Source organism: Achromobacter sp. 413638 (assembly GCF_043119405.1).
Classification (GTDB): domain Bacteria; phylum Pseudomonadota; class Gammaproteobacteria; order Burkholderiales; family Burkholderiaceae_B; genus Achromobacter.
In genome coordinates this window covers 1-55,508 of sequence record NZ_JBICCO010000037.1, presented here as the reverse complement: position 1 = coordinate 55,508, position 55,508 = coordinate 1, and the positions used below count along the sequence as shown (strand labels likewise).

The following is a 55,508-nucleotide window of genomic DNA, read 5'->3' as shown; positions in this document are numbered from 1 at the left end:
GGGGCGGCGCCGCGCCCGGAAAAAAACCCCCCCCCCCCCCCCCCCCCCCCCCCCCCCCCCCCCCCCCCCCCCCCGGCGGCATCACGCAGCATCGCAACATCCACGCATCCAGAACCGCAGCCCTGAGCGCAGGCCGCCAGGCGGGCCGCGCGTCCCATCGGGGCGCATCCCAGGAGGAAGACAGATGAACCGCGAGCAGCAGCCCCCCATGAACCCATCCCGGCGCCGCGCGCTGGCCGCCATCGGCGCGGCCGGTCTCGGCGCGTCCGGCCTGCTGTCGCCGGGCAGGCAGGCCCTGGCGCAGAAGCCCTGGCCCGAACGACCCATCAACTACATCGTGCCCTTTCCGCCGGGCGGCCTGACGGACGTGGCCGCGCGCCAGGTCGGCAAGGCGCTGGGCGACGCCGAGCGCTGGAACGTGGTGGTGGAAAACAAGCCGGGTGGCGCCGCCAACATCGGCGCGGCCCACGTATCGCACGCCGCGCCCGACGGCCATACCTGGCTGGCGATCACGCTGTCGCACGCGGCCAACGCCACGCTCTTCGCCGGCCGCGCCGGCTACGACCTGATCCGCGACCTGACCCCGCTGGCCGGCCTGGCCTCGTCGCCCATCATGGTGGTGGTCAATGCCAAGAGCAACATCCGCAGCATGGAAGACCTGGCGCGCGCGGCCCGCGCCAAACAGCTGTCGGCGGGTTCCAGCGGCAACGGCACGCCGCCGCACCTGACGCTGGCGCTGTACCAGAAGCTGACCGGCACGACGCTGATGCACGTGCCCTACAAGGGTGGCGCGCCCTCGCTCACCGACCTGATCGGCGGACACCTGGACGTAGTGTTTTCCAACTATCCGGAATCGCTGCCACACGTGAAAGGCGGCGCGCTGCGGGCGCTGGCCATCACCACGCGCGAACGCACGACCGACCTGCCCGAGGTGCCCACCGTGGCGCAGGCCGGCCTGCCGGACCTCATCGTCGAGAACTTCACTGGCGTGCTGGCGCCGGCGGGCACGCCGCCGGCCTTGGTGAACCGAATCGGCGCAGCCATCGTCCGGCAAATGTCACAGCCCGCCTTGCAACAGTCGCTGGCGCAACTGGGCTTCGTGCCGCAGCCGCGCGGGCCGGAGGCCTTCGGCGCCTACCTGAAAGCGGAAGTCGAGCGCTGGGCCCGCATCATCCGCGACGCCAACATCCAGATCGCCTGATCCCGCCGGAGCACCGCCATGCGCATCGTCATATCGGAATTCATGGACGCCCCCGCCGTCGATGCGCTGCGCGCGCGCTTCGACGTGCGCTACGAGCCGGAGCTGGTGGACCGCCGCAACGGACTGCTGCAGGCCATGGCGGAAGCGGACGCGCTCATCGTGCGCAACCGCAGCCAGGTGGACGCCGCCCTGCTCGCCAGCGCGCCCCGGCTGCGGGCGGTGGGCCGGCTGGGCGTGGGCCTGGACAATATCGACCTGACCGCCTGCGCCGCGCGCGGCATCGCCGTGGTGCCGGCGACGGGCGCCAACGCCCGCGCCGTCGCCGAGTATGTGATCGGCACGCTGCTGGTCCTGCTGCGCGGCGCCTATGGCGCCAGCGCGGCGGTGGCCGACGGGCAGTGGCCGCGCTCCGCGCTGTCCGGGGGACTGGAGGCGCATGGCCGCACGCTGGGCGTGGTGGGCTTCGGCGGCATCGGCCGCCTGGTCGCGACGCTGGCGCGCGGCCTGGGCATGCGCGTCGTCGGCCACGACGCGGCGCTGCCGGCCGGCCATCCTTCCTGGGGCGAATGTGGCGTGGAATCGTGCTCGCTGGACGCCCTGCTGGAACGCGCCGACGCGGTCAGCCTGCACCTGCCGCTGACCCCGGGCACGCAGCGCCTGTTCGACGCCGCGCGCATCGGCCGCATGCGCGCGGGCGCGGTGCTGATCAATACCTCGCGCGGCGGCATCCTCGACGAGCCCGCCCTGGCCGAGGCCCTGCGCGCCGGCCGGCTGCGCGGCGCGGCGCTGGACGTGTTCGAGGCCGAGCCGCTGCCGGCCGGCGGCCCGCTGGCCGTCCTGCTGGCCGACATCCGTCAGGGCAGGCTGACCGCCCCGCCCGGCCTGATCCTCACGCCCCATATCGCCGGACTGACGCGCGAAGCCAACGCCCGCGTTTCCGACATGGTGGCGTCCGGTGTGACAATAGCCCTTACCGGCGGCGACCGATGAACGATTCCGGCGCGCCCACTGACGAGAAGGATATGGCTCACATCTATCTGGACGAATTGCAACACCTGGCGGCGGCCGGCCTGGCCGCCGCCGGCGCCAACCCCGCCATGGCCGACAGCACCGCGCGCGCGCTGGTCTTCGCCGAAAGCCAGGGACTCAGCTCGCACGGCCTGTCGCGCGTGCCCTTCTATGCCGGCCACCTGCGCGCCGGCCGGGCCATCGGCTCGGCGGTGCCGCGCATCGTGCGCGAGCGCGGCGGCGCGGCGCTGATCGACGCCGGTTCCGGGCTGGCCTTTCCCGCCTGCGCGCTGGCCGTCGAGCAGGCCGGCCTGCGCGCCCGCGAGCACGGCGTGGCCTTCATCGGCGTCGCCAACAGCCATCACTTCGGCGAGGCCGGCTACCACCTGGAAGCCATGGCCGACCTGGGCCTGGTTGGCCTGGCGCTGAGCAATTCGCCCGCCGCCATGCCCGCCTGGGGCGGCAAGCGGCCACTGTTCGGCACCAATCCCATCGCCGCCGTCTTTCCCCGGCGCGGCGGCGCGCGGCTGGTGATCGACCTGTCGCTGTCGCAGGTGGCGCGCGGCAAGCTGATGATCGCCGCGCGCGACAACCAGCCCATTCCGCTGGGCTGGGCGCTGGACGCCGACGGCAATCCCACCACCGATCCCAAGGCCGGCCTGGCGGGCAGCATGCTGCCCGCCGGCGGCGTCAAGGGCGCCATGCTGGCGCTGATCGTCGAGCTGCTGGCCTGCGCGCTGACGGGCTCGCACTTCGGCTTCGAGACCGAGTCCTTCTTCGTCGACGAAGGCGGCCCGGCGCGGCTGGGCCAGGCCTTCATGGCGATCGACCCCGGCGCCCTGGCCGGCAACGATGCCTACCTGGAACGGGTGGAGACGCTGGTTGACGTCATGCTGGAAGATGAACACGTGCGCCTGCCCGGCGACCGCCGCCGCAAGCTGCGCGACGAGGCGCTCAAGCACGGCGTGGAATTGCCCGAGGCGCTGATGGCGCAGCTGCGCGCCATGGCGGGCGCATCATGATCCGGAATGCGGCGGGTGAAGCCGGCGTAACCCTTTGCGCAATGGATTTCCGCGAGCTCGCTCCACGTCATCCAGGGCCTGCAAGAACCCGTCTGGATCGTCCTCCAGCAACGCAGCCGCCAGGTAATGCGCGCAGGTCTCGTCGTCGACGAGATAGTACGCAGGGTCGAAATTTCGCAGCGTGATCGCAGGCATGCGCCAGAGTATCTGTCAAAGCGCTCAAAGGGCATACCGAAGCACGCTGGATTTCAGACGCTTCCCCGGTCAATGCCCGTGACTGAACCACAGCATCAACGGCGCCAGCAGCAGGAACACCACCGTCGACACCAGCACCGCGCCGGCGGCGGTGTCGCCCAGGTCCGTATAGCGGCGCGCGTACATGTAGCTGACCACGGCGCAGGGCATGGCCATCTGCAGCGTCAGCGCGCCGGCCAGGACGGCCTCCAGGTCCAGCGCCCACACCACGAACAGTCCGACGGCCAGCCCCGTGATCAGGCGAATGGCCGCCACCTTGGCGCCGTCGCGCACGCCGCCTGACGGGATCAGCGCCAGCGCGTGCCCCAGGCTCAGCAGCATCAGCGGCACGGTGACCGCGCCCAGCATGCGCGCGGTCTCGATCAGCCAGTCGGGCACCGGCACGTGCGCCACGCGCATGCCCACCGCCGCCAGCGAGGCCAGCAGGATCGGGCTTTTCCAGCTGCCGCGCGTATTCACGCCGGGCAGCAGCCGCACCGCCACCGTGTGCATGATGAAGGAGTTCACCGCGAAGAACGCCACCGCCACCGACAGGCCCGCGTCGCCGAAAGCCAGCTGCGACATGGGCAGCCCCAGATTCCCGGCGTTGGGCAGGAAGGCGGTGGGCAGCAGCGTGCGCACCGGCAGTTTCAGCACTTTGAGCAGCAGCGCGCCGGCCAGCGCGCACAGCAGCAGCGCCAGCACCGTGGCGGCCGCCACGTCGGCCAGCGCGCGATCGTCCAGCCGCGTGGTGACGAAGGTATGGAACACCAGGGCGGGCGTGGTCACCGACGTGACCAGCGTGGTGATGAAGGAGCCGCCGAACGGCAGGTCGCGCTTGCCCCAGTAGACGCCGATGCCCACGCAGAACAGCAGGGGCAGCATCAGCACGATGGCCGAGAGATAGAACTGGACGATGGCCGGCATGCGACGATTCCGTCAAAGATCAAGTGGGCAATACGTACAGGCGCGAAGGTTTGCGGCTTTCTGGGATGACGGCCGAACATGGTCCGCATCATCCACCCGCCAGCGCCCGCCGGCGCCAGACGCCATGCCGCAATCCCTTCCCGGTTCCGCCGACCGACCCGCCGACGCGCCGGCCGATACTCCTGCCACCCCTGCCCGCGCCGCGCCAGGCTCGCGGCCCGCCGCCCTGCCGCTGTCGCCTCGGCAGGCCCAATGCCTGCGCTGGGCGGCCATCGGCAAGACCAGCTGGGAAACCTCCCGCATCCTCGGCCTGAGCGAAAGCACGGTCAACTTCCACCTGCGCAACGCCTGCGAACGGCTGGGCGTGCGCGGACGGCGCGCCGCCGTGGCCAAGGCCCTGCAGGAAAAACTGCTGGATGCGTTCACGGCGTCTTCTTGAGCACGACCGAATCCAGGAATTCGCGCGCGCGCTCGCGCGGCAGCCCTTTCTCGCTGCCGGCCGCGATGGCCTCGATCAGCATGGTGTCGGTCACCCAGACCCGCGCCAGCATCCAGAAAGGTTGGCCGCCGCTCTGGCCCCGTATCTCGATGTCCTGGCCATAGGGCGGAAACTCCAGCGGCGGCTGCACCTGCAGGTTCAGGTACAGCGACCGCATCGCCGCCACGCCCAGCCCCCGGCTCGCGCCCGGGCTGGCGGCGATCTCCGCCGGCAGCGGCGCCGAGACCACGGCGAACATGCCGTCGCCGACCTTGGCGCTGGCCATGGTGACGGGCATGGTCATGGTGTCGACCCGGGTGTCCCGGGTCTCGGTCTTCACCGTGTCGGGAAAGGCGGCCCGCACATGGCCATCGGCCACGTCCAGCTCGCGCCAGTTGTAACTGGGCGAACAGGCCACGATGGCGGCCAGCGCAACGATCGCGCCGGCTTTCTTGAACGTGAAACGAAACAGCGATGAAATCGTCATTGTCCGCAGGGCCTCACGACCTGTTCAAACCAAGGAAGCCAGAAATTGTCGCCGATTTCGATGACCCCCGCGCCCGACGGCACGCCCCTGGCCAATTATCTCTGGCCGGCCGCCCCCAACGTCCCCCCGCCGATCGACGGCCCGGGCACGCCCAGCATCTACCTGCTGCATGGCCTGAGCGAGCATGCCGGCCGCTATGACCGGCTGGCCCGCTGGCTGACCGCGCGCGGCTGGGTGGTGGGCGCGCACGACCACCGCGGCCATGGCCGTTCCAGCGGGCGGCCCGCCACGCTGGTCCAGGAAGATGACCTGGTGACCGACGCCGTGGACCGGCTGCGGGCCTGGACCCGCGCGCAGGGCCGCCCACCCATTCTGCTGGCCCACAGCCTGGGCGCGCTGGTGGCTGTGCGGATCGCGCTGCGGCGCCTGGTGGAACTGGACGCACTGGTGCTCAGCTCGCCGCCCTTCGTGGTGCACGTGCCGCCCTGGGTGCGACGCACGCTGACCTGGATGTCGCGCCACACGCCCGATCTGCGCGTGCCGCACGGCCTGGCGCCGGCCCGCATCTCGCACGACCGGGCCGTGGTCAAGGCCTACCGCAGCGATCCGCTGGTGCGTCGCAGCATGACGGGCCGGCTGGCGCGCTTCGTCGACGAAGGCGGCGCCGCCTCGCTGCGCGAAGCCCATCTGCTGTCCTGCCGCACCCTGCTGATGGTGGCGGGCGACGATTCCATCGTGGCCGCCGAAGGCAGCCGCCAGTTCGCCCAGCGCGCGCCGGCCGAGCTGCTGACCCTGCGCTGGTACGACACCGCCTGGCACGAGATCTTCAACGAAACCGCCCCGATCGCGGACCCGGTCTACGCCGACCTGGATGAATGGCTGGCGCGCACCGCGCAGGCATTGTCCCTGTCCCCAGTATTGACTCCCTCGGCAGAGGAGGCCAGCACCCCGTAAAATCCGGCGACAGACCCGAACGAGAAGACTCCGTGACCGATACCGCCGCCAACCGCTACGCCCGCCTGGAAGCCAACCTGCCGCTGCTCAAGGACACCCTGCGGGGCATCGAGAAAGAAGGCCTGCGCGTGGACGGCCAGGGCAAGCTGGCCCTGACGCCCCACCCCGCCCGCCTGGGCTCGGCGCTGACCAACGAACACGTCACCACGGACTACTCCGAGTCGCTGCTGGAACTGATCACCGGCACCCACCGCGACGTCGACGCGCTGCTGGGTGAGCTTAGCGATACCCACCGCCACGTCTACAGCGTACTGGGCCAGGAGCTGATCTGGAACCAGTCCATGCCGGCCACGCTGCCCGGCGAGGCGGACATCCCCATCGCCTGGTACGGCACCTCCAATACCGGCATGCTCAAGCACGTCTACCGCCGTGGCCTGGCCGAGCGCTATGGCAAGACCATGCAGTGCATCGCCGGCGTGCATTACAACTACTCGCTGGCCGACGGGCTGTGGGACGTGCTGGACACCGCGCCCGGCACCACCCAGGACCGCCGCTCGCGCGGCTATATCGGGCTGATCCGCAACTTCACCCGCTATTCCTGGCTGCTGATGTACCTGTTCGGCGCGGCGCCGGCGCTGGCGCGTGATTTCCTGCGCGGCCACGAACACCCGCTGCAAAGCCTGGGCGACCACACGCTGTACCTGCCGCACGCCACCAGCCTGCGCATGAGCGACCTGGGCTACCAGAACAAGGCCCAGTCGCAGCTCAAGCTCTGCTACAACGACCTGGACACCTTCCTGGGCCGCCTGTTCGATGCCGTCACCCAGCCCTGGCCCGATTACCAGAAGATCGGCACCCACCGCGACGGCCAGTGGATCCAGCTCAACACCAACGTGCTGCAGATCGAAAACGAGTACTACTCGAGCATCCGCCCCAAGCGCGCCACCGGCCGCTGCGAGCGCCCGATCACCGCGCTGGCCGAGCGCGGCGTGCAGTACGTGGAAGTGCGCTGCCTGGACATCGACCCCTACGCGCCGGTCGGCATCCAGGCCGAGACCGGCCGCTTCGTCGATGCCTTCCTGCTGTTCTGCGCCGCATCCGACAGCCCCTACTTCCCCGCCAGCGGTTATTGCCAGCGCAGCGCCGACAACTTCTCCACCGTCGTCAAGGAAGGCCGCAAGCCCGGCCTGCAACTGGACCGCGAAGGCCAGCCCGTGAGCCTGGCGCAATGGGGCAACGAACTGCTGGACCGCATCGCGCCCTACGCCGCCCTGTATGACTCGGCGCTGGGCGGCGACGCCTACGCCCGCGCGCTGGCCGCCCAGCGCGCCAAGCTCGGCGATCCCGATGCCACGCCCTCGGCGCGCCTGCTGCGCGAGCTGGTCGACGGCGGCGTCTCGTTCCACGACTACTCGCTGGACCTGAGCCGCAAGCACGCCGAGACGCTGCGCGCGCAGCCGCTGCCCGCCGCGACGGCCGCCGCCTATGAGCAGGCCGCGCGCGACTCGGCCGCCGAGCAGATCCGCATCGAGCAGGCCGACACGGAGGATTTCGACACCTATGTCGCCCGTTACCACGCCGCGCTCAAGGCGCCGCGCAAATAAGGCGTATCGTTAGGGTTTTGGTCCGAGGCGCGGCGATGCCCGCCGGCGGGCCGGTCGTTCGTCACACCAGGAGGTCTTACTCATGCGCCGCATCGCAACCGCCCTGCTGGCCCTGGCCGCCAGCATGGCCAGCGTCGCCCACGCCGCCCCGCCGCCCATGCAAACCGTGGAGTCGGTGGACCTGAAACGCTACGCCGGCATGTGGTACGAAATCGCCAACTTCCCCATGGTGTTCCAACGCGACTGCGTGGGCGACACCACGGCCGAATACACGCTGCATCCGGACGGCAGCGTGGGCGTGAACAACCGCTGCCGCAACAAGGACGGCGAGGTCGATTCCGCGTCCGGCACGGCCACCGTGGTCGAAGGCAGCAACAACGCCAAGCTGGAAGTCACGTTCCTGCCCCCCTTCAAGGGCGACTACTGGATCATCGGCCTGGACCCGGAATACCGCTGGGCCGTGGTCGGCACGCCCGACCGCAAGTATCTGTGGATCCTGTCGCGCTCGCCCCAGCTGCCGCAGGAAGAGCTGGACCGCGCGCTGGCCGCCGCCAAGGCGCAGGGCTATCAGCTGGATGAGCTGCGGTATACGCCGCAGAAGTAGCGTTCACGTCTCCCCCAGCCATCATTTTCTGAGAGCGCCTCGTCGCGCAAGCCCGGCGCGCAGCCCCCACGCAGCTCATGTCCCCAGACGCCTCGCGCCAGGCCTCTGGGCATGATGCACAACTCAGCGCAACCGGGCGAAATCCTGCGTGGAGTCATCGAGGCATTGGGCCTGGCTGGCGATGCAGGCCAACTACGACTTGTGGCAGGCGCAACAGCATGAGCAGCCGCCGGTACGGTCATTGGCGGCCACGGACTGATATTTCGCAGGAAGACGCGCAACGCTTCGGGACTGGCGCTCACCGCAGCCCCATCATCTCCAAGGTCGCCTGCGTCAGATCGCTGTCCGGATCCTCCAGCTCATTGACCAGATCGAAGTGATTGCACTGCGGCGTGGCGATGCGCGTGGCCGACAGGCCGGCGGCGCGCCAGGCGGCCTCATAGGCATCGGTCTGATTCTTGAAACCCTGCGTCTCCAGGCCGCCCACGGCCAGCAGCATGGGACCGGCCTGCGCGGGCAGGTGAAAGATCGGGCTTTGCAGCCTGGCCTGCTCGGGCGTCAGGCGCAGCCAGTCGTTGACGCTGATGTCGCACAGCGGGCGCAGGTCGAACAGGCCGCTCAGGGCCAGCGTGCCCTTGATCACATCGTCCGGCACGCCGTAGCGCGCCTGCCAGTCCGGCGCAGCCAGCATGCCCGCCAGATGGCCGCCGGCCGAACTGCCGCTGACGTAGATGCGCGCGGGATCCACGCCATAGGCGGCGGCGTTGCGGTACAGCCAGGCCACGGCGGAGCGGACCTCGCGCACCACCTCGGGCAGCGTGGCTTCGGGCAGCAGCGTGTACTCCAGCGTGGCCACGGCGGCGCCGGCCGCGTTGAACGCCTCGGCCATGACGGGCGCGTCTTCCTTGCGCTGCGAGCGCCAGTAGCCGCCATGGATGAACACGAACAGCGGCGCCGACGCCTGCGCGGCGGCCGGCAGGAACAGGTCCAGCCTTTCGTCCTGGCCCATGCCGTACCGCAGGTTCAGCACGCCCGGCCGGCGCGTGCGCACGCGCGCCGCCGATTCCGCGTAGCGGCGCACGCAGGCGTCGAAATCCGCGACCGAGGCGCGCGCGTTGTACTGCACCTCGCGCTCGGCGATCGAGGCGAAGAAGAGATCGGGAGTGGCGTCACACATGAAGGGCCTGCCTGTCCTGGGTCGAGATGATGTGTTCGATGAACTGCGCGGTCTTGCGGTAATGCGCGGCCAGCATGGCCGCCGACTTGTCGGCGTCGCGCGACAGCGCCGCGTCCAGCAGCTGGCGGTGCTCGTCGTCGACATTGCGCTCCGGCCCGTAGGCGGTCGCGCCGGCGCGCGCCGGGCGGCGGTAGCGCTCGGTCTGCGCATACAGCTGCGTGGACAGATCCAGCAGCCAGTGCGAGCGGCAGGCCCCGATCAGCGCGTGGTGGAAATCCAGGTGGCGCGCTTCCAGCAGCTCTTCCAGTTCCTGGTCCGGCGGGACGGCCTCGCCGGCTCGCTGCGCGGCCAGCGTCAGCGCGTGATAGGCGCCCACCAGCCGCGCCTCCCAGGCGTCGTCGGCGTTGCCCAATGAACGCCGCAGCGCCTCGCAATCGATCAGGATGCGGGTTTCGCAGGCGTCCCACATTTCCTCGACCGACAGCGGCGCGATGCGAAAACCGCGCGAGGTGGTGCTGACCACCATGCGCTCGCTGCGCAGGCGGTTGAGCGCCTCGCGGATGGGCGAAAAGCTGCTGCCGTAGCGCTGCTTGAGCAGCTCCAGGCGCAGCGACTGGCCCGGCGCGAAGGCGCCGCTCATGATGTCCCGCCGCAGCAGCCGGTAGACCTGCTCGGACAGCGTGATTTCTTCTATTTCGGGGCTTCCGTCCGACCCGGGCTCGTCCAGGCGGGACGCTTTGATTCTTGGTCTCAAGATGCTCTCCAGACAGGCGGCTTGGTCCGCGCGCGGCGCGGGCGCGCCGGCGAGCCGGCCGCGCGGCGTGCGCGGCTGGCTGATTGCGGCCGCTGCGGCGCGGCGACGCGCGGGCGGCTCATTCTACCCGCGCGCCCTGGCCTCGGCCGGCGTCTTGCCCTCGTCCAACCCCTCGTCCAGCCCCTCGTTCAGGTCCGGCTCCTGTCCGTCGTCAAAGCGGGCGGCCCGCAGCGGCCGGCGGTTCACCCGCAGGTCGAACACGTCGAAGCGGTTGTAGTGGCCCACGATGTCGTGCATCTGTCGCGGCTGGATGCAGCGCGACAGGTCGATGTCGGCATAGACGATGCCTTCATCATCGATCAGCGGTTCGCCGATGACACGGCCGTCCGGCCCGATGATGCCGGAGAACGCGCTGTTGCGGCGGGCCAGCGTCTCGCGGGCCTGCGGGTGGCTGGCGCCGATGGCATCCTGAATCTCTTTCGAGATCGTGGAGCAGGACACCACGGTGAACACCTTGCCCTCGAAGCTGTGGGCCGAGGCCCGCAACCGGATCGCCTCGGCCATGTCGTAGTCGGGCGGCGCCACCGGCAGCGAGATGTAGCTGGCCACGTGCACCATCTCGCCCTGCGCCAGCAGCGAGAAGCGCGCCAGGGTGTTGGTGTTCTCGCCGCAGGCCAGGCCGCCCAGCTTGCCGACCGGGGTGTCGTACACGCGCAGCGACTCGCCGTCGCCGTGCGCCCAGGTCAGCTTCTCGGCCCAGGTCGGCACCAGCTTGCGATGCCGGCCCAGGATGCGGCCTTCGTCGCTGATGAACACCATGGTGTTGTAGATGGTGCTGACGCCATGGCGGCTGCGCTCGTTCACGCCCATCACTACGTGGACGCGATGCTGGCGCGCGGCCTGGGCGATGCGGCGGATTTCCGGGCCGGGCAGTTCGATGGCGCTGCGGCACAGCTTCTCGAACCAGGGGCTGGCCTCGACCGGGTTCATCACCCAGCTCCAGTACGGATAGGCCGAGATGTAGACCTCCGGGAACGCGACCAGCTTGGCGCCGTTGCCGGCGGCCTCGGATATCAACGCGCAGGCCTTGTCGACGGTGGCGTCGGTGTCCAGGAATACCGGCGCGGCCTGGACCGCGGCGGCCTTGAATACAGGCAGGTTCAACATGCGTTCGTCTCCGTTCAGATGCCCAGGTAGCGCTGCGCCAGTTCCGGCTGCGCCGACAGCTCGGCGGGTTTGCCGGACCAGGCTACGCGCCCCTTGTCCACGATGTAATGCCGGTCGACCAGGGTGGCCATTTCCGGCAGGTTCTTGTCGATCACCAGGATGGTCTGGCCCTCGGCCTTCAATGCGCGCAGGCAACGCCAGATTTCCTGGCGGATCAGCGGCGCCAGGCCTTCGGTGGCCTCGTCCAGGATCAGCAGCTTGGGATTGGTCATCAGCGCGCGGCCGACCACCAGCATCTGCTGCTCGCCGCCGGACAGCGTGCGCGAGGACTGGCCGCTGCGTTCCTTCAGCCTGGGAAACAGTTCATACACGCGCTCCAGCGACCAACCGCCGGACGCGGGCCGCGCCGTGGCCACCAGGTTCTCGCGCACGCTCAGCGAACCGAACACGCGCCGCCCCTCGGGCACCAGGCCCACGCCCAGGCGCGCCACCGCGCTGGGCGCCGAGCGGCCCAGCACGCGGCCACGGAAGGTCACGCTGCCGCCGGTGGCGGGCAGCATGCCCATCAGCGTCTTGACGGTGGTGGTCTTGCCCATGCCATTGCGGCCGATCAGCGAGATGACTTCGCCCTCGCTGGCCTCGAAGGCCATGCCGAACAGCACCTTGCTGGACCCGTACCCGCCGGTCAGCTCCTCAACCTTCAACATGCGCTTCTCCCAAAGCCCGCGCCTCGCCGGCGCTTTCCTCGCCCAGGTAGGCGGCGCGCACCTCCGGATGGCGGCGCACCGCGTCGGGCGGCCCGCTGAACACCACCTTGCCGTACACCAGCACGCTGATGCGGTCGGCCAGCGCGAACACGGCGTCCATGTCGTGCTCGACCAGCAGGATGCCGTACTGCCCCTTCATGCCTTGCAGCAGCCGGGTCATGCGGGCCGATTCCTCCGGCCCCATGCCGGCCATGGGCTCGTCCAGCAGCAGCAATCGCGGCGAGCGGGCCAGCGCCACGGCCAGCTCCAGCTGGCGCTTCTCGCCATGCGCCAGGTCGGCGGTGCGCACATGGCGGCGGTCGCGCAGGCCCACGTGCTCCAGCCAGCCCAACGCCTGCTCCTTGAGCCCGGCGTCGCGGCGCGGGTCGGACCAGAGCTGAAAGGCCCGGCCGGTCTTGAGCATGCAGGACAGGATCACGTTCTCCAGCGCCGTGTATTCCTGGCACAGCTCGGTGATCTGGAACGAGCGGCCCAGACCCAGCCGCGCCCGCTCGAAGGCGCGCAGCGCCGTCACGTCGCGGCCGTCCAGGTGGATGGAGCCGGAATCGGGCCGGATCTCGCCGCAGATCTGCGCGATCAGCGTGGACTTGCCTGCGCCGTTCGGGCCGATGATGGCATGGATCTCGCCGGCGCGCACGTCCAGGTCCACGCCGTTGGTGGCCACCACCGCGTCGAAGGCCTTGCGCAGGCCGGACAGGCGCAGCAGCGCGCCGGCCTCACCATGAGCAGCAGCGTCGCCATCGCGACTGTTTCTACCGGGGCCGCGCGGATCCGGCTCCGCCGGTCCGCCGAGGCGCCCCCTTGAGGGGGAAGCGCGCAGCGCTTCGGGGGTGGGCTTAATCAGCATGGCGCGTCTCCAAGAGGCTGCCGAACAAGCCCTTTTGGCCGCACAGCACCACCAGCACCAGGATCGGCCCCATGTACAGCAGCCAGTGCTCGGTCAGCGATGTCAGCACCTGCTCCAGCCCCAGGAACACGGCGGCGCCGGCGATCGGCCCCAGCAGCGTGCCCACGCCGCCCAGGATCACGATGGCCATCAGCTCGCCCGACTTGGTCCAGGCGGCCATGTCCGGCGTCACCAGGCCGGCATAGTTGGCCCACAGCACGCCGGCCAGGCCGGTGCCCACCGCCGACAGCACGAAGGCCCCCAGACGGTACGGCGTGGGCGCCACGCCCAGATTCAGCGCGCGCCGCTCGCTCTGGCGCAGCGCCTGCAGCACCATGCCGAAGCGCGAGCTGGTGATGCGCATGCACAGGAGCGTCCAGGCCGTCAGCAGCGCCAGGCACACGTAGTAGAAAACCAGCGGGCTTTCCAGGTTGATGCCCGGCAGCGTGTTGCGCGCCGAGATCATCAGCCCGTCGTCGCCGCCGTAGAACTGCAGCGACACCAGGATGAAATACACCATCTGCCCGAACGCCAGCGTGATCATGATGAACTGCACGCCGCGCGTGCGCAGCGCCAGATAGCCGAAGACCCAGCCAGCCAGCGCGCACACCGCCAGCGCGATCGGCCAGACCACCAGCGCCGCGTTGCTGCCGGCCCAGCCGAAGATGGGTCCGGCCTCGGACGTGTGGAAGGCGATGATGCCCACGGCGTAGCCGCCCAGGCCGAAGAACATGGCGTGACCGAAGCTCACCATGGCGCCGTAGCCGATCACCAGGTCCAGGCTGACGGCGGCCAGGCCGTAGATCAGGAAGCGCGTCACCACGCCGATCAGGAACGGCGAGCCCGATGCCGCCGCCGCGGCCGGCAGCAGGATCAGCAGGGCCAGCCCCGCCAGGCCCCAGCGGCCGCGATTGGAAAGTGTCATGCCCATGCTCATCCTCGCGCCGGGAACAACCCGCCCGGCTTGGCGATCAGCACGATCGCCATCAGTACGTAAATGCTGGCCGAGGCCAGGCCCGCGGCCAGCGGATCGGCGGTGGCCGGCGAGAACACCGCGCCCAGCAGCTGCGGCAGAAAGGCGCGCCCCAGGCTGTCCACCATGCCCACCAGCAGCGCGCCGGCCAGCGCCCCGCGCACCGAGCCCACGCCGCCGATCACGATGACCACGAAGGTGGTGATCAGGATGCGCTCGCCCATGCCGATCTCGACGGCCAGCAGCGGCGCGGCCATCACGCCCGCCAGGCCGCACAGCAGCGCGCCCAGGCCGAACACCAGGGTGTAGAGTTTCTTGATATCCATGCCCAGCGCGTCGACCATCTCGCGGTCGTCGGCGCCGGCGCGGATCAGCATGCCGACGCGGGTGCGGTTGACCAGCCACCACAGGCCCAGCGCCACGGCCGCGCCGATGGCGATGAAGGCCAGCCGGATGATCGGGTACTGGAAGCCCGGCGCCAGCGTCGCCGCGCCTTCCAGGAAGGACGGGATGCCGACCAGCGGCGGACGGCGGCCGAAGATCAGGCTGACCGCCTCGTTGCTGAACAGCAGCAGGCCGAAGGTGGCCAGCACCTGGTACAGGTGATCGCGCTTGTAGAGCCGGCGTATCACCAGGATCTCGACCGTCAGGCCGTACAGCCCCGCCCCCAGCAGCGCCGCCAGTACGCCCGCGAGGAACGAGCCGGTGGTGCCGATGGCGTAGGCGGCGCAGTACGCGCCCACCATGTAGAACGAGCCGTGGGTCAGGTTGACCACGCCCATGATCCCGAAGATCAGGGTCAGTCCGGCCGCCAGCATGAACAGCATGGCGCCGAACTGCAGCCCGTTGAGCAACTGCTCGAACAATAGCGTCATGACGGCATCTTGCAGAGTTGGGCGTAGGCGTCCTTGTCATCGGACACCAGCTTGCGGACCAGGCGCGGCGACAGGCTGCCGTCGGCGCCCTTCTCGACGCGCATCAGGTACAGGTCCTGGATCGGGTGCTGGTTGACGTTCATGCTGAACTTGCCGCGCAGCGAGGCGAACTCGGGCTTGCGCAGCGCGGCGCGGAATTCGGCCGCCTTGGACAGGTCGCCGCCGGTGGCCTTCAGGCCCGCGCCGATCAGCTGGGCCGTGTCGTAGGCCTGCATGGCGTAGTCGGTGGGCGCGCGGCCATAGGCCTTCTTGAACGCTTCCACGAAGGCCTTGGACTGCGGATTGTCGAAGTCCATCGACCAGATGCCAGTGGTGTAGGCGCCCAGCGAGGCGTCGCCGGTGGCCTGGATCATGCGGGCATCCATCGAGAAGCTGGGCATCAGCATGGGGATGGTCTTGTTCAGCCCGGCCGCCGCGTACTGCTTGACGAAGTTGATGCCGGTGCCGCCGGGATGGAACTGGTAGATCGCGTCGGGCGCCAGCGAACGCAGCCGCGCCAGCTCGACCGAGAAGTCCGACTGGTCGAGCTTGGTGTAGATCTCGGCCGCGACCTCGCCCTTGTAGGTGCGCTTGAAGCCTTCGATGGCGTCGCGCCCGGCCTGGTAGTTCGGCGCGAGCAGCACCACGCGCTTGTAGCCCAGTTCGTTGGCCGCCACGCCGCCGGCGGTGTGGAAGGCGTCGTTCTGGTAGGACGCGACGAAGTAGTTGGGATCGCACTTCTCGCCGGCGAAGTTCGACGGTCCGGGGTTCAGGCTGACGTAGAACGCGCCCGACTTCACCACGCCCGGCACGACTGCCGCCAGCACGTTCGAGAAGTTCACGCCGGTGTAGAGCCTGACGCCCGATTGCAGCAGCCGGTCGGCGGCCTGCTTGGCGTTGGCGGGCTTGAGCCCGTCGTCCTCGATCACCAGCTCGACCGGCACGCCGCCCAGCTTGCCGCCGCCCTGCTGGATGGCCAGGTTGAAGGCGTCGCGCTCGTCCTCGCCGATGTACCCGGCCGGCGTGGACAGCGTGGCGATGAAGCCGATCTTCACCGGACCAGCCGCCTGCGCCGACGCGCCCGCGGCCAGCGCCAGGCATCCCAGGATCATTTTGCAGTTCATGTTTTTCCCCTTGGAGACTGCATGGCCCGGCGTCTCGCGCCGGGCGGATTGATTGCGTGGAATGCCGGCCTTTACACGGCCACGACCGGATGGCGCAGCGTGCCGATGCCCTCGACGCCGGCCTCGACCACGTCGCCCGGCCACAGCCATTCCTGCGGGCTGCGACCCGCGCCCACGCCTTCCGGCGTGCCGGTGGCGATGATGTCGCCCGGCTCCAGCGTGATCCCGGCGCTGATGTCCGAGATCAGGAACGGCACCTTGAACAGCATGTGGCGCGTGTTCGAGCCCTGCTTCTTCTCGCCGTTCACCGTGAGCCACAGGTCCAGCTTCTGCGGATCCGGGATCTCGTCGGCGGTCACGATGCAGGGACCGAACGGCGCATAGGTGTCCTGGCCCTTGGAATAGATCCACTGGCCGGCGCGGCGGCAGTCGCGCGCGCTCATGTCCAGCATCACGCTATAGCCGAACACGTAGGACAGCGCGTCGGCCTCGGCCACGCGCGCGGCGCGCCGGCCCATGATCACGGCCAGCTCGACTTCCCAGTCCAGCTGCTGCGTGATGCGGGCGTTGTGCTCGATCGCATCGCCCGGGCCGATCACGGTGGTGGGCGGCTTGGAGAAGATCACCGGCTGCTTGGGCAGGTCGGCGGACGTATCCAGCGTGCGGCTGGACTCCTCGACGTGCTCGACATAGTTCAGGCCGATGCCGAAGATGTTCTTGCGCGGGCGCGGGATGGGCGCCAGCAGCTTGACGTTCTCCTGCGGCAGCGCGGCGCCCACGGGCCAGGCGCCACGGAACTGTTCGAGCAGGCGCGCGGCCTGCGCCAGCGCGGCCGGGCCCAGGTCGATGAAGCTCAGCATGTCATCGGGCAGCGCCACGCCGCCGGCCTGTCCCAGCAGGGCCAGGTCGATCACATAGCCGTCGGCCAGCGCGCCAAGACGGCCGGCGGCGGCGGGATGGGCGCGAAAAGTCACCAAGCGCATAGGAACTCCAGAAAATTCAAGACGAGTGGATACGGGCGTCCCGGCGGGCCGGGGCGTCGGAGAGAAAATCGTTGTTGGAACCGCGTCAGATCAGCGTCTGATGACCGTCGTTGTCCTTGAGCGCCTCTTCGCGGTACAGCGACAGCGCGCGCATGACCGGCAGGTCGTTGAAACAGAACAGGCAGGCGTCGTCGTTCGAGGACAGGTTGACGTGCTCGTGCATGGCCCAGGACGGCACGCAGAAGATGTCGCGCTCGGTCCAGTCGTAGCGCCGGCCCTCGATGATGGAATAGCCGCTGCCCTTGGCCACCTGGTAGATGAAGCTGCCGGTGTGGCGGTGCGCCTTGGTGTGTTCGCCCGGCCGCAGCAGCTGCATGCTGGCGCCGATGGTCGGCATCACCGGCCCGCCGGTCATGGGATTCACGTACTCCAGCAGCACGCCGTCATAGGGGCTGCCGGCGGTGACGCGCGCGTAGCGGCGCAGCGCCTCGTAGGTGGGCTCCCATTCGTATTTGAACAGCGGCGAGTAGGGCTTGGTCCAGCCCGAGGCCTGCGGACGCAGCGCCACGCCGCCCCAGGTGGCGGTGGTGTCGTCGACCGGATGCGTGACGGCCTGGTTCAGGTCCGGATGCACGGCATAGAAGCCGGCTTCCAGCGCGTTGACCAGCGGGATGTCCAGGCCGTCCTGCCAGATGCAGGTGGTGCCGTCCTCGGACACGCCGTGCTCGTGCCAGGTGCCGTTGGGCGTGAGCACGAAGTCGTTCGCGCCCAGCGTCATCTTGTGGCCGTCGACGATGGTGTACGCGCCGCTGCCTTCCATGATGAAGCGCAGCGCCGAATGCGAGTGCGCGTGCGCCGAGGCCAGCTCGCCGGGCTTCATCACCTGCAGGCCCGAGTACAGCCAGCCCACGGCGGCGGCCACGTCGCGGCGGCCGGGATTGTTCAGGTAGATCACGCGGCGGCCGGCTTCCTCGGGCGAGACCAGCTCGGCCGAGCGCAGCACGTGGCCGCGCAGGTCCTGGTAGCGCCAGACCACAGGCACCGAGGCCGAGCGCGGCGCCCAGGGTTCGATCTTGTTCGCCACCGTCCACAGCGCCCCTGTCTCCAGCCGCGCCAGCTCCTGGTAATAGGCGACGCGCTCCGGCGAGTCGGCCACATTGGCGCGGCCTGCCCGGTCTTCGCGGTATGCGTCGTACCTGTTCGTCTCCATCCCAGCCTCTTTTTATAAAAAGATTTAGATTTTCGAAAATATTAAATCCGGGGATGGCGCCTGATCAAGAATCGCGCGCTAGGGGTTTTCCTGGGGACAATCAGCCTGCAAAAAATACTGTACAAAATCACAGTTGTCCTGATACATTGCGCTCGCCTGTGCAACCCGTCGCCTGGAGACGCTCATGTCCGAAGCCGCTCACGTCATGCAATACATCGTCGTACCCTATCGCGCCGCCGCCGGCGGCGTCGCCCCCGGCGAGATCCGCCCCGCCAGCAGCGAGTTCGGCGCGATCCGCATCGCCAATTCCATGGCGGCGAAATTCGCCGGCGTGGCCGCCTACGAGGTCATGGTGGACAAGGAAACCGGCGACATGGGATCGCCTCGCATCCTGGCGCAGATCGGCACCGTGCCCGCGCTGGACGATTGAGCCGGCGGCGCATGAACGGACGGGCCGGCGCCCGTCCGGCCTGACACGGCCCGAGGTCGGGAAAGCCATGAGCCGCTACGGCTTGCGCCGCTCGCGCGCGCATGGGTAAGGTGGGCGCCTGCCGTCGCGGCATCCACCGGAGACGAAACCTTGGCCCGACTTCACCGCTTCCTGTCGCGCTGCGCGCTCGTCGCCTGCACGTTCGGCCTGCCCGCCGCCGCCCAGACCCCGCCCGTCAAGCTGGTGGTCGGCGCACCGCCCGGCGGCACCACGGACACCGTGGCCCGCAACATCGGCCAGCACATGAGCCAGACGCTCCGGCGCACCGTCGTGATCGAGAACCGTCCCGGCGCCGGCGGCAACATCGCCGCCGACTACGTCGCCAAGAGCGCGCCCGACGGCAACACGCTGCTGGTCACCTTCACGAGCTTTTCGATCAACGCCTCGCTGTACCGCAAGCTGCCCTTCGACCCGGTCCGCGACTTCACACCCATCAGCATGCTGGCCCGGGTGCCCAGCGTGCTGGTGACGCGCAAGGACTTCCCCGCTCAGGACATGGCCACCTTCGTCGAACAGGTCCGGGCGCATCCTGGCAAGTACACGATGGCGGTCGGCGCGCTGGGCTCGTCGCTGCACATGGCCGGCGAGCGCATGAAGATGATGGCCGGGCTGGATATCCTGAATGTGCCCTACAAGGGCACGGCGCCGGCGATCAGCGACCTGCTCGGTGGCCAGGTCGACATGATGGTCGCCAGTTCGCTCAACGCGCAGCCGCATATCAAGTCCGGCGCGCTCAAGGCGCTGGGCCTGACCAGCCCGCAGCCGCTGCCGCAGTTTCCCGGCGTGCCGCCCATCGGCGACACGATCAAGGGCTTTGAATCGAATGCCTGGTTCGCGCTGTTCGGCCCGGCAGGCATGCCGGCCGACGTTGTGGCGGCGCTCAACGACGCGGCGCGCCATGCCGTGGCGTCGCCGGATTTCCGTCGCCTGCTCGACGCCGAGGCCGCCACCGCGGTCAGCAGCAGCCCGCAGGAACTGGACGCCTTCGTGCGGCAGGACATCACGCGCTACGCCGAGATCGTCAAGTTCACGGGCGCGACGCTGGACTGAGCGCCGGGGATCGGCGTCGGCATGCAGTGACCGGAATCGGCCGCTGCCGGCGGCCTTCAGCCAGCCTTGCCCGCATCGATGGTCAGCCTGTCCTGCGTCATCAGCGATTCGACAGACTCCACGTTCATCGGCTTGCCCAGCAAAAAGCCCTGCAGCGAATGGCAGCCCAATTCGGTCAGGAACTCGCGCTGTTCGGGCGTTTCCACGCCTTCGGCCACGACCTGCACCTTCAAGGCGTTGCCGAGCGCGATGATGGCCGACACGATGGCGGCGTCCTCGGTGTCCTGCTCCAGGTCTCGCACGAAGCCGCGATCGATCTTCAATTCCGTGGCCGGCAGGCGCTTCAGGTATAGCAGGCTGGAATAGCCGGTGCCGAAGTCATCGATGGAAATGCGCACGCCCATCTCGTGCAGCTGCTGCAGGATGGCCAGGCTCGCATCGGCGTTCTTCATGGCGGTGGATTCCGTGACCTCCAGCGTCAGATAGCTGGCGTCCAGGCCATGACGCCGCAGCACGTCGGACACGGTCCCCACCAGGTCCGGATGACCGAACTGCACCGCCGACAGGTTGACCGCCACGCTCCAGCGAATACCGTGTTCCCGGTGCCAGGCCGCCAGTTGCCGGCAGGCTTCGTTCAGCACCCACTTGCCCAGCGGAATCACCAGTCCGGTCTTCTCCACGATGGGGATGAACTCGTCCGGCATCAACAGGCCCAGCGTGGGATGCTGCCAGCGCACCAGCGCCTCGACGCCGATGATGGGGCCGTCGGGCGCCATGAACTTGGGCTGGTAGTGCAGTCGCAATTCGCTGTTTTCCAGCGCGCGGCGCATGTCCTGCACCAGCTGCAGCTGGCGATGCACATTGGCGTTCATCGACGACTGGAAGAAGCAGTACGTATCCCGGCCCATGCCCTTGGCGTGGTACATGGCCGCGTCGGCGTTGGTCAGCAGGTCGTCCTGGTCGATGCCGTCGTTGGGATAGATGGCGATGCCAATGCTCAGCGAGATGGCGAGCTGATGGATATCGATGCGGAACGGCTCGCGGATCGCCTCGATCAGGTCTTCCGCCAGGCGGCCCGCGCTGGCCGGATCCATGTTGAGCGCCAGGATCACGAACTCGTCGCCGCCCATGCGGGCGACGGTGTCTTCCTCGCGCAGGGCGCCGCGTATGCGCTGCGCCACTTCGATCAGCAGCAGATCGCCCACGTGATGGCCGTAGACGTCGTTGATGGCCTTGAAGCCGTCCAGGTCCAGGAACATCAGCGCGAAAGTCAGGTCCTTGTCGCGCCGCGCCGTGCGCAGCGCCTGCTTGAGCCGGTCATCCAGCAGCAGGCGGTTGGCCAGCTTGGTCAGGTTGTCGTGCAGCGCCAGATAGGTCAGTTCCTCGTTCGCCTTGACCAGGGAACTGGACAACGTCGAGGTCGTGGTCTCCAGCCGCAGGTCCTGCAGCGACACCAGCAGCGCCGTGCCCATCACCGACATGGTGACCGTGATGATGAACAACGCCAGCCATTCCGGGCTGAGACCGCCGGCGAAGGCGCCGCAGATGCTGCCCAGCGGGAAATTGGCGGCCGCCATGCCCGTGTAGTGCATGCCGACGATGGCGATGCCCATGACCACGGCGCCCAGCAGGCGCATGCGCCGCACGCGCGTGGTGTTGTGCCGGAGATTGAACGCGATCCACAGCGCCGCGCCCGATGCCAGCACCGCGATGAGGATGGAAAGCGCGAACAGGGCCGGGTCGTAGGCGATGCCCGGCGCCATGCGCATGGCGATCATGCCGGTGTAGTGCATGCCGGCCACGCCGGCGCCCATCAGCAGCGCGCCCACCGCCAGCTTCTGCCAGGGCAGGCGCTCCTGGCAAACCAGGTGCAGCGAATAGGCGGAAAACGCGATGGCGATCAGCAGCGACATCAGCGTGATCCACGGGTCGTAGCCCAGCGGGATCGGCAGGCTGAAGGCCAGCATGCCGACAAAATGCATGGACCAGATGCCCAGGCCCATCGCCGATGCCCCGCCGGCGAGCCAGTATTTCGCGGCCCGCCCACGGACATTGCTGATCCTCCCCGCCATGTCCAGCGCCGTATACGACGCAACAATCGCAACAATTAAAGAAAGAAAAACCAGGAGGGGACTGTATTCACCGATCAGCATCGCTATTCCTGCAAGCCTGCGGCCCGGCTTCGATCTTGCCGGCCCCGCAGTGAGCCAATGCTACCAGCGGATTGATCACGGAAGCACCGGCGCGATGCGCGCGCTGGCGGCTTTTCATGCTTCTGTTGTTTTTTTCTGGCAAACGGGAGGAAAAGACGCCAGGGCGCGCGTGGCGGCGCGATTTCGCGTCATGGCGCGTATTCGATTACTCGCAATATTGCCGGTATCTGGATCCGTTCAATGTTCGAACTGCGCGACGGCATTTTCCAAAAGACCCTTCATGCCGCCGCGCGACATGCCGCGGATACCATCCAATCCCTGCAGGAGCCCGCCATGCGGACGGGCTCCGTCACCGCTACCAGCGATAACTCAGGTTGAGCATGCCGCCATAGCCGCGCTCCTTGCCGCCTGCCGTGCCCACGAGCTGGGCCGACACCTGCACATTGCGCGCAATGCTCGCCTGGGCGCCGAGCTTGAGTTCCAGCGCGTTGCGCGCCTGGGCGACGTCCAGCGTGTTCGACCCCATGCGCACCGACGGCGAGCCGGCATTGCGGATCCAGTTCGCTTCCAGGAACGGCTGGATCCTGGCGGGCGCGGCGTCCGGCGCGGGCTTGGGATAGATGCGCACGCCGGCGCGCATCACGGTATCGCTGCGCGAACCGTTGCGCATGCGCATGCCTTGCAGCGTGGCATCTTCGGCCTTGTCGCGGCTGTGGATGAGCTGCGCCTTGGGTTCCACCACGATATCGGCCAGCGCCGAACCGGCCGCGAAAGGCTTGAAGGCATAGCCGGTTTCCAGCGAGGCGGTCCAGACGCTGGAGCCATAGCGCGCGGTGCCCAGTTCACTGCTGACGCGGTTGTCGTAGCGCCCGTATTGCAACCAGGCATCGGCATAGGCGCCCAGGCGCGTGACGTCATTGGCATACACGGTGGCGTACAGGCCGGCGGCATAGCCGGAAACCGAGCCGGTGGCGCGCACTCGTGTCCTTGCCTGCGCGCCGGGCAGGCGCAGCGTGGAAGTCGAGCGCGTGCGCGCATCGCCATAGCCGGCCATCAGGCCGATGCGCAGCGCTGCATCAGCGCCGAGCGGGGCGCGCAGCAAGTCCACGCCCAGTTGCGCCATGGCGCTGTCGGTCTCGATATCGACGCGACCCTCGGCCATGCGCAGGCCGCTGTCGTGGCCTCCATGGATGCGGGTCCACAGCGCGCGCCCGGCGCTGCCCGCATCGGCGTCGGCGGCACGGGCGTCGCGGTCGCGCAGGCTGTGCGAGAACAGGCGCAAGGCGGCGCGCCGGTTGCCGGCCCAGGCACCGCTTTCCGGCGAGACGTTCCTGTCGCCCGCGCCTTCTGTCGGAGGCAGGGTAACGCCGGGGTCTGTCGGATCGGCAGGATCGGTGGGGTCCACCGGATCGGAGGGGTCGATGGGACCGGGCGGCGGCGCGTCCGAGGACGTCAGATACCAGTCGTCCGCCACGCCAGCATTGCCACCACGCACCAGGCTGTAGTCGTAGCCGTTCAGGGCCAGCGTGCCCGCGCTGGCGCGGTAGCCGGTCGAACCCGCATCCAGATGGAAGGCATTGGCGGCCGTGGTGCCGCCGTTCACGGTCTGGACCAGACGGATGCCGTAGGTGGTATAGGCACCCGTGCCGCCGGCGTTGATCACGCGCAGGCCCGTGTCGCCGCTGGCGCTTCCGCCGTCGATGACCAGCCTGTCGGTGGGCGAGCTGTCGTCGCCCAGCTGGCTGTTGAGCACCAGCGTGCCGCCGCCTTCGTAGTTCTGGACGGTCAGCGTCTTGAAGCCGTCGACGCCCGGCGAAGAAAAGGCCACGGTGCCGGCATTGCTCAAGGTGCCCAGCGTGGAATCGCCGCGCACGTTCCACGTGCTCGTGCCGTCCAGCGCCAGGCTGTTGACGCGTCCCGTTCCACTCTCCCTGATGGCGCCGGACAGCGTGCTGCCATTGCTCAGGCGCATGTCCAGCGTGCCGCTGGCGGCGATGACGTGGCCGTTCAGCGCAGAAGCGCTGGCGCTCAGATCGACCTGCCCGGTTTCCACCATCGTGACGACGCCGCCGCTGGTGACCTTGGCCGGGCGTATGTGCAGCAGCACGCCGTCCTCGGCCTTGCCGCCCTGGCGCGCCATGATGTCGGCATCTTCCAGCATCACACGGTGATCGCCGCCGCTCACCTGCAGGCCGATGCCGTCCTGCGTATCAATGACCGTGCCGGGCCCCAACGCGAGCGTATTATCCGCGTCGGCGCGGGTCGTGTAGCTCCAGATTCCGTGCGCATCGGCGCCCATGGCACTGATGCGCACGCCGTTCAGGGAAAAATGACTGGATCGTCCGGGCGTCTGGCCGATGTTTCCGTTACCCGCGACCAGGCCGATCGCGCCATCGCCTCGGGTGGTCAGGCGAGTATCCCGCAGCGTGACCTCGGCGCCCATGCCCCGGGAAATCAGCCCGTAGGCGCCCGTGCCGTAGGTGTCGATCAGGCTGTCGCTCAAGCGAGTGTCGCCGCCCGCCATGTCGATGCCGATGCCCGTGGATTCGACGGTCAGTCTTTCCGCCTCCAGTTCGCGGGCCAGGCGATGGGAGAACACAATGCCCTGACCCTGGCTGCCCAGGGCCGTTATGGACACATCGCTCAGCCTGGCATAGCTGTCCCCGCTACCGCCGCGTATGCCATAGCCACTTTCGGATGTCAGGGTCGCCCCTGACAGCACCGCGCCGGAAGCTTCTCCGATCTCGATCGCGTTCCGCTCGGCATGCACTTCCAGCGCCTGCGCATCCAGCAGGCTGACACTGTTCAACTGCATGCCGATGCCGCCTCGGATCGTCACGTCCTTCAGCGCCGCCTGTGAACTGGACAGGTACACGCCGACGCCCGGCGTGAAAATACCAGCATCCTTCAGGTCGATCTGCGCCCCCTGGCTGCCGACCACGCCTGTTCGCCCCTGTTCCGACGCATTGGTGATCGTCACGCCGTCGGCCTTGAGCGTCGAGCCGACGCCGTTCACCCGGATCCCGTTGGCGAAATCCCCGTGCGTGGTGACTTCGACATTCTTCAGTGTGACGAGGGCGCCCCGTTCCACCTGCACGCCGTCGGCATTGATGCCGTGGGTGACCAGGCGGGAGTCGGTGGCGGTGATGGCGCTGCCGGCGTCCTCGGCGTGCAGCGCATGGCCGCCCCGGCTTCGGTCGCCTTCCGTGGTGACGGTGCTATCCAGCAGCGTGACGGTCCCGCCGCCGGTGGCGCGCACGCCCACGGGGTTGGCCAGGAGGTTGCCGTCGTTGGGCCGGGACGTGCTGATGGTGACGCCCTCGGCATGAACGCTATTGCCCGCAACGGAAACATCCACCGCGGCGCCCAGACCCGTGAGCTGGTCCGCGTTGGTGACGGTATCGCCGGGACGCAGGAAGATTTCGCTGGAGCCCGAGGGATCGTTGACCAGGATATGGTCGTAGTCAGTCGCCCAGGAAGCATGAGGCAGGACCGGCAGCGCTGCGGCAAGCACGGCCCGCATGATGGGATGAAGATGACGTCGCATGGCTAGGGATCGGGCCGCGAGCGCAGGGCGCCGGCGCGTACCACAAGCCAATCACGAAGTGGAAAAGGGTACTGTCCGGCGCCCTGCGAGCAGCGGCGTAGTGAAGGAAGCCCTCATCTTCTTTGCCGCAACCTACGAGCAACACCGGATAATTCTTAAACGTCATGCAACGAATGACAATTTCGTTAGTGTTTGTACGAAGCTCAAAAATGATTTGAACTTGTATTTGGAACTGATGGGTTTGCGCTCTTGATGCCCGCGACGCAGGCGGCAAGATCAGTCGCCGGGTTCGCCTGGGCAGCGGTTGCCGTATGACGGCCGCCAGGACGATGCGTCGAACTTCTTGCATGAACGGATCCGATACGCGTCCGTCAGCACGGACCAACGCGAACCGGCGTCATGGCATGCCAACAGACCAAAGTCCGAATCGCCTGGCGGCTTGTTCGACGCACGCGCGCATCAGCCGCGCCGCAAATGGGCTGGGGCTGGACGGCAGGGAAACTCAGCGGGGGAATTTGACCGGGGCGCAGGCGAGGCGGCAATTGCGCGTCACGAGTGCGCATCACAAATTGCGCATCACGCCTGGCATTGGAAATGAAATGGTGGCGCGCCCGACAGGAATCGAATCTGTACAAGCGCAAATTAGTGCCAATTAGTGCGACGTTAGCGGGTAGATGGCCGCATTTTGCCCGCATGAATTCGCACTAATTGGCGCATTTGGTCCCGATTTTGGGCACACAACCCCGGCGGTCCCACCGGGTACTCGTCCTGCCCATCTACTCCAACCGGACCGGGCCGCTCAATCTTTGAGCAGCAAGCGCGTCTCGGAGGCACCCATTCCAGGATCCCCATGATGTCATTCGCCTCGGCGGCCGCACGCCGTTCTTCCGGTGCGCCCCTAGACTTCCCATCTGCAGCGCGCGCAGCCCGGCACGCCGCACGGCTGTGGTTCATATCTGACACCCTGCTCACCGCCGCACAATTTCGCGACGAGCAGCTCCGCGCCCACTGCAATGGCCGCGAGGACTCCCCCGTTGAGCTGCGCGTCCGAATTGACATCTTCCGTCGCGTCTTCGCAGCAGAAATTGGCAAGATCGTCGTCGAAGAAGGAAGATTCCGTGCGATCCCTGCTTGAACGCCCCGTGTCCTTCCGGCTGTCGGCCGAAGCCTATGAACGGTATGAGGTCGAAGCGGCGCGGGCCGGCATCAGTGTCTCGAAATACCTGCGCGATCGCCTCGACGCTGATGACTTTCTCTCGGACCAGGTCGCGCAACTGCGCCTGATCCTGCTCGACAATGCTGCCCCCGCACATAGTGGCGGCGATCTTTTTCCCCTCCTACTTGAACTGCTTCTGCTTGCGCGCCGGCAAACACCGCCTGGCGAGCTGCGTGCGATTCGAGCAGAACTCGAGCGCCAGGGCATTGCGACCTGGACGCCAAACAGCCAAGTCGAGGGCTAACCCCGCCCTTCCCAGTAACTACCCGGCATCCGCTGCGGTAAGCCTCGTCCCATTTTCCCCGGAGTTCTCTCATGCAAACGCCAGCCCTGGCCGCCACCCTCTTGGCGGCTGGCTTGCTGTCGGCCTGCGGTTTTACGCCACCCGCACCGCCCAAGCCTTCCGATTCCAACCGCATCGCCATCAACCGCGTAGATCCCCGCCTGGTTGGGCAGGAGTCCGGCACCGTGGCCCCGACGCCTGCCGTTGTCGGCACCCAAATCACCGCCTCCGGCCCTGTTACGCCAACTGTCAGGCCCGGCGCGATGCCAAGTTCAGCAGCGCCCGCAGCGCAGCCATCCCCCATGACCGTTGCCGTGGTGCCGATTCCCGTGCCGTCGGCGCCGGAGCCGGTGCAAAAGCAAGCTGTCGATGCGCCCGTAGCACCGGCAACTGCGGCGTCTCAACCTGTCACACCGCCACTGGCCCCGGCGACGCAATCGGCGACAGCAGCACCGCCGACCGCCACCTCGGCCACGCCGACCACTGCGGCTGACCCGACGCCCCTCGAGCCGGCCAAGGCCGCCCTCCAAGAGCCCGCGCCTGTGGTGCAAACGGTAGCCGTCGCCACGGCCAGCTCCACGCCCACCGATGCCGCCAGAAACGAACCGGCCGCCGAACCACCGGCCAAGCCGCCGGTCATCAAACGACTCTGGCACATCTCCCCGTCCGACGGCACCGTGCGCCAGGCGCTCACGCGCTGGGCGGCAGCAGAGAACTGGACCTTCGGCCCCGACCAGTGGGAGCTGACCTTTGACCTGCCCATCCAGGCCCCGGCCGAGTTCGAAGCCGAATCGTTCCAAGAAGCCACGCAGACGCTCTCGCAGGCCATCGCAATGACCGAATCGCCCGTGCGGCCGTGCTTCTACGCCAACCGGGTACTGCGCATGATCCCGTTTAACCGCAGTTGCAACCGTGCGCCCGCAGCCTCCTCGCATTGACCGCGACGCTGGCCTCGCCCGCGCGTCAGACCTCTCCAGGATCCTCATCCATGACCGCACTCCACTCTGTGACGGCCAGTCTCGCCCTGCTTGCGCTGGCCGGCTGCTCCGCTCTCCAGTCCACCGACCGCATCGCCGAGCGAGCTGACACTCAAGAATCCAGCCACCGCCGGACCTTGCAAGCCTTCAAGGATCAGGCGGCCGATCCCGACCGCGCCAAGGGTCAGGTCGTCGAGCTGCCCTGGATCGCCGGCCGCCCGCAGCCTCTTGCCCGCGAGGTCGCGCTTCCGCCAGCGCTGCGTGCCAACGTCAACACCACCATGCTGTTCGAAAACAGCGCCACGGACCTCAAGACGTTGGCCGAGCGCATTCAGCTGGCCACCGGCATCCTGACCCAGGTCGCACCCGACGCCCTGCTGCCCTCCGAGTACTTCCTGCCGCGGCTGGGCAGCGACCAGCTGGCGGTGCCGTCCAGCAATAGCGCTGGCGCCGACGTCCTAGTTCCGGCGCTGGTGCCCACACTGACGCCTGCATTGACCCCAGCCGCGGCCATCGACCGCGACGCCGGTCCCACGCTGCCGCATGGCGTGGCGCGCACCAAGATGGAGCCGTTGCCGGCGGGCAAGGCGCCGCTCGCCTCCGTCCTGGACTCCATCACGCTGCGCCTGGGCGTCTACTGGCGCTATGACGACAAGGTGGGCGCCATCCGGTTCTACCGGACCGAGACGCGCACGTTCAATGTACGGGCGTTGGCCATGGCGACGGAGGCCAGCCTGGAGCTCGGCCTGTCCGGATCGGGCGGCTCGAATAATTCCAGCGGTCAGTTCGCCTCGCAAAACCGTTCCAAGTACTCCGCCGGCCAGGCCAAGCCCGCCGACGCCGTGCTCGCCAAGGTCAGTCAATATCTGACGCGCGCCGGTGTCGTGAAGGCTGCCGATGGCGCGGCCAGCAGCATCGTCGTCACCGACACCAAGGATGCGCTGGACGACGTCGCACGATTCATTGAGGCGGAAAATCGGGTCCTGTCGCGCAGTGTGCGCATGGTGTTCGAAGAAATCACCGTGCAACGCGACCACACCAGCCAGGCGGCAGTCGACTGGCAACTGCTGTTCAACAGCCTGGGGCGCGCGAACCTCGCCACCGGCGCAGCGCCGGGCGCGCTACTGGACACGTCCAAGGCGGCCGGCTCGCTCGGCGCCACGGTCGGTGCCGGCCCTTTTGCCGGATCCAAGCTGATTCTGAGCGCGCTCAACGAGATCGGCACCGTGGTGCGCCACACCAGTATTCCGATCTTGGCGGCCAACCTGCGTCCTGTGACCCGTGCGCTGCGCGAGACCTTCCCCTACGTAAAGGACCTGCAGCAGACGCAGAGCACCTCGAACACCTCGGCGCCGACGGTGACTGTCACCCAGGATGAGAAGACCATTGGCACGTTCTTAACTGTCGTGCCCAACGCCCAGGATGACGGTCGAGTGCTCCTGACCGTCTCGTATGACGACACCCGCCTGATCGGCGGTCTCAAGAAGGAAGTGTTCGGCTCGCCCGAGAACCCGTCCTTCGTTCAGCAACCGCGCATCGGCGGCCAGGGCGCCATCCAGCAGGTCGAGCTGCGCCCTGGGCAGCCGGTCGTGATCGGCGGCTACGAACAGGCGGCGGGCAATGCGACGCGCCGGCGCCTGGACGAGAAGGCCCCGATGCTCCTCGGCGGCTCGGACGCCGCGCAGGATCAGCAGCTGCTGACCGTGTTGGTCGTAACTGCGATCCCTGAAGAAGGATTCTGACCGTGGACAAACGATCTCCTCGCCGCTCGAGCAGCCGACCGCCCAGTCGGCAGAACTACCGCCTAGTTCCGATTGCCGGCACGCCGAACCAGCTGGTGCTGGGCGTAACCTGGCAGACGCTGTTGGGCGAGGATCTCGCCCGCGAAGCGCTGCGCACCGCGCGCGAGGCGGGTGCGACGCACTACACGCAGAGTGGGGCGCGCAGCCCGGCCGTGGGCCTACTCACAGCCAGCGGACGCGAGAACCGCGCTCAAGCCCGCACCCGGCTCTTTTCTGCGGCGGCCGCCTTCGCCCAACCCCATCCCCACGGCACGCACGTCGTCTCCTGCGCGCTGGCCGACGCCGCCATCTGGTTCGCCGTGGTAGTCGATGGTGTCGTACAAGCGGGCGGTGATCGCGTACTGACCAGTCCCGCTGAGGCGCAGGCGGCGCTGGCTGAAGCGACCGCGCGCTACGGTGAATTACAAATCCACAGCAATGAGGTGCCGGGCGCGCGTCCCTTCTCGTTGCAGCAGCTCACGAGCCTGGCCAACGAGCAGTCGGCCCTGAAGCGCGCCGCCTTCAAGTTCTCGATGGTCTCGCCCGCCTGGTGGGCGGCCCTGGGGCTGCTGCTCGCGTACTTGGCCTGGGATGCGGGCGCATCGTGGTGGCAAGAGCGGCAGGTCCGCGCGCGTGAGCGCGCCCAGGCCATGCACCCCGTCGTAGACGCGACCGCCCTGTGGAATCAGGCGCTCAGCGCCTGGGCGCGAACGGTCCGGGTCGATGGCGAGGCGGGGCTGGCGCAACTCTTGGCTGCGGTGGCTCAAGCACCCGTGGCGCCGGGCCGCTGGCGCCTCGTGGAAATCGATTGCCAGCCCGCCGCCGCGTCATGCTCGGCCGTCTACCGCCGCACCCGGCTGGCGGACAACCACACGCTGCAAGCAGGATTGCCTGCGGACTGGAGGATTGAACGGGTCGACCTAGATACGGCCAAGGTGCACTGGCCCATCGCGGCCAAGCCGGCGGCCAGCACGGGGGCCGCCGCCCTGACGATCGCAACGCTCCCCACGGCCCAGGCGCTAGATGCCACCTGGATGCCGAGCTGGCAGGCGCTACGGCCGGCGCTGGCGGATTTCACACTGGGGCCGGCGGCGGAGGTTTCCATCCCGGTACCCAATATCAAACTGCCAAACGGCCTGGAGCAACCCGTCGCGCTGCCAGCTGGCTTCACGCTGCCCCAGGGACGGGCGCTGGTGACCAACGCGCCCTTGCGCTCGCTTTACGCCCTGGCGCTGCCGCCGACCACCGTGGTCACGCAGCTGCAGGTCCGCTACACGCCGGACACGCTGCCGAATCTTGCGGCCAGCCGCTTCATGGCCACCTTGAAAGGAACAATCTATGTGCAATCGCCCTGACCCTGCGCGGCGTCGGCCGTCGGCCTCCCACCGCGCGGGCGCAATGTTCGTACTTCTGCTGTCGCTGGCCGGCGCAGCGCAGTCCGCGAACCTGGACGTCGCGCCCGCCCCGCCTGCCGCGCCGCCCAGCCACCTGGTGCGGGAGCTCCTGGAGCAGGATGCCCAGCGCGCGCTGCGTGAAGCCCAGCGCAGCGATTCCGGTACATCCGTGCTGGGTGCCGTATCCAGTCCCGCCGCTCCGGGTGCCGGCGCATCGTCAATACGAGATGCGGCGTCTGCCACTACCAGCAAAGCGGCCGCCCCACCTGTCGTGCAACTGCAGGCCATTGTCGGCGTGGACCGTAATCTCTCTGCCATCGTGGTTCGCGCAGGCCGGAGGTCGGTGTTTCGCGCGGGAAACGCGGCGCCTGTCGCCGGCACCGATGAAGGATTCCGGCTGATCCGGATTGCCACACCATGTGTCGTGCTTGAGCAGCCCGCGTCACCGCCAACAAGTCAGGCCTCGACTGACGACTCCGACGCCCAATCTGAAGCCGCTGCGCGTCAAGCCTCTCTATTGACCGTATGCCTACACCGGAGTCCTCCATGATTGCCCGCCTTCGCCTGGTGATCCGCAAGGCCCGCGACCGCCTGCGCAGCGCCTTCGGCGCGCAAGACGTGCCCCTTGACGACGCTTCGCTCATAACGTTGCCCGCCGTCAGTGCGCCCACGGCCTCAATTGGCCCGCCAGCGACCATGCTTGGGGCGGCCCCTCCGCAGGAACTGGAATCGCTCGCTGACATCGAGCGCATTGATCCGCCCTTCCGGACCCTCAAGGTGGACTGGTGCGGCTCGGCCGCAGCCGTCATCGCCTGCGTGGCCGAGCTTGAAGGCGATCGCTACGCCGTGTTCGCCAAGCGCGGTCAGCGTGATTCCGACATCTTCCGCGCCGTCATGGCGCGGGCGACGCAGGCCGCCGAAGGCCAGCCCGTGGCCGTGTATACCGTCAGCCCGGTGGTGCTGCTCACCCTGGTGCGCGAGCGCATGCAAGCGCAGGACCTGCGTCAGCGCAGCTTGCGAGAGCGTGGCGGTTCGGGTGGACGGTCGGGAGGTCGCTCGGCCGTGCGCACCGGATTCCACGATCTGGTTGCCTGGGCCGCCCGAACCGGCGCGAGTGACCTGCACTTGCACATCGACACCACGAGCGCCATCTCAAAAGTCAGCGCCACGATCGACGGTCAGTACACGACACCAGCGAGCCTGGCCATGCCCACCGAGCGCATGCTGGAGATGGCACGCGTAGCCTGGCTGGAGGTCAGCGGCGGCAACGGCATGATGCTCGACATGACCCGCGAGCAGCAGGGACGGCTCTATGAGGTCGTCGATGACCGCAGCTACATGTTGCGCTGGGGCTCGTTCATTGCCGACCAAGGACCCTCGATCACGCTGCGCATCCTGGAGATCGACGCCAAGGTGCAGGCCGTCGACCTGCATGCGCTCGGATACCTTCCTTCCCAGGTCGAACAATTCGAGCGCGTGCTGCGCAGCCAGGGCGGGGCCGTCGTGATGGGCGGCGTGCCTGGCTCAGGCAAGACGGTCACCCAAGGGCAGTTGGTTGTGCGTCACCCCCCCACCGACAAGGTGGCGACCATCGAGGATCCGGTCGAACTGCTCATCCCCAGGGCGCTGCAGGCGAGCGTGGCTCGCGCCATCGACGGCTCGGATGTCGAAACCATGCAGGCCAAGCTCATGGCGCTCAAGCGGGCTGCCGCCCACGTCGTGCTCCTCGGCGAAACCCGCGACCGGCTCACCGGCGCAGCCTTCCAGGACATCGTGCAGTCGGGTAGCCGTCTCTACACGACCCTGCACGTGGGCAGCGCCTTCGCCATCCCAGAGCGGCTGGCCAGCGTCCAGATCGGCATCCCGCGCGGCGTCCTGGGTTCGCCACAATCGTTGAAACTCCTTGCCTACCAGGCGCTTCTGCCCGTGCTCTGCGACTGCGCGCTGCCCGCCGAGGTCCTGCGAACGGGCGCCGCCGACCGCATGGGCATCACCCGTGAGGGCCGCTGGTGGGATCGATACCTGGCGCACATCGAAAAGCTGTACGACTTCGGATACGAAACGATGCGGATCCGCAACCCCGAGGGCTGCCCACACTGCCGCGCCAAGGGATTGCCCGAGCTGATTGGCTACCGTGGTCGCACGGTCGTCGCCGAGCTCTTCGAGCCGGGCATGGACACCGACGCCTTGCGCGCCATTGCCGCCGGCGATGAACTGCGCTTGCACCAGATCTACGCCGCCCGGCGCACCGCCGCCTTCAACGACCCTGATATGGAGGGCAAGACCGCCATGCAATGCGCCGTCTACAAGATGAGCCTCGGCACCCTGGATCCGCGCGACATCGAACCGCACTTCATGTCGTTCCTGACCCTGCAACCATCGAACAAATCGCCATGAAATTCCCGTTTGTCCTACCCTTTGCATTGACTCGCGTCGGCTGGGCCGCCCGGCAGTTCTCCGGCCAGCGTGCCGACTGGTACGAGTACCTGGCCGACATGACGCAGGACACCCAGGGTCAGCGCACGATCCTCGCCATCTTCGAGGCCGACGCGCAGCGCTATGGCCACCGCAGCGCCCGTGGCATCCTGTCAGCGCATTGGGCGTTGCGCGTAGCCGAAACCGGCGATATGGGCCGCACGCTACTTGGCACGCTACCGCGCCGCGAGGTCGCTGAGTTCGCCTCGCTGCAGCGCCAAGGCCAGGCGGTCTTTGCGACCGGACTGCGCGACATGGCCAGCCTCGTACGGCTGAACGAGCGGCTGCGATCCCTGCTGCTGTCCACCCTGCTGGCCGCCGTGATCGCGCTCGCCGTGCTCTGGACCGCCCTCATGGTCGGCGTGCCGTATCTGACCGCACCCATGTTGCACGACGCGCTACCCGATGTGCCTGCCGAATACTTGAACCCCTTGACCCGAAATTTCTTCGGCCTGGCGCAGTGGCTGCGGGACAACAACATGGCGCTGTGGATGTCCACGTTCATCGGCTTCTGCCTGATCGGGATGTCGTTTCCGAACCTGGATGGACGGATCCGCCAGGCGCTGGATAGCTGGGGGCCGTACCGCCTGTACCGGGACGTGCAGGCGATCCGGGTCGTCAGCACCGCGGCGACAGCATTGCAGCCTCGGGCAGGCAAGACCGTGTCGCTGCGGGAGGTAATCGACCTGCAGTTGGCCGGCTCCTCGCGCTGGCTCGCCCGGCGCCTGCAAGCTATGCACCAACGGCTCGATGACGCCAGAACCGGCGCGGCGGTCCTCGACGTCGGATTGCTGGACCGGGAGACCTATTGGTACCTGGAGGACCTGGCAAGCACGCTGGGCCTGGACACGGCGCTGCAGAAAACGCGCACCCGCATGGAAACCACGCTCTTGAAGCGCGTCGAATCTCGCGCCCAGGCTCTGCGCTGGACGGTGCTCATCCTCACCGTTCTGGCCATGCTGGGGCTACTCGCCTGGCACTACGGCGTCATCTGGGACATGCGCAACGCCATGATGCTCGACGCCACCATGTAGGCGTCGTCCACCAACACCAAACACCACCCCTTCTGACTGGAGTTTCCCCATGCCTTACCCGCTTAACCCTGCCCGCCCGGCGCACAGCTTCAGGCAGCGTGCAGCCTCCCATCCCTGCTCTCACCCCCTGCGCCGCCAGCTTGGCCTGACCTTGGTCGAAACCATGCTGGTCATCACCATCATCATCGTGGCCGCCGTCGTCGGCTTCCCCGTGGTCAAGGGAATCTGGATAGAACTGCGCGTGCCCACGGTCGCCAGCGAGCTGCAGCGCTTCATGTCGCGCACTCGCGTGTTGGGCGAAGGCGATAGCGTCACACCGTACGCGTCGATCGACAATGCCAAGAATCTGGCGCCCGCGTTGCAGGATTCCACGGTGTTCAAGGTCAACGGCAGCACCGTCGCGCACCGCCTAGGCGGGTCGGGCACCGGGTCCAGCGGCACGATCACCCTGGCGCCGGCCGCGCTCGGCGGTGGTGCGCTCGGTAGCGCCTTCTCCATCACGCTCACCAACGTCAATGCCAAGGCCTGCCCCATCCTCGCCTCGACGCTCAACGGCGTGTCAGAGACGATCAGCGTCAACGGCACGGCCGCCAAGACGCTGGGCGCCAATAACGAGACGGGCACCTTCAACCCTGTCACGGCGCAGGACTTGTGCACCAAGGGCGACAGCAACACCTTCGTCTTTGCCACCCGGTGAGCATGCCCGTTCATCCCGCAAGCATGTCTTGCACAGCGGAACCCGCCAGGGTTCCATGACTTCTTCCATGGAGGCTTCCCCATGCGGCCTGCTCCCGCTACGGCCCGCTGCGCGCGCGGGCGCCAACAGGGCTTTACCCTGGTCGAGGTGCTGCTCGCCCTGCTGGTCACCACCCTGGTCGTTGCCCTGGCTGCAGGCGCGATCAAGCGCGACGCCGATGACAGTGCCGCCGAGGGTACCGGACGATATCTGATGCAACTGCGCGGCGCGGTGGTTGACCTGCAGCTCAAGTACGAACCCTGGCTGCGCGGAGAGGACATGGCCAACAACGACGGCAGCGCCAGTGCCACACCCGCGCCACCCGCGCTCACCTGGACGGCCGTGGCGGGCGCTCAGGTGGCCCGTGGCGGCATGGCCGACCTGGCCGCCTCGGGCTTGCTGCCTGTCAGCACCCCGCGCTACCCAGCGCTGGGCGACGCGGCGCGCTTCCTCCTGGTGCGCCAGGGGACCTGCCCGGGCGACGACTGCCGCACCAGCGCCTATGTCTATACCTGCCACCCCATCAGCGATCAGCGCAGCCTTCGCCGCAACGCCACATGCCAGGCGCCTGCGGGCACCCGCGCCAAGTATGTCCAGGCGCTACTCGGGCAGGTGCTTCTGGCCGCCGGCGGCTATGGCGGGCATGACGCGATGGGCGGCACGAACGTTCGGGGTCCCCTTATGGACGTGCCGCGCGCCTGGTTCGATTTTGGGCAGGAACCTGGCCACGCGGTGCTGGCCGCAGGCCTCGATGCCACGCCCTTCGGGCAGTTCGTCCGACATGGCGAGACCCGGCCCGTCACGCTGCACAACACGCTCACAGTCGGCGGCCGCATCCAGAGCAATACTGGCCTCTTGCTGAACACGGCGGTGGCGCCCGGTGCGGCGTGCGCCGTGGAGGGGCTGTATGCCTCGACCGCCAACAAGCTGCTCGCCGTCTGCACGGGCGGCGTGTGGTTCACCCAGACCGGACACGTCATCACCGGCACGTTCAGCGATCTACCGCACGATGCGGCAGTGCCCACCCTGCGCTGCCCGGCTGGCCTCACCCCCTGGCGGCAGGTGGCACTACAAGCGACAGACGTCACGGTGCGCGGTAGTGACGTCAACATCGGCGGTACGGTCGGCGGCAACATCCAGGGTTCCGGCCATGTCAACGCCGCAGGCAGCGTCACCGTGGGCGGCGCATTCAGCGGCACGTTCCAGAACGCCGGCAGCAGCTACGTGCGCGTGGCCCAGCGCGTCAGCATCGCCGCCGACCGCATTGTCATCGCACCCGCCGACCTCGCTGCCCGCGCGTCGGTCATCCAGGGTTGCAAGAACTAGCGCGGCTCGCGCCACGTCCCGTTCTTGCGGCCACTCACGTCCTCGTCTCGGCCGCCAGCACGCGGACCATTCCCAACGGAGATTTCCATGTTCCTCACCTCCCTGCGAGGCAGGGGCAGGCATTACCTCGCCCTGCTCGCCCTGTTCCTGCTTCCTCTCACCGTCGCATACGCCACGCCCACCTCCAACCAGGCCGATGTCCAACTCAAGACCGATCTCAACACGCTCACCATCCAGATCGGCCAAGGCGCCCCGCTGCCACCCGGAGGATGCAATGCCGGTTACCTCTGGCACACGACCTACGGCGGCTGCCGCATCGCCCAGACGCAGTCTGAATCTGCCCAATGCCCAGCCGGCTATACCGGATCTCGAGTGCGCTATCGCAACGCCTACATCCTGCAGGCCAACCCCGCCGACATCGCTTACGAGGCTTGGGGCGCCTGGCACGACAGTTGTCAGGCACCGCCTCCCCCGGCGACGGTGAAGATGGAGATATTGAAAGGCCCCGATGTACTGCATTGCCGCTTTCCGGATTACAAGCTCCGCTTCACCTATCCGGATGGGTCTGCGGCGAGCGGTATCGACCTCAAATGGGAGACCGACCCCCAATTTGATGCGGCCGTCGAGTTCCCTGTCACCAGAACCGACAGCGACGGCGTGACCGGCAACACAATCGTACGGTTCGCCAGCATGACTGCGTACATCACCGTCAGTTGGGGTGCCTCTAGATTTTCGTTAATTGGCTATTGCATTGGGGGCACCTGACAGCGACTCCGAACTCGAACCAGAAGTGCGGTATCCCATGACCGCGTCCGCTGCCCCAACAGAACGAGATCCCCGCCATGTCAATCACACTCAAGCGCCTTTCGGCGCTCTTTGTTCTTTGCATCGCACCTGCATTCAACCCCGCCTTCGCCGAACAGTTCGGGCACCTGGAGGGCGATGTCCGTCTCGCTTGCGAAGCACTGCTCTGCCTATCCAGCGGCATCCGCCCTGGCCAGTGCTCGCCTTCACTGTCGCACTACTTCGGCATAAACAGGAGGAAGCTCTCCGACACCATATCGGCGCGTCTGGACTTCTTGAGGCTGTGCCCTGTCGCTGATCGGACCGAAAAAATGCAGTCTCTCGTCGACGCGATTTCACGCGGCGCGGGGCGCTGCGACCCCGAGACACTCAATCGGGATCTCGGCCGGTGGATGAATACGCCGCTCTTCGGAGACATGCGCGTCGTCGGCAACCAGCGGCCCGGCTATTGCAGCGTCTACACCTCACACGAATACACCTACTTCGACGGCACCCTTCCTCGCTATGTCGGCAAGCCCGAAGAGGGTGGCTACTGGGTCGCTGAGAAGGATTACGAGCGCGAGCGCGTGAGGTACGAAGAGGTGCTGGCCAAGCGCAAAGCGGATGCCGAACGGAACTACTACAACGGAGGCAACAACTGATGGACTTCCCCACGCTCGCCCGCCAATGCGCGCCGGCGGTGCACATCACTACGCTGGCCGCCGTGGTCCGCCACGAATCGGGCTTTGATCCGCTTGTCATCGGTGTCAACGGCAAGCCGCACCGCAGCATCCGGCCCAAATCCCGCCAGGAGGCCGTCGATGAGATCCGCAAGCTGATGGCCGACGGCAAGGATTTTGATGTGGGCTACGGACAGATCAATGTGCGGAACTGGAAATGGCTCGGCGTCACGCCCGAGACAATCCTGGATCCTTGCGTAAATCTTGCTTCTGCCCAGCGCGTGCTCGTCGGCTGCTATCAGCGAGCAAGCAAGATGCATGGGCCGGGTCAATTTGCGCTGTATGCCGCCTTCAGTTGCTACAACACAGGGAACCTGACGGCGGGGTTCAAAAATGGCTATGTCGTGCGTGTGGCTGCGGCTGGCGGTGTCCAAATCCCCGCGCTGAGCCAGGCTCCAGGCGCAGCGGTGGGCAAGGCTGGGGATACGGCCACCGGGGCGGAAATTTCGCAATTCGCCAAGGACGGCAGCTACACGATCAACAGCCCTGCCGGCGCGCGTTCCCCGCCCCGACCCGACGCCTTCGACATGCCGCGCAGCGACGCGCTCGCGACGGATCGCCCTGACGCGTTTACCAGGTCTGACACGAGAACCGAGTCTGAACCCGGAGCCCAATCCACTTCCAGCCCCTTCGGGCAGCGCGTCCCCCTCGGCCGGTCCCGTCAATAGGTCCGCGCCATCAAGTCGGCAGGCTCCACCCGGCCAGCCCTAGCACAACACCCAACCCCTCCCTTCCCCCCTTTTCTGCCGCACCGCCTTGGCATCCAAGCCTGGCGCCGTGTGGCCATTTTCATGGAGTTTTCCCATGCGCCTGACTTCGCGCAATCTCGCCCTGCTCGCCTCAATGTTCGTCGTCTTTATCCTCTTCGCCCTGCCCGTGGTGGCCCATGCCGACGGCGGTCTCGCGAAAGCCACCGGGACAGTGCAAAAGGTCAAGGACTGGCTCTGGATCGTCATACCCGTTGTCTGCTTGATCGCCGGCGGCATTTGCGGCCTGCTGTACTCGCTAGACGTCATCCGAAAGGAAACCGCCTATCAGTGGGCGCTGGGTGTCGTCTTCGCTGGCGCTATCGCCGGCGGCATCGTTGAGATCGCGTTCTGATGGCCGCTCCGCCCACCACACCCGCAGAGCATGGTGGCTCCAAGATCCCACCCAACCAGTACCCGCTTTTCAAGGGTGCCACCCGCGTTCCCACCATCAAGGGCGGCGTACCCACCCGAGCCTTTGTCGGCCTGGTCTTCCTCACCGTCACCGTGGCCATGTTCAATTACCGAGGCTGGCTGCTGTTTCCGGCGCTCTATCCCATTGTCGCCATCATCAGCCGCAACGATGACCGCGCTTTCTGGATATGGGAGCTGTGGTTCAAGACCAAGTTCACGGCACCGAACAAGACATTCTGGGGCGCCGTCTCGTACACACCCACGCCCTACAGCCGCCGGCGCCCCTGGTGCCGGTAGATATGGAAGCTCCCCAATGAAAGACTCCCTCGCCCCGGCGCTGCGCCACGAGCGGGCGGTCAGCGATGCCGTCCCGTTTTCCCACCATGTCACGTCGTCTATTGTCGCCACGCGCCGCGCCGAATACGTCTCCGTCTGGCGTCTGGACGGCCGTTCGTTTGAAGGCCATCCCGAAGAGGACAAGTGCCGCTGGATCGAGGAACTCAACAACCTTGTCTGCGGTTTCCCGCCGGGCGTCGGCTTCTGGACACATCTTGTGCGCCGCAAAGTCCGCGAGTATCCGGACAGCGAATACCCCGACGCATTCTCGCGCGCACACGACGCGGCTTACCGCCGCACATTCGACAAGACGCCGCCCATGATCAACGAGTTGTATTTGACCGTGATCGTGCGGGCGAGCGTGGATCCGGCGCTGCGGCTCTTCTCTCGCTTCGAGAAACGCACCGCCCGCGACGTCCTGGCCTGGCAGAACCGCGCCATCGAGCAGCTCGACGACATCAATCGCAAGCTCGCGGGCGCCCTCACCCGCTACCGGGCGGACCTGCTGCAGATCGTCGAACGCCCCGATGACGATGACGATGACGATGACTTGGATGATGACGTAGGCGACGGTACCGATAGCGCCGAAGACCGTACCACTCCGCCCAATGAACGCGCGTCGGAGAAGCGTCTGTACTCTGAACCCGCCGAGTTCTTCGGCTTGTTGCTCAACGGCAAGCTCGAGCCCGTCCCGGTGCTCGACGCCCGACTCTACAACACGCTGCCCAGCACCCGTCCTTTCTTCTCCACCCATGGCGAACAGGGCGAGCTGCGCGGGGTCAACTGGAGCCGGCGCTTCGCCATGGTCGAGCTGCGCGAATATCCCGCCAGCACGAAGCCCGGCCATCTGAACAAGCTCCTGCAGCTGCCCGTTGAGCTGATCCTGAGCCAGTCCTTCGGCGGACTCTCGAAGGCCGAGGGGATCGCTGCCCTGGGACGGCAAAAGAAGTGGCTAGAAGACTCAGGCGATCATTCTGCTTCCCAGATCAAAGAACTCTCGCAGGCCATGGACGACATGATGGCTGGCAAGTTCGTCATGGGTGATCACCATGCCACCATCACCGTGTTTGGCGAGAATGGCGAACAGACGCTGCGCAGCGCGGCCGACGTGATCGGCGCGCTGGCCGAGGAGCGCATCATCGCCCGGCTCGTCGACCGCGCGTTGGTCTCAGCCTGGTGGGCGCAGTTGCCGTGCAACTGGACGTGGCGACCACGCCCGGCGCCCATCACGTCGCTGAACTTTCTATGCCTGTCTTCGATGCACAACTATCTCTTCGGCAAGCCCAACGGCAACCCGTGGGGGCCGGCGGTCACGATGCTCAAGACCACCGGCGGCACGCCCTACTACCTGAACTTCCACGCCACGCTTGAGGATCTCGACGAGACCGGCAAGCGCCGCCTGGGCCACACGGGATTCTTGGGCAAGTCCGGTACCGGCAAGACCGTTCTGCTGGCGCACTGCCTGACTCAGGCCAGAAAACTCGGCTACACGGGCGCGGTCTTTGATTACGGGCGCGGGCTGCAAGTCACCGTAATGGCCATGGGCGGCAAATACTTCCCGCTGCGCTGGGGCGTGCCGACAGGTTGGAACTATCTTCAGATGCCCGAGACCGAGCGCAACCTGGGCTTCATGCGCAAGCTCACCAACCTCTTGGCCGCCGATGGCGACCAGCCCGCCTCGCTTGCCGAGCAACGCCAGATTAGCAGCGCCATTGGCAAGCTCGTCGAGCATATCGACCAGCCCCTGCGGCGGCTGTCCACGCTCGTGCAGTTCCTGCCTGCGGCACCGGCCCGCGAGGGCAAGCTCACGCTGCGCGAGCGGCTCGAGCGCTGGTGCTTTGGACACGAGAACGGCTGGCTCTTTGACAATCCGGTCGATGAGTTGGACTTGTCCAACACGAACCTGTTTGGCTTCGACGTGACCGAGCTACTGGAAGAAGGCCCGGTCCGCGACGCCGCCGTGACGTACTTGCTGTATCGCACGAATCAAATGAAGGACGGCCGCCGGCTCGTCTATGTATTCGATGAGGTCCAGAACCCCTTGAAGGTACCCGCATTCCAGGACTTTCTTCAGAATGAACATCGCACGGGCCGGAAGAACGAAGCCGTCGTCATCTGGGCAACCCAGGAGCCGGACGCCATCTCGCAAACGTCCGTCGGCAAGACATTCATGCAACAGTCTGCCACCGTCGGATACCTGCCCAACGACAAGGCCACGCCTGAAGACTACATCGTGAACTTCAAGCTCACGCCCGCGGAGTTCGCCATGGTTCAGGGCTTGGGCGAGTTCTCGCGCCAGTTCGTCATCAAGCAAGGCGGCGCACAGGGCGGCTCGACGGTCACCGCCACCCTTGACCTTTCCCAGTGCCTGGACGCGCTGCTGGTGTTCTCCGGGTCAGATGACCTTGCGGCCATTGCCGAGCAAGCCATGGCCGAACGCGGCCCGGATCCCGAAGCCTGGCTTCCCCTTTACCTGGAGCGCGCCCGCGCGGCCGCGTCGAAGAAGCAATAGGAGATCTTATGAACTCGCTGCATCCTACCCTTACGCAACCCTGGCGCGCGCGCATCGCCGCAGCGCTCGCCATGGCGTTTCTCACGCAAACCGCAACACCTGCTCACGCCGTTGAAGGAGGCATTCCGGTCACCGACGGCGTGAGCATCGCCGCGCGCGCAAAAGAGCACGCCATTTCGATCGCCAAGTACATTGAGCAGATCACGACACTCAAGGCTCAGCTCACACAACAGACAAAACAATTGGAGGCTCTGACCGGAACCCGTGATCTTGGAGGAATCCTGAACAATCCGGCGATCCGCCGCGCATTGCCTGATGACGTACAGGCCGTATTGCGCAACCCGGCGCTAGGCAACGAAGACCTCGTGCGTAAGACTGAACGCATCGTCAAGGAGGAGCGCATGACTGGCGACTACGCCAAGGACCGCGCCGCGATCGACAAGCGGGCGGAAGATCTGGCCGTGCGTTCCAAGGCAATGCTGGAGAGCGCGCAAGCGGGGACCACCGCTCGGGCCAAGCAGATCGACCAGCTGCAGGCGCAGATCAACTTAACGACCGATCCCAAGTCCATCGCGGATCTGCAGGCTCGAATGCTGGTCGAGCAGGCAAACATCCAGGCCGACCAGACGCGCGCCGACCTACTCACCCGCCAGCTGCAGGCCGAACAGGCTCTGATGCAACAGCAGGCGGACAAGCTGGCCGCCAAATCGTTCAGCGTGGACGCGATTCGGGCACCGATACCCTGGGGGAACTGATGGCCGCGGATCCTATTCAGCTCATCAGCCTGGGCGGCATCGCACGCTGGATGGACGACTCCGTGACACACATGCTCAAGGGCGTCGTCGCACCGGCGATCAGCAATGCCACAGCGGCCATCTGGCCTTTTGTGACGGTCGCCATGACCATGGGCCTCATGTGGTACGGCTGGATGATCGCCAGTGGTGCGATTCCGACGCCCATCTTCACGGCGCTGCGCCGCGTGGTGAACATTGTCATCATCGCCAGCATTGCGGGCGCGGGCGGCCTGTACCAGACTGAGATCGTCGAGGTCATGCTGGATTTGCCCACCGACATGACCAACATCTTCAACAGGGAACCCACCACGCCGGCCGAAAAACTCGATGCGGCGGCCAATAATGGCTCGGAAATCAGCACTGAGATACATGACCGAGCTCCAAATGCCGTCACCAGCCCAATCAAGGCGTTCGCATTCGTGGTCATCGCCGTCCTGATCTCAGTGATCTCCGCCGCGATGAGCGCAGTAGGCATTATTGTCCTCGTCTCAGTAAAAGCCGGAATGGGGGTCATCGCAATTGTTGGGCCTCTGTTTATTCTGGCCTTGCTGTTTGACTACACAAGGGACTACTTCAGAAGCTGGCTGAACCAGATGCTCTTCTACGCGATCTATGCAGCGGTCTTTGCCCTGGTCTTTACGATCATCATGGGCATGTTCGGGATGCTCCAAAAGGCCCTCCTCGCCACGGCTAAGGCGGAAGGAGACATCAACATTTTCTCCATGCTCACCGCCTTGATCCTCTTTTCAGTGGGTGCCAAGTTCATGCTCGAACAGGTATCTACGATTGCAAGAGCGCTCACAGCCGGCCAAGGAGGCGGCGTTGCCGTTCCATTCATCGGAAGGGTAGGCTAAAATTGGGCAATCCACGAAAGTATCTCTTGCAGGTCCTTTTCTCAATGATGGAGATATCATCATTATGGTAAAGACTCCCTCGACACCTCTGGGTAAGGCACTTACCGAGAGTCCGCTACCTGGCAGCCAGACGCCAGTCTCTAACTTTGGCCATACGGTGCCTGCCATGGATGAGCAACCCATATCGGTGTTCCAATGGGTCAGCTTGGCACGTGCCACTTGGACGTGGCTCCTCCGTCCTTTGTGGTACGTCTGCTTCAAATGGCCGACGAATCTGTTGCGCTACATGCTGGCTCAGGCGCCCGAATCCGACGGCGATCGTCGGCGGCGAGAGGCTCAGGAGTACGATGCTTGGAAGCGAAATCCTGCCAACCCGTTTCGAAATCATCCGTAGTTGGCATCACAGCCACGCCCATTGCTGCTCTACCCAATCTCGCCGCCCTGACGCGGTGACGTTTGTTTTACCTCCCCCATATCTGGCGTAGCCTCCGCTTCGTCCCTTCCCTCTAGCGCCCGCCTCTCCGGGCGCTTTTCTATTTCCCCCCTGGAGTTCCCATGAAGGCTGCCTTCGCGGCCGCGCCTGGCGCGGCTCGTCCGTTGTCGTCCATACCTTTCGTGCCGCCCCGTCTGAACCTCCTTCGGCTGGCTATCAAATTGGGAGCCGCACATGCCCAGTGACGATCCCAAGCTCTCCCTTGACGAAGAACTGGCGCGCAAGCGCGGGCTGGAGCGAGATCTGATAACCGAGATTCTCACCTCCCGGACGCGCGCCTGGCGTTACGGATCGGCCGGCATCATGCTCGCAATCCTCGCGTGCGGAGCACTCGTCACGGCTCTACCCCTGAAACCCCCGCCCGAGCTGTACGTGATGCGCGTGAACGACGCCACGGGCGACGTCACCAACGTCTCCATGTTGCGCGACGCCCAGGAAGACTATGGCGAACGCATCGCCCGCTATTTCATCCATCAATACGTGCTGTCCTGCGAGAGCTACGACTGGAACACCATCCAGAACACGTATGAGCGGTGCGGCCTCTTCAGCTCCCCTGAAGTGCAGCGCGAGTATCGCGCGAAGTTCGAAGGCGACAAGGCGCTTGATAAACGCTACGCCGACCACACCCGTGTGCGCGTGAACGTCCGTTCCATCACGCTCGGCCCCAACCACAGTGCCGTCGTGCGATTCACCCGCCGCACCGAAGGTGGCAATCAGGCGGTGCGGTCCGAGCAGCTCATCGCCACGCTCGCATACCACTACGTCAACACCCCGCTGTCTGAGGCCATCGGCCGGGAGAATCCCCTGGGCTTCCAGGTCGTCAGCTACGCCACCGATATCGAAACCGAGAGGTAACTCACCATGACCAATGCGCAAATCAAGGAACTAGCCCGCCGCCTGGAGGGCGCGGACCGCCTGTCCAACGCCGAGCGCTCTGCGCTGCTGCGCGATGTCGAGCGCTACGCTCGGCATGACCTCTACGGCGCCGCCCTCCTCTGCAAGGACCATCTCAACCAAAAGGCCGACCTGCGCCTGCCGACCGCCATCATGGCCGCCGAGCGCATCGGCAAGCATTTCGAGATGCGTACCAAGGAAGCCCGCCGCCCCGTGGAACTCTATGGCGAACAGGACCGACAGATTCGCCAGCCCGAAGACGGCCGCGAGTACCGCGGTCCGGTCATCGGCACCACGCCGAACTGCGTCATCCAGCGCGACCTGGAGACCGGCGACTACATCGTGCACGCCCGCGCCTCGCTCGCCCGAGAAATCGCTCCGGATGAAGCTGACAAGGCCGTAGCCATCCACTACCCCTTCAAAGCCGTCGGTGGCGTCGGTCTGGTGGCGGGCATCGAGAAATCCCACGGTTTGACGCATGAGGCCCAGCATGCCCACGGCGCCCAGCACACCCGCACGCATGACAAGGGTGACCACTCGATGGAAATGAGCCGATGAGCCCGCTCTTCCGATCCCCTATCCGGTCGGTCAGCTGCGCGCTGCTGGCGGCGGCACTTTGCACCGCCGCCGCGCCCGCCTGGTCCCTCGAGCGCCCAAAGCCATCCGTGAAGGACCAGCGCGTGCGCACCGCTGACTATGACCCGGCCGACATCATCCAGGTGGACACGGCGATGGGCGTGGCCACCCACATCGTGCTGGCCGACGACGAGGAATACCTGACTCATGCGTTTGGCGACAGCGCCGCCTACAGCTTCGTGCAGGAAAGCCGCCACCTGCTGCTCAAACCCAAGGCCGATCAGGCCGATACCAACCTTATCTATATCACCAACAAGCGCAGCTACGCCTTCCTCCTGAAGTACGCCAAGGTCCGTACCGGCCGGGAGTTCTTTCGGCTTGAACTGCAATACCCCGACGCGGAACTGGCCCGTGCAAATGCCCGCAGCGACACGGACCTCGTCAAATCCGAGCTGACCAACAACGCGCTGGCAATCAACTGGGAGCACTACACGATGAACGGCGACATGTCGCTCGCACCCGTCAGCGCCTGGGACGATGGAGCACAAACCTGGCTACGCTTTGCGCCTGGCCAGGATCTGCCGGTCATCTACTTCGTTGATGCCGACGGCCAGGAGGTCATTGCCAACCGCAACATGACCGACGAAAACACCATCGTGTTGCATCGCGTCGCCAAGAAATGGCATCTGCGTCTGGGTAACCAGGTCCTGGCGGTGCACAACGAGGGCGGCGTCCAGGCACGCGGCCTGCCCACCCGAACGATCTCTCCGGCGGTCGAGCGTGTGACACGAGAGGAGCCCAGCAAATGAGTCTGTTCAAGCGCCGCAAGCGCGACGCCAAGCCAATCGACGCGGTGGCAGAGTTCGAGGCGCACCAGGCCGAGGTGTCCAGTCGCGGCCGGGCTGACCTGCAGGACGCGGCCCGGCCGCTCGCCCCGGGTGCCAAGGCCTTCATGTGGCTGCTGCTGGTGGTCGGCATGATGTTCATGGGACTTCTCGCCTGGCGGGCCTTTAGCGTCAAGAAAGAGAAGGATCCTGATGCGGTCGCAGCACTGCGAGCTGAGATCCGCAACGTCCTGCCCAGCCTGAAACTGAAGACACCAGAGCCCGAATCGGCCCAGCCACCACCCACGCCGCCAGAACCTGCTGCCCCCCCCAGCACCGTATCCACCCCGAGTATGCTGATGGCTCCCGGCGCGGCCGCCGTGGCCGTTGTCCCGGCGCTCGATCCCGTCGAGCAACGAAGGCTGGCCAGCGGCCTGCAGGGCGAACAGGACAAAGGCAAGCAGGACCCCGCCCGCAGCACGCCCGTCAAGACGGCCGACAGCGGCCCGATGGCCGACAAGCTGCAGCCGCTCAAGCTCTCGGCAGCGCGCGCCGGCCGCATTGGCAATCGGGACATGCTGATTACCCAGGGCGCCATGATCGACTGCGGCCTGGACACCAAGCTGGTGAGCGCGCAGGCCGGCATGATCAGCTGCTATGCCACCCGAGATGTCCGATCAACCAGCGGACGCGTCGTACTCATTGACCAGGGCACCAAGTTTACTGGCTATCAGCAAAACGTGATCGCCCAAGGCCAGCCGCGCATTGGCGTCGTCTGGTCGCGCCTGGAGACGCCGGAAGGCGTGATCGTTAGCCTGGATTCACCGGGAACCGGATCGCTTGGCGAAGCGGGCCTTGATGGCTATATCGATACGCATTTTGCCGAACGCTTTGGCGGAGCAATCCTCGTCAGCCTAATTGGCGACCTTGGCGCTTGGGCGAGCAACCGGGGCGGGGATCGCAACGGCGGCACCGTGCGCTTCGACAACACGGGCAATGCCGCGAAAGATGCGGTCACCACGGTACTGGATCACACCATCAACATCCCGCCCACGCTCTACCGCAATCAGGGCGGGCGCGTTGGCATCTATGTCGCCCGCGACCTGGATTTCAGCGGCGTTTATGACCTGCGCCCCGTGCGCCGCTCCGAGCGCCGATAGCAGCACGCCTTCCTTCGCCTGCTTTAAAAAAATGGGGGACCACAACAACTTCCCACCGACAGCCTCGCCGGTTTCGCAATAAACACTGCCATCCTGGCGGAACAATTTCCGACTATCGCCCTACGAATGGAGCAAAGACATGACGCATGAAGCGAAGCAAGTATCGGCATCGACGCCGCACGAAGTTGATCGGGCTTATCACGCCCATGGCTCCCCCAAAACCACCTTGGTCGTAGCGATCAGACGATACAGGTTGACTGCCGAACCACTGCAATTTGAAGACTCAGTTCCCTTTGAGTTTCCGAAGAGCACTGAGCCTAGGCCACACCTTCGCTGATTTATGCGCGGCCGCGCGAGTCGACCCGCAAATAATGCTCATGCGCCGCGCCCAGCATGGCCATCTCTGACGGGGGCACGCCTGGCTCAGGTTCGCCCTGGCGTGAAGCCCAAAGGCTCAGCTGGTTGAAGTCCCAGTCCTTGAAGGTATCAATAAGCTTGAAGGACACAAGCAACGAATCCTCAAAATCCGGATGGTTGGACAAAAGGCTCGATTTCATGAAAAAGAAGCCGCGGACTCGTACCGAATCTCCGGTTCGATCCGCAACTTGTACAACATAGAGATGCGGTATTGCACGATACAAATCCCGTGGAAACTCGTGCCAATAATGAGTGATCGCGCCATCCTCGCGATACACGCCGTGAAACACCAGTAATTGCACCTTTCCAATTTCGCTCAAGGTTCTCTCCAAAATACTCCCGCCCTTCCAGGGCAATGCGAAGGACTACCCTTCCCACCAATCCGCCTTGTAACACGGCAAAAGGGAAACGTGCCGAAGCGTTCGGCTTCTAGAAGCGCGAACGACCGTCTGAGCAATATCTGTCCAGCCTTCCTCTCGTCTGGCCGACATCGGGCAACAGGCGAAGCTTTGAATGAAGGAGGCCGGGCGGCACCTGTCTGCGCCGGCCGTTGCTGTCCCTCGCCTCACCCGCCGGACCCGCTGCCTCGTCAGACCGACTGTGGCCGGCCAGCGGTATCTTGGAAGCAAGCACAATGCAAAAACGTACATCGGACGATTCGAAGACGCGCCTGCGACTGCGCTGGTTCGCAATCATCAGCGCCGCCTTTGTGATTTCCCTGCCGCTAGCAAAGTACTACGTCCCCACCTCTGGTTGGTCAGTCCTGGCAGGCGCCCTGCTGCTGACCGCCGCGTTCAGCCTTGGCGCAGACTATCTTTTTCGTCGACAGGAAGCTCACTTGACGCAGCGCATGCAGGCCGATGCGTCGCCAGAATGGGGCGTGATATTGAATGGCATTCCCGTTGGACGTATCACGGACGCGCAATACGCCGAGATACGGCGCACCGTATTGCGCAACGGTCGCATCGCATTCGAACAACTCGGCAACATAATCCAGACCGGGCTAGCCGCCGCTGCCAAGGCGCTCTCCAACCTTCCCCTGATCCTAGTCTGGACACTGCTATTCGCAACAGTGACCTTTCCAGAGGATCTGGTATCACTAGTCCAAGAAATTCAACGGGCAAGTGTGCGGGAAATATTGGCCTTCCTGCGGGACTTGGCGCCGCTCGCCATTGCCCTGTCCGGTGCGGCGATGGGCTTGCTTGCGCTATTGGGATACGACTTCGGATACCGAGATTGCTATCGTGAAGCCGTCGACCGCATGGTGAGACAACACTGCAAGGTAGCCGCGGTAGGCACGCTGCACCTTATCCGGGCGGATTTCATCCGCGAATGCCCATGAGCGGGTTCGAACGAGCTGGGCGCGAAGATCGCCAACCGTTGGAAAGCGAGTCTATGGACTTTGAGATCTGCGTCGAGAAGCGCCCTGAACTGCGCGAAATCGTGAAACGGCTCCAACAAGATCTTGGCGGTTCTCTGTTTTCGCTTGCTCTGTACGCCCGAACGATGTGGGGGCTGGCGCAGACAGCGTGCGATATAGGGTCCGACGAGTACGAGTATTGCGCCATGGAGGCACGCTGCGCTGCGAGCGACGCTGGCGAATACTACGCAGGTGCCTCCGTGCCCGCGCTTCTGAGCGACGTCCCCTATCTTCGCAACACATTCTTGATCGCGGCGGGTGCCGAGATCGCTCTACGTGAAGAGTTGCAAGAGGCCGAACGAAATAGTGTCAATCGCTTGCAAACGAATGCTCTCATCAAGGCGAATGCATGGTCTGACTTGGACTTGCCCACGCCAGAAGAATTGACGGCGACGCTTGTTGCTGGAGGGAGCACGACAATCAACGGGCACTTCGTGGTTTACGACGAGAGCAATGGCTTGACCTGGGGCACCAACCCATACGGGGTCGACGTGGTTTTGTTCAAGCGGCCGACCGTGAAAGCGGTACGGTCGTTTCTCGCCGATATGGCTCGCAACGTCTCGTATGGCCCGACTCCGGAATAGCCGTTGCTCAGAGCTAAATAATCCGCCGCTGCGACCTCTACCACCAGCTTTATGCCGGCTGGACGCGCGTCGACGGCCGGGCCCACGCCGACGGCGCTCGTACCCGCGTCGAATCCCTTTTGCTCTCACCCAGCATCCAGCACAACAGCCTATTTCGGGAGCGTGCAGCATGACCAATCAGAACAACACAGCCTTACGCGACATCGCCCTGCTTGCTCCGAATCTCTGGGGCCAGGTCTATTTATTGTGTCGCGGGACGCATGGCATTGACCATGAATACTCCATGGCCCTGGCTGACGACGCTATGCGCGCATTTGGCGAGGATCGTTGCGAGACCCATGACGACCTTGACTTCGTCATCGTCGAAATTGCAAGGGTGGACTGATATGAACGAGAGCGACACCGCCCAGGCGATCCAAGAAGCAGAACGCATCGCCGCTGCCGTGGCCACTGGCGAAGGGATCCGTGATGCGTAGCCCCATCAATGTGGTCGTGCCCATCACAACGCCGGTGGGCACGCTCGGCACGGTGCAACTGGTAATGAATGGCGACAAAGGCGATACAGCGCTCCTGCGCGTCGATGTCGGCCACATCATCACTGGAAACACAGCGGCCGTCTCGCTCAACACGGACGGTATGCGCCAGCTGGTCGACGGCCTGATGGACTGCATCTTTGCCCTGGAGCGCAGAGCTCGCATCAACGAACGGAGGCAATATGGCTGAATACAGCAGGATCGAATGGACCGACCATACCTGGAACCCTTGGTTGGGATGCCAAAAGGTTGGGCCTGGTTGCGACAATTGCTACGCGGAGGCGTACAACGCGAGATTCGCGGGTGGAATTGCGATCAACTGGGGGCCGGGCGCGCCGCGCCGGCGCACCAGCGCCGCGAACTGGCGTAAGCCGATCACCTGGAATTCCGCACATGCCGAGTTCCAGGCCGTGCACGGCCGGCGCCAGCGGGTGTTTTGCGCGAGTCTGGCCGACGTCTTCGACAACGCCGTCGATCCCGCCTGGCGCGCGGATCTTTTCCAGTTGATCGAAGCCACCCCGAGCCTGGACTGGCTGCTGCTCACGAAGCGCATCGGCAACGTGCGGAACATGCTGCCCGTGCCGTTCGACTTCGATAGGCTCTACCCGAACGTCTGGATCGGCGCCACCATCGTGAACCAGGCCGAGGCCGACCGCGATATCCCTAAGCTGCTCGAGCTGCCGGCGCGCGTGCGCTTCCTGAGCATGGAGCCGCTGCTGGGGCCGGTGGACCTTACTGCCGTTCGCCACACTGCGCGCCCTGGCTATTTCGGCGACTGCCTGGAATGGCATCATCGGCCCCACGGCGAGGCCGAGCCGTGGCCAGGAGTGAACTGGGTCATTGTCGGCGGCGAAAGCGGGCCAGACGCGCGGCCGATGAATCCTCTGTGGGTCGGTAACCTACGGGATCAATGTCGGACGGCGGGCGTGCCGTTCCTATTCAAGCAGTGGGGCGAATGGTCTCCAGGCCCAGGCGACTTTGGTGCAGGCCGCCGCGAAACTGCGGCGATCGCCATGGACGGCTACGTCGCGCGCGATGGCATCAGGCAGCGGGAGCATCCCACTGGCGCCGACGGTTGGTCTCTGGTCCGCCGGGTCGGCAAGAAGGCCGCAGGCCGCCAACTGGATGGCCGGCAATGGGATGAATTTCCGAACCACCCGGCATAACACCGGCTTGGCCAGCTCGAAGGCCTATCGCCTCCGAAGCCGAGCCGCATTTACACAATCTCCTTGTCGCACCGCTATGGAAATTCTCATTCCAATCGGCGCCGGACTGCTGCTCGCCACGCTGTACTGCGCCATCGTTCAAAAGCTGCCCGTCGCCTGGACGATCCTGAAGATCGAGTTGACCCTCATCCTCGGCGTGGCCTCCTACTGCGCCGCGCAAGCGTATTTCTAGGCCTCGCGGTATTTCCCGTTTCTCCTGCCCTCCTCGGGAACCATCCCCATGAACGACTCTCTCAACGCCCCGCCCGTAGGTGCGGTGGATCGTGGACTCGCCCTCCAGCAGCTTATGCGGCCGCTGGCCGAATTCATGACAGACGATGCCGTTCGCGAGATCACTATTCCGCGACCAGGCGATCTGTTCGCACTGCGCCACGGGCGTTGGTGCCTGCACGAGATGCCGGCGCTGTCCTTCGGCTATCTGCAAGCGCTTATCGAAGCCACCGCCAGCTACAACGGCGTGAACTTCCTGCCCATCATGTCCTTGGTCCTACCTGGCGGCGAACGCTTCCAGGCCATGCAACCGCCCGCGATGATTGATGGCACATTGTCGATCAGCATTCGGAAGCACAGCACCTTGGTCAAGACGTTGGATGAGCTGGATGCAGAAGGTGCATTCGGCAGCTGGAAGGAATTGCGTGACCCTTCGGTGCTGACCGACGAAGACCGTGTGCTCCTCGAACTCAAGGAAGCCGGCCGCATCCGCGAGTTTCTGCATCAGGCGGTGCAATTTCGCCGCAACATCATCATCGGGGGCAAGACAGGCTCGGGCAAGACTACGTTTGCACGCAGCTTGATCGAACGTGTCCCACTCGACGAGCGTGTGGCCACTATCGAGGATGTCCACGAGTTGTGGCTGCCCAATCATCGCAATCGCATCCATCTGATCTACGGTAACGGTGTCGGCCAGGTCTCCGCCTTCGATTGCATCGCGGCCTGCATGCGCAGCTCACCTGATCGGATCCTCCTTTCCGAGCTGCGCGGACCCGAAGCCTGGGAGTACCTCACGGCCCTAAACACTGGCCATCCGGGATCGGTAACGACCACTCACGCTAACAGCGCATTCGATGTCTTTGACCGCGTGGCGCTGCTCATCAAGCAGTCGCACGCCGGCCAGCAGATCGACGTGCAGACCATTCGCCAGTATCTCTATTCGACGCTGGACATCGCCCTGTACTTCTCGCGCTACCGACTGCGCGAGATCTATTTCAATCCCGGCCGGACCGCGCCCCAGCAGCTGGCCGCCTGATCCTGTTTTTCCCCTAGGAGTATCTCTATGACCGCTAGCTCGGCTCGCCGGCGCACGCATAGCCCCCGTGTGCTCGACGCCTACAAGATCATGCAGAACGTCTACGACAAATGCCGTCAGGCCGGCGCTTCTCTCGAAAAGACCCATCTGGCCATCCGCGACGCGTACCCCTGGGGCGAGCGACGGCGGTGGCCGTACAAGGCCTGGCTCCAGGCTCGCCGGGAGTTCTATGAAGATCACGGACTACCGCTCAAGGCCCGACGCACGATCCGAGAATCGGTTGAGGAGCTGCAAGCGTGACCGTCGGTATCCCGTACTTTTGGCCGGGCGCATTGCCCGGCCGGCCTCTCGAACGGCCAGCCCACGGCCCTCTCGTGGGGCAGGCTACACCTCCCGATTTCCGGGTAAAAATCGCTTCGATTGCAGGGGACTGGCGATGAGCATTGATGCATCCAAGTGGGCACGTACCGCCGACGTTCAAAAATCCTCGTCCAAACTGGTCTTGCTGGAGCTGGCACACCTGGTGCGCGCTTATGCGACAGACTGGACGGTATTCGCCTCCATTGAGCACTTGGCCAGGGTGACGCACCTGAATCGCAAGACGGTCATCGAAGCGCTTGCCCGGCTGCGGGAACTCGGCGCCATTGTCGACACCGGACTTCGCGCCGGCGCCAGCCGCAGCTGCCTGGTCTATCGCCTGTGCCCGACTGCGGTGCCCACGGTCTGCGCGCCGGCGGCGGACAAAGCCGCTGGTGACGGTGCCCCCTATCTGCCACCTGGCCAGGCCGACCTCCTGGACGAAGGTTGCGACCCGACGGACGATCAAGCAGCCCTCGAAAACCCGGCCGACTTCGCCACCCCATCCCATGCTGCTTACGGCGCCGTTCCTGGCGCAGCAGAATCCGCTGTTGCCGAATCTGCCAGCGCCCCATCCACACCTGCGCAGGCACAGCTGGCAATCGAAGCCCCGCCCGTTGATACGCCGTCCGCACCGCGCGAGGTTCCCGGTCCGGCCCAGACAGCCCCCCCTGCGGCACCGACATCACCGTCACCCAGCACGCGTCGCGCCAAGGGGACCAAGAAGGTATCGCCGCCCGCCGCCGGCGCGGCCGCCACCCGCCTGCCGGCCGACTGGGCGCTGCCAGCACCTTGGCGCGCGTGGACGCACCGTGAGCGACCACACTGGGGCCCAGACAGGGTCGACGCCATGGTCCTGACGTTCTGCGCCTACTGGCGCTCCAAGCCTGGCCACGAGGGGTTTTCTGAGGACTGGTTCGCGTCATGGCGGCTCTGGGTGTTTCGAGAACGGGAGACCCGCGCCGGCGGCGCTGCCTGGCACAGCACCTGGAGCGGCATCGTCGCCAAGGGCCGCGACCTGGGCCTAGAACAAGCGCCCGGCGAGCAGGAACAGGCGTTCCGGATGCGGGTGCATCGCGCCGCCGGCGTGCCTCTGTCCGCCTGACAGTTATCCACAGTCCAGTCCAAAATCGGAAGCTATCCCAAATTCGGGCCAGGCCCGCTTTTACCCAAGGACTGTCCCAAATTTGGCGCAAGGCTGGCCCGAATTCGGCACAACAGGCTGGCCCAAAAACGGGCCTCAAAAGGGTTATAGGTTTTATAGGTTTGAAGAGGGAGACGTGCGCGAGGGGCTGTGCCTCAAGTCGCACCAGCTTTGCGCGACGACCGATCCGCCTACCCTCCGGGCGCTGCGCGCCCTCCGCCCCGACGCCTGGCGGCGTCGGCCTGAAACCCATAGCTTGAGTCCCCCTCCCCGCCGGCGCGATGCGCCGCCGGGCGGGGGAAAGGAGGCCCCCCGGACGCTGGCGGGCCTGACAGCCCGCCGCGCCCTGCCTGCCCAGATCCCACGCAGTGGCAACACCGGCTGCAAGCCACGGCCCAGCCTTCCCAGGGCCGCGCCGGCTACCTGCCGAGATCGATAGCTTTGGTCCCCCCTCCGGCGGATACCCCGTCCGCCGGCCGGGGAAAGGCAGCCCCCAAAGCGCGGGGGCATGCTGCCCCC

At 66.1% G+C, this 55,508-nt stretch carries 55 protein-coding genes; 39 read left to right on the top strand and 16 right to left on the bottom strand.

The window, feature by feature from the left end; genetic code table 11:
- Positions 1-184: 184 nt before the first annotated feature.
- From ACEU5R_RS16630 to ACEU5R_RS16620, 3 genes are read left to right on the top strand one after another with little or no spacing between them, the layout of a single operon-like run.
- A complete protein-coding gene (locus ACEU5R_RS16630) occupies positions 185-1,201 on the top strand; it encodes a Bug family tripartite tricarboxylate transporter substrate binding protein (RefSeq protein ID WP_392410896.1) in 1,017 nt (338 codons plus the stop codon).
- 18 nt (positions 1,202-1,219) lie between these two features.
- Positions 1,220-2,191: a hydroxyacid dehydrogenase gene (locus tag ACEU5R_RS16625; RefSeq protein WP_392410895.1), complete on the top strand. Its 972-nt coding sequence runs from the start codon at positions 1,220-1,222 to the stop codon at positions 2,189-2,191.
- Positions 2,192-2,223: 32 nt separating this feature from the next.
- Positions 2,224-3,231, top strand: coding sequence for an Ldh family oxidoreductase (locus ACEU5R_RS16620; protein WP_392410894.1), 1,008 nt, complete (start codon positions 2,224-2,226; stop codon positions 3,229-3,231).
- Here the strand turns inward: ACEU5R_RS16620 and ACEU5R_RS16615 are convergent.
- Both ACEU5R_RS16615 and ACEU5R_RS16610 read right to left on the bottom strand, forming a co-directional pair.
- Positions 3,226-3,426, bottom strand: a complete 201-nt coding sequence (locus ACEU5R_RS16615) for a DNA-binding protein (RefSeq protein ID WP_392410893.1) — start codon at positions 3,424-3,426, stop codon at positions 3,226-3,228. The two genes, ACEU5R_RS16620 and ACEU5R_RS16615, sit on opposite strands and share 6 nt — an antisense overlap.
- Positions 3,427-3,495: 69 nt before the next feature.
- Positions 3,496-4,392: an AEC family transporter gene (locus tag ACEU5R_RS16610; protein WP_392410892.1), complete on the bottom strand. Its 897-nt coding sequence runs from the start codon at positions 4,390-4,392 to the stop codon at positions 3,496-3,498.
- Between the two features lie 124 nt (positions 4,393-4,516).
- Here ACEU5R_RS16610 and ACEU5R_RS16605 point away from each other — a divergent pair, with 124 nt between their 5' ends.
- On the top strand, positions 4,517-4,831 hold the full coding sequence (locus ACEU5R_RS16605) for a helix-turn-helix domain-containing protein (RefSeq protein WP_103272205.1): 315 nt from the start codon (positions 4,517-4,519) through the stop codon (positions 4,829-4,831).
- On the opposite strand, the gene ACEU5R_RS16600 is transcribed toward ACEU5R_RS16605, so the two are convergent.
- Complete coding sequence (locus ACEU5R_RS16600; protein WP_392410891.1) at positions 4,815-5,357, bottom strand: hypothetical protein; 543 nt, start codon at positions 5,355-5,357, stop codon at positions 4,815-4,817. The two genes, ACEU5R_RS16605 and ACEU5R_RS16600, sit on opposite strands and share 17 nt — an antisense overlap.
- Before the next feature lie 60 nt (positions 5,358-5,417).
- Between ACEU5R_RS16600 and ACEU5R_RS16595 the strand changes: the two genes are divergently transcribed.
- From ACEU5R_RS16595 to ACEU5R_RS16585, 3 genes are all read left to right on the top strand, one after another.
- Positions 5,418-6,311: an alpha/beta hydrolase gene (locus tag ACEU5R_RS16595; RefSeq protein ID WP_392410890.1), complete on the top strand. Its 894-nt coding sequence runs from the start codon at positions 5,418-5,420 to the stop codon at positions 6,309-6,311.
- 32 nt (positions 6,312-6,343) lie between these two features.
- On the top strand, positions 6,344-7,915 hold the full coding sequence (gshA, locus tag ACEU5R_RS16590; RefSeq protein WP_103272202.1) for a glutamate--cysteine ligase: 1,572 nt from the start codon (positions 6,344-6,346) through the stop codon (positions 7,913-7,915).
- An 82-nt stretch (positions 7,916-7,997) separates the two neighbouring features.
- On the top strand, positions 7,998-8,519 hold the full coding sequence (locus ACEU5R_RS16585; protein ID WP_392410889.1) for a lipocalin family protein: 522 nt from the start codon (positions 7,998-8,000) through the stop codon (positions 8,517-8,519).
- A gap of 298 nt (positions 8,520-8,817) precedes the next feature.
- Here the strand turns inward: ACEU5R_RS16585 and ACEU5R_RS16580 are convergent, their stop codons facing one another.
- The 10 genes from ACEU5R_RS16580 to ACEU5R_RS16535 all read right to left on the bottom strand — a co-directional run bounded on the left by ACEU5R_RS16580 (position 8,818) and on the right by ACEU5R_RS16535 (position 18,474).
- Positions 8,818-9,696, bottom strand: coding sequence for an alpha/beta hydrolase (locus tag ACEU5R_RS16580; RefSeq protein ID WP_392410888.1), 879 nt, complete (start codon positions 9,694-9,696; stop codon positions 8,818-8,820).
- Entirely contained in the window at positions 9,689-10,450 is a 762-nt protein-coding gene (locus ACEU5R_RS16575) for a GntR family transcriptional regulator (protein ID WP_392410887.1), read from the bottom strand. Before ACEU5R_RS16575 ends, ACEU5R_RS16580 begins: the two co-directional genes overlap by 8 nt.
- A gap of 123 nt (positions 10,451-10,573) precedes the next feature.
- The gene (locus ACEU5R_RS16570; RefSeq protein ID WP_392410886.1) at positions 10,574-11,617 is read right to left on the bottom strand and encodes a carbon-nitrogen hydrolase family protein; all 1,044 of its coding nucleotides are present in this window, start codon (positions 11,615-11,617) and stop codon (positions 10,574-10,576) included.
- 14 nt (positions 11,618-11,631) lie between these two features.
- Entirely contained in the window at positions 11,632-12,324 is a 693-nt protein-coding gene (locus ACEU5R_RS16565) for an ABC transporter ATP-binding protein (RefSeq protein WP_103272197.1), read from the bottom strand.
- Positions 12,311-13,231 carry an ABC transporter ATP-binding protein gene (locus ACEU5R_RS16560; protein ID WP_392410885.1) on the bottom strand — a complete coding sequence of 307 codons (921 nt, stop codon included), beginning with the start codon at positions 13,229-13,231 and terminating at the stop codon, positions 12,311-12,313. The genes ACEU5R_RS16565 and ACEU5R_RS16560 overlap by 14 nt, the downstream gene beginning before the upstream one ends.
- On the bottom strand, positions 13,221-14,201 hold the full coding sequence (locus ACEU5R_RS16555) for a branched-chain amino acid ABC transporter permease (RefSeq protein WP_249205167.1): 981 nt from the start codon (positions 14,199-14,201) through the stop codon (positions 13,221-13,223). The genes ACEU5R_RS16560 and ACEU5R_RS16555 overlap by 11 nt, the downstream gene beginning before the upstream one ends.
- 2 nt (positions 14,202-14,203) lie before the next feature.
- Entirely contained in the window at positions 14,204-15,118 is a 915-nt protein-coding gene (locus ACEU5R_RS16550; RefSeq protein WP_103272195.1) for a branched-chain amino acid ABC transporter permease, read from the bottom strand.
- Complete coding sequence (locus tag ACEU5R_RS16545) at positions 15,115-16,281, bottom strand: ABC transporter substrate-binding protein (protein WP_103272194.1); 1,167 nt, start codon at positions 16,279-16,281, stop codon at positions 15,115-15,117. Before ACEU5R_RS16545 ends, ACEU5R_RS16550 begins: the two co-directional genes overlap by 4 nt.
- 71 nt (positions 16,282-16,352) lie before the next feature.
- Positions 16,353-17,264, bottom strand: coding sequence for a fumarylacetoacetate hydrolase family protein (locus ACEU5R_RS16540; RefSeq protein WP_103272193.1), 912 nt, complete (start codon positions 17,262-17,264; stop codon positions 16,353-16,355).
- A gap of 85 nt (positions 17,265-17,349) precedes the next feature.
- Positions 17,350-18,474, bottom strand: coding sequence for a cupin domain-containing protein (locus tag ACEU5R_RS16535; protein ID WP_212318006.1), 1,125 nt, complete (start codon positions 18,472-18,474; stop codon positions 17,350-17,352).
- A 184-nt stretch (positions 18,475-18,658) separates the two neighbouring features.
- On the opposite strand from ACEU5R_RS16535, the gene ACEU5R_RS16530 reads away from it, so the two are divergent.
- Both ACEU5R_RS16530 and ACEU5R_RS16525 read left to right on the top strand, forming a co-directional pair.
- Positions 18,659-18,904, top strand: a complete 246-nt coding sequence (locus ACEU5R_RS16530; RefSeq protein ID WP_103272191.1) for a hypothetical protein — start codon at positions 18,659-18,661, stop codon at positions 18,902-18,904.
- A 150-nt stretch (positions 18,905-19,054) separates the two neighbouring features.
- The gene (locus ACEU5R_RS16525) at positions 19,055-20,014 is read left to right on the top strand and encodes a Bug family tripartite tricarboxylate transporter substrate binding protein (protein ID WP_392410884.1); all 960 of its coding nucleotides are present in this window, start codon (positions 19,055-19,057) and stop codon (positions 20,012-20,014) included.
- A gap of 56 nt (positions 20,015-20,070) precedes the next feature.
- Here ACEU5R_RS16525 and ACEU5R_RS16520 read toward each other — a convergent pair whose 3' ends face one another.
- Both ACEU5R_RS16520 and ACEU5R_RS16515 read right to left on the bottom strand, forming a co-directional pair.
- Complete coding sequence (locus tag ACEU5R_RS16520) at positions 20,071-22,167, bottom strand: putative bifunctional diguanylate cyclase/phosphodiesterase (RefSeq protein ID WP_392410883.1); 2,097 nt, start codon at positions 22,165-22,167, stop codon at positions 20,071-20,073.
- A gap of 355 nt (positions 22,168-22,522) precedes the next feature.
- A complete protein-coding gene (locus ACEU5R_RS16515) occupies positions 22,523-25,714 on the bottom strand; it encodes an autotransporter outer membrane beta-barrel domain-containing protein (RefSeq protein ID WP_392410882.1) in 3,192 nt (1,063 codons plus the stop codon).
- Positions 25,715-26,564: 850 nt separating this feature from the next.
- On the opposite strand from ACEU5R_RS16515, the gene ACEU5R_RS16510 reads away from it, so the two are divergent.
- The 21 genes from ACEU5R_RS16510 to virB10 all read left to right on the top strand — a co-directional run bounded on the left by ACEU5R_RS16510 (position 26,565) and on the right by virB10 (position 48,062).
- Positions 26,565-26,849, top strand: a complete 285-nt coding sequence (locus ACEU5R_RS16510) for a hypothetical protein (protein ID WP_392410881.1) — start codon at positions 26,565-26,567, stop codon at positions 26,847-26,849.
- Entirely contained in the window at positions 26,833-27,174 is a 342-nt protein-coding gene (locus tag ACEU5R_RS16505; protein ID WP_392410880.1) for a hypothetical protein, read from the top strand. The genes ACEU5R_RS16510 and ACEU5R_RS16505 overlap by 17 nt, the downstream gene beginning before the upstream one ends.
- 71 nt (positions 27,175-27,245) lie before the next feature.
- Positions 27,246-28,151: a TcpQ domain-containing protein gene (locus ACEU5R_RS16500; RefSeq protein ID WP_392410879.1), complete on the top strand. Its 906-nt coding sequence runs from the start codon at positions 27,246-27,248 to the stop codon at positions 28,149-28,151.
- A gap of 50 nt (positions 28,152-28,201) precedes the next feature.
- Positions 28,202-29,932 carry a hypothetical protein gene (locus ACEU5R_RS16495; RefSeq protein WP_392410878.1) on the top strand — a complete coding sequence of 577 codons (1,731 nt, stop codon included), beginning with the start codon at positions 28,202-28,204 and terminating at the stop codon, positions 29,930-29,932.
- A gap of 2 nt (positions 29,933-29,934) precedes the next feature.
- Positions 29,935-31,326: a hypothetical protein gene (locus ACEU5R_RS16490; protein WP_392410877.1), complete on the top strand. Its 1,392-nt coding sequence runs from the start codon at positions 29,935-29,937 to the stop codon at positions 31,324-31,326.
- A 585-nt stretch (positions 31,327-31,911) separates the two neighbouring features.
- Entirely contained in the window at positions 31,912-33,762 is a 1,851-nt protein-coding gene (locus tag ACEU5R_RS16485; RefSeq protein WP_392410876.1) for an ATPase, T2SS/T4P/T4SS family, read from the top strand.
- Positions 33,759-34,874 (top strand): hypothetical protein, encoded by a 1,116-nt coding sequence (locus tag ACEU5R_RS16480; RefSeq protein WP_392410875.1) that lies wholly within the window; start codon positions 33,759-33,761, stop codon positions 34,872-34,874. Before ACEU5R_RS16485 ends, ACEU5R_RS16480 begins: the two co-directional genes overlap by 4 nt.
- 49 nt (positions 34,875-34,923) lie before the next feature.
- Positions 34,924-35,571 carry a type 4 pilus major pilin gene (locus ACEU5R_RS16475; RefSeq protein ID WP_392410874.1) on the top strand — a complete coding sequence of 216 codons (648 nt, stop codon included), beginning with the start codon at positions 34,924-34,926 and terminating at the stop codon, positions 35,569-35,571.
- An 81-nt stretch (positions 35,572-35,652) separates the two neighbouring features.
- Positions 35,653-36,936, top strand: coding sequence for a prepilin-type N-terminal cleavage/methylation domain-containing protein (locus ACEU5R_RS16470; protein ID WP_392410873.1), 1,284 nt, complete (start codon positions 35,653-35,655; stop codon positions 36,934-36,936).
- Between the two features lie 87 nt (positions 36,937-37,023).
- Positions 37,024-37,701, top strand: coding sequence for a hypothetical protein (locus ACEU5R_RS16465; RefSeq protein ID WP_392410872.1), 678 nt, complete (start codon positions 37,024-37,026; stop codon positions 37,699-37,701).
- Positions 37,702-37,778: 77 nt separating this feature from the next.
- Positions 37,779-38,381: a TrbM/KikA/MpfK family conjugal transfer protein gene (locus ACEU5R_RS16460; protein ID WP_392410871.1), complete on the top strand. Its 603-nt coding sequence runs from the start codon at positions 37,779-37,781 to the stop codon at positions 38,379-38,381.
- Positions 38,381-39,127, top strand: a complete 747-nt coding sequence (locus ACEU5R_RS16455) for a lytic transglycosylase domain-containing protein (protein ID WP_392410870.1) — start codon at positions 38,381-38,383, stop codon at positions 39,125-39,127. Before ACEU5R_RS16460 ends, ACEU5R_RS16455 begins: the two co-directional genes overlap by 1 nt.
- Before the next feature lie 136 nt (positions 39,128-39,263).
- Positions 39,264-39,560, top strand: coding sequence for a TrbC/VirB2 family protein (locus ACEU5R_RS16450; RefSeq protein WP_392410869.1), 297 nt, complete (start codon positions 39,264-39,266; stop codon positions 39,558-39,560).
- Positions 39,560-39,916 (top strand): type IV secretion system protein VirB3, encoded by a 357-nt coding sequence (locus ACEU5R_RS16445; RefSeq protein ID WP_392410868.1) that lies wholly within the window; start codon positions 39,560-39,562, stop codon positions 39,914-39,916. Before ACEU5R_RS16450 ends, ACEU5R_RS16445 begins: the two co-directional genes overlap by 1 nt.
- A 16-nt stretch (positions 39,917-39,932) precedes the next feature.
- Positions 39,933-42,467 carry a VirB4 family type IV secretion/conjugal transfer ATPase gene (locus ACEU5R_RS16440; protein WP_392410867.1) on the top strand — a complete coding sequence of 845 codons (2,535 nt, stop codon included), beginning with the start codon at positions 39,933-39,935 and terminating at the stop codon, positions 42,465-42,467.
- 8 nt (positions 42,468-42,475) lie between these two features.
- The gene (locus tag ACEU5R_RS16435; RefSeq protein WP_392410866.1) at positions 42,476-43,222 is read left to right on the top strand and encodes a type IV secretion system protein; all 747 of its coding nucleotides are present in this window, start codon (positions 42,476-42,478) and stop codon (positions 43,220-43,222) included.
- Positions 43,222-44,115: a type IV secretion system protein gene (locus tag ACEU5R_RS16430; protein ID WP_392410865.1), complete on the top strand. Its 894-nt coding sequence runs from the start codon at positions 43,222-43,224 to the stop codon at positions 44,113-44,115. The genes ACEU5R_RS16435 and ACEU5R_RS16430 overlap by 1 nt, the downstream gene beginning before the upstream one ends.
- 667 nt (positions 44,116-44,782) lie before the next feature.
- Complete coding sequence (locus ACEU5R_RS16425) at positions 44,783-45,463, top strand: virB8 family protein (protein ID WP_392410864.1); 681 nt, start codon at positions 44,783-44,785, stop codon at positions 45,461-45,463.
- 6 nt (positions 45,464-45,469) lie between these two features.
- A complete protein-coding gene (locus ACEU5R_RS16420; RefSeq protein ID WP_392410863.1) occupies positions 45,470-46,060 on the top strand; it encodes a hypothetical protein in 591 nt (196 codons plus the stop codon).
- On the top strand, positions 46,057-46,887 hold the full coding sequence (locus ACEU5R_RS16415; protein WP_392410862.1) for a TrbG/VirB9 family P-type conjugative transfer protein: 831 nt from the start codon (positions 46,057-46,059) through the stop codon (positions 46,885-46,887). The genes ACEU5R_RS16420 and ACEU5R_RS16415 overlap by 4 nt, the downstream gene beginning before the upstream one ends.
- Positions 46,884-48,062 carry a type IV secretion system protein VirB10 gene (gene virB10 / locus ACEU5R_RS16410; protein ID WP_392410861.1) on the top strand — a complete coding sequence of 393 codons (1,179 nt, stop codon included), beginning with the start codon at positions 46,884-46,886 and terminating at the stop codon, positions 48,060-48,062. The genes ACEU5R_RS16415 and virB10 overlap by 4 nt, the downstream gene beginning before the upstream one ends.
- 338 nt (positions 48,063-48,400) lie before the next feature.
- Here the strand turns inward: virB10 and ACEU5R_RS16405 are convergent, their stop codons facing one another.
- Entirely contained in the window at positions 48,401-48,799 is a 399-nt protein-coding gene (locus tag ACEU5R_RS16405) for a hypothetical protein (RefSeq protein ID WP_392410860.1), read from the bottom strand.
- A gap of 314 nt (positions 48,800-49,113) precedes the next feature.
- Between ACEU5R_RS16405 and ACEU5R_RS16400 the strand changes: the two genes are divergently transcribed.
- The 9 genes from ACEU5R_RS16400 (at position 49,114) to ACEU5R_RS16360 (ending at position 54,950) form a co-directional block, all read left to right on the top strand.
- On the top strand, positions 49,114-49,821 hold the full coding sequence (locus ACEU5R_RS16400; RefSeq protein WP_392410859.1) for a hypothetical protein: 708 nt from the start codon (positions 49,114-49,116) through the stop codon (positions 49,819-49,821).
- A gap of 53 nt (positions 49,822-49,874) precedes the next feature.
- The gene (locus tag ACEU5R_RS16395) at positions 49,875-50,483 is read left to right on the top strand and encodes a hypothetical protein (RefSeq protein WP_392410858.1); all 609 of its coding nucleotides are present in this window, start codon (positions 49,875-49,877) and stop codon (positions 50,481-50,483) included.
- 169 nt (positions 50,484-50,652) lie between these two features.
- Positions 50,653-50,868, top strand: a complete 216-nt coding sequence (locus ACEU5R_RS16390; RefSeq protein ID WP_392410857.1) for a hypothetical protein — start codon at positions 50,653-50,655, stop codon at positions 50,866-50,868.
- 83 nt (positions 50,869-50,951) lie between these two features.
- Entirely contained in the window at positions 50,952-51,206 is a 255-nt protein-coding gene (locus ACEU5R_RS16385) for a hypothetical protein (protein WP_392410856.1), read from the top strand.
- Positions 51,199-52,182 carry a phage Gp37/Gp68 family protein gene (locus tag ACEU5R_RS16380; protein ID WP_392410855.1) on the top strand — a complete coding sequence of 328 codons (984 nt, stop codon included), beginning with the start codon at positions 51,199-51,201 and terminating at the stop codon, positions 52,180-52,182. Before ACEU5R_RS16385 ends, ACEU5R_RS16380 begins: the two co-directional genes overlap by 8 nt.
- Positions 52,183-52,258: 76 nt before the next feature.
- Positions 52,259-52,414 (top strand): hypothetical protein, encoded by a 156-nt coding sequence (locus ACEU5R_RS16375; RefSeq protein WP_392410854.1) that lies wholly within the window; start codon positions 52,259-52,261, stop codon positions 52,412-52,414.
- Between the two features lie 48 nt (positions 52,415-52,462).
- Complete coding sequence (virB11, locus tag ACEU5R_RS16370; protein WP_392410853.1) at positions 52,463-53,488, top strand: P-type DNA transfer ATPase VirB11; 1,026 nt, start codon at positions 52,463-52,465, stop codon at positions 53,486-53,488.
- A gap of 27 nt (positions 53,489-53,515) precedes the next feature.
- Complete coding sequence (locus ACEU5R_RS16365; RefSeq protein WP_392410852.1) at positions 53,516-53,788, top strand: hypothetical protein; 273 nt, start codon at positions 53,516-53,518, stop codon at positions 53,786-53,788.
- Between the two features lie 136 nt (positions 53,789-53,924).
- A complete protein-coding gene (locus ACEU5R_RS16360; RefSeq protein WP_392410851.1) occupies positions 53,925-54,950 on the top strand; it encodes a hypothetical protein in 1,026 nt (341 codons plus the stop codon).
- The last annotated feature ends 558 nt before the right edge of the window (positions 54,951-55,508 follow it).

Excerpts from the sequence above, each read along its gene's own strand:
- ACEU5R_RS16445 (WP_392410868.1), top strand. The coding sequence starts at position 39,560 with ATGGCCGCTCCGCCCACCACACCCGCAGAGCATGGTGGCTCCAAGATC.
- ACEU5R_RS16580 (WP_392410888.1), bottom strand. The coding sequence starts at position 9,696 with ATGTGTGACGCCACTCCCGATCTCTTCTTCGCCTCGATCGCCGAGCGC.
- ACEU5R_RS16555 (WP_249205167.1), bottom strand. The coding sequence starts at position 14,201 with ATGGGCATGACACTTTCCAATCGCGGCCGCTGGGGCCTGGCGGGGCTG.
- ACEU5R_RS16395 (WP_392410858.1), top strand. The coding sequence starts at position 49,875 with ATGGACTTTGAGATCTGCGTCGAGAAGCGCCCTGAACTGCGCGAAATC.
- ACEU5R_RS16495 (WP_392410878.1), top strand. The coding sequence starts at position 28,202 with ATGACCGCACTCCACTCTGTGACGGCCAGTCTCGCCCTGCTTGCGCTG.
- virB10 (WP_392410861.1), top strand. The coding sequence starts at position 46,884 with ATGAGTCTGTTCAAGCGCCGCAAGCGCGACGCCAAGCCAATCGACGCG.
- ACEU5R_RS16545 (WP_103272194.1), bottom strand. The coding sequence starts at position 16,281 with ATGAACTGCAAAATGATCCTGGGATGCCTGGCGCTGGCCGCGGGCGCG.
- virB11 (WP_392410853.1), top strand. The coding sequence starts at position 52,463 with ATGAACGACTCTCTCAACGCCCCGCCCGTAGGTGCGGTGGATCGTGGA.
- ACEU5R_RS16440 (WP_392410867.1), top strand. The coding sequence starts at position 39,933 with ATGAAAGACTCCCTCGCCCCGGCGCTGCGCCACGAGCGGGCGGTCAGC.
- ACEU5R_RS16520 (WP_392410883.1), bottom strand. The coding sequence starts at position 22,167 with ATGCTGATCGGTGAATACAGTCCCCTCCTGGTTTTTCTTTCTTTAATT.
- ACEU5R_RS16630 (WP_392410896.1), top strand. The coding sequence starts at position 185 with ATGAACCGCGAGCAGCAGCCCCCCATGAACCCATCCCGGCGCCGCGCG.
- ACEU5R_RS16565 (WP_103272197.1), bottom strand. The coding sequence starts at position 12,324 with ATGTTGAAGGTTGAGGAGCTGACCGGCGGGTACGGGTCCAGCAAGGTG.
- ACEU5R_RS16585 (WP_392410889.1), top strand. The coding sequence starts at position 7,998 with ATGCGCCGCATCGCAACCGCCCTGCTGGCCCTGGCCGCCAGCATGGCC.
- ACEU5R_RS16425 (WP_392410864.1), top strand. The coding sequence starts at position 44,783 with ATGCCCAGTGACGATCCCAAGCTCTCCCTTGACGAAGAACTGGCGCGC.
- ACEU5R_RS16390 (WP_392410857.1), top strand. The coding sequence starts at position 50,653 with ATGACCAATCAGAACAACACAGCCTTACGCGACATCGCCCTGCTTGCT.
- ACEU5R_RS16485 (WP_392410876.1), top strand. The coding sequence starts at position 31,912 with ATGATTGCCCGCCTTCGCCTGGTGATCCGCAAGGCCCGCGACCGCCTG.
- ACEU5R_RS16605 (WP_103272205.1), top strand. The coding sequence starts at position 4,517 with ATGCCGCAATCCCTTCCCGGTTCCGCCGACCGACCCGCCGACGCGCCG.
- ACEU5R_RS16600 (WP_392410891.1), bottom strand. The coding sequence starts at position 5,357 with ATGACGATTTCATCGCTGTTTCGTTTCACGTTCAAGAAAGCCGGCGCG.
- ACEU5R_RS16610 (WP_392410892.1), bottom strand. The coding sequence starts at position 4,392 with ATGCCGGCCATCGTCCAGTTCTATCTCTCGGCCATCGTGCTGATGCTG.
- ACEU5R_RS16430 (WP_392410865.1), top strand. The coding sequence starts at position 43,222 with ATGGCCGCGGATCCTATTCAGCTCATCAGCCTGGGCGGCATCGCACGC.
- ACEU5R_RS16625 (WP_392410895.1), top strand. The coding sequence starts at position 1,220 with ATGCGCATCGTCATATCGGAATTCATGGACGCCCCCGCCGTCGATGCG.
- ACEU5R_RS16595 (WP_392410890.1), top strand. The coding sequence starts at position 5,418 with ATGACCCCCGCGCCCGACGGCACGCCCCTGGCCAATTATCTCTGGCCG.
- ACEU5R_RS16530 (WP_103272191.1), top strand. The coding sequence starts at position 18,659 with ATGTCCGAAGCCGCTCACGTCATGCAATACATCGTCGTACCCTATCGC.
- ACEU5R_RS16515 (WP_392410882.1), bottom strand. The coding sequence starts at position 25,714 with ATGCGACGTCATCTTCATCCCATCATGCGGGCCGTGCTTGCCGCAGCG.
- ACEU5R_RS16620 (WP_392410894.1), top strand. The coding sequence starts at position 2,224 with ATGGCTCACATCTATCTGGACGAATTGCAACACCTGGCGGCGGCCGGC.
- ACEU5R_RS16500 (WP_392410879.1), top strand. The coding sequence starts at position 27,246 with ATGCAAACGCCAGCCCTGGCCGCCACCCTCTTGGCGGCTGGCTTGCTG.
- ACEU5R_RS16450 (WP_392410869.1), top strand. The coding sequence starts at position 39,264 with ATGCGCCTGACTTCGCGCAATCTCGCCCTGCTCGCCTCAATGTTCGTC.
- ACEU5R_RS16480 (WP_392410875.1), top strand. The coding sequence starts at position 33,759 with ATGAAATTCCCGTTTGTCCTACCCTTTGCATTGACTCGCGTCGGCTGG.
- ACEU5R_RS16465 (WP_392410872.1), top strand. The coding sequence starts at position 37,024 with ATGTTCCTCACCTCCCTGCGAGGCAGGGGCAGGCATTACCTCGCCCTG.
- ACEU5R_RS16460 (WP_392410871.1), top strand. The coding sequence starts at position 37,779 with ATGTCAATCACACTCAAGCGCCTTTCGGCGCTCTTTGTTCTTTGCATC.
- ACEU5R_RS16375 (WP_392410854.1), top strand. The coding sequence starts at position 52,259 with ATGGAAATTCTCATTCCAATCGGCGCCGGACTGCTGCTCGCCACGCTG.
- ACEU5R_RS16415 (WP_392410862.1), top strand. The coding sequence starts at position 46,057 with ATGAGCCCGCTCTTCCGATCCCCTATCCGGTCGGTCAGCTGCGCGCTG.
- ACEU5R_RS16560 (WP_392410885.1), bottom strand. The coding sequence starts at position 13,231 with ATGCTGATTAAGCCCACCCCCGAAGCGCTGCGCGCTTCCCCCTCAAGG.
- ACEU5R_RS16380 (WP_392410855.1), top strand. The coding sequence starts at position 51,199 with ATGGCTGAATACAGCAGGATCGAATGGACCGACCATACCTGGAACCCT.
- ACEU5R_RS16615 (WP_392410893.1), bottom strand. The coding sequence starts at position 3,426 with ATGCCTGCGATCACGCTGCGAAATTTCGACCCTGCGTACTATCTCGTC.
- ACEU5R_RS16570 (WP_392410886.1), bottom strand. The coding sequence starts at position 11,617 with ATGTTGAACCTGCCTGTATTCAAGGCCGCCGCGGTCCAGGCCGCGCCG.
- ACEU5R_RS16360 (WP_392410851.1), top strand. The coding sequence starts at position 53,925 with ATGAGCATTGATGCATCCAAGTGGGCACGTACCGCCGACGTTCAAAAA.
- ACEU5R_RS16420 (WP_392410863.1), top strand. The coding sequence starts at position 45,470 with ATGACCAATGCGCAAATCAAGGAACTAGCCCGCCGCCTGGAGGGCGCG.
- ACEU5R_RS16435 (WP_392410866.1), top strand. The coding sequence starts at position 42,476 with ATGAACTCGCTGCATCCTACCCTTACGCAACCCTGGCGCGCGCGCATC.
- ACEU5R_RS16535 (WP_212318006.1), bottom strand. The coding sequence starts at position 18,474 with ATGGAGACGAACAGGTACGACGCATACCGCGAAGACCGGGCAGGCCGC.
- ACEU5R_RS16470 (WP_392410873.1), top strand. The coding sequence starts at position 35,653 with ATGCGGCCTGCTCCCGCTACGGCCCGCTGCGCGCGCGGGCGCCAACAG.
- ACEU5R_RS16510 (WP_392410881.1), top strand. The coding sequence starts at position 26,565 with ATGATGTCATTCGCCTCGGCGGCCGCACGCCGTTCTTCCGGTGCGCCC.
- ACEU5R_RS16540 (WP_103272193.1), bottom strand. The coding sequence starts at position 17,264 with ATGCGCTTGGTGACTTTTCGCGCCCATCCCGCCGCCGCCGGCCGTCTT.
- ACEU5R_RS16475 (WP_392410874.1), top strand. The coding sequence starts at position 34,924 with ATGCCTTACCCGCTTAACCCTGCCCGCCCGGCGCACAGCTTCAGGCAG.
- ACEU5R_RS16550 (WP_103272195.1), bottom strand. The coding sequence starts at position 15,118 with ATGACGCTATTGTTCGAGCAGTTGCTCAACGGGCTGCAGTTCGGCGCC.
- ACEU5R_RS16365 (WP_392410852.1), top strand. The coding sequence starts at position 53,516 with ATGACCGCTAGCTCGGCTCGCCGGCGCACGCATAGCCCCCGTGTGCTC.
- ACEU5R_RS16455 (WP_392410870.1), top strand. The coding sequence starts at position 38,381 with ATGGACTTCCCCACGCTCGCCCGCCAATGCGCGCCGGCGGTGCACATC.
- ACEU5R_RS16385 (WP_392410856.1), top strand. The coding sequence starts at position 50,952 with ATGCGTAGCCCCATCAATGTGGTCGTGCCCATCACAACGCCGGTGGGC.
- ACEU5R_RS16400 (WP_392410859.1), top strand. The coding sequence starts at position 49,114 with ATGCAAAAACGTACATCGGACGATTCGAAGACGCGCCTGCGACTGCGC.